This is a genomic window from Streptomyces sp. NPDC045956 (genome assembly GCF_056430705.1).
Genome location: NZ_JBWKKZ010000001.1, coordinates 1,163,832 through 1,219,326, shown reverse-complemented (window position 1 = coordinate 1,219,326; position 55,495 = coordinate 1,163,832). Strand labels below are relative to the sequence as shown.

Below are 55,495 nucleotides of genomic sequence, written 5' to 3'. Positions count from 1 at the left end.
CTGCACTACGCGCCCGCCGGGAAGGTCGTCCGCGTCGTGTTCGCGCTGAACGAGCGCTCCGACCGGGCCCGTCGTGAGGCGGCCTGGGACGCGGCCGGGCAGCGCGTGGCCGGGCTGCTGCGGGCGCACGGCACCGTCGCCTTCGCCACCATCGGCGACCCCAACGTGTACTCGACCTTCACCTACCTCGCGCAGACCGTGGGCGAGCTGGTGCCGGGCACCCTCGTGGAGACCGTGCCGGGCATCACCGCCATGCAGGACCTCGCGGCCCGGTCGGGTGCCGTGCTGACCGAGGGCACCGAGCCGCTGACGCTGGTCCCGGTGACCGCGGGAGCCGCCGTGCTCAAGGACGCGCTGAACGGGCCCGGCACGGTCGTCGCCTACAAGTTCGGCCGGCAGGCGGCCGAGGTCGCCGAGGCGCTGCGGGAGACCGGGCGGCTGGACGACGCGGTGTGGGGGTCGGCGCTGGGCCTGCCCGAGGAGTCGGTGCGGGCCGCGGCGGACCTGGACGGTGGCCCGCTGCCCTACCTGTCGACGCTCATCGCGCCCGCCCGGCGCGCGGGCGGCCGGGGCGGGAAGCTGTGAGCCACCCCCGCGGGAGCGCCTCATTCGGCGACGCCCACCACCAGCCAGATGAACGCGGCGCCCGCGACCGTGCACAGCAGGGTCGAGCGGGCGGGATGCTGATGATGGGCCTCGGGGAGGATCTCGGCCGCGGCGAGGTAGAGCAGGACGCCGCCGAAGAGGCCGAGGTAGGCGCCGAGGGCCTGCTCGGGGATGCTGAACAGCAGGGTCGAGGCCGCGCCGAGCACCGGGGCGCAGGCGTCGGCGAACAGCATCGCCACGGCCCGGCGGCGGGCGTTCCCGTACAGGCTGGTCAGCGTGTAGGTGTTGAAGCCGTCGGCGAAGTCGTGGGCGATCACGGCCATCGCCACCGCCGCGCCCATGCCGCCGCCCACCTGGAAGGCCGCGCCGATCGCCACGCCGTCCATCGCGCTGTGCCCGACCATCGCGGCGGCGGCCGTCAGGCCCACCTGGGGCGAGCGGTGCGTGTGCTCGTCGGCGCCGTGCGCCGCGCGGCGGGCCGCCAGCAGGCGCTCCACCAGGTGCGCCAGCAGGAAGCCGGCGACGAACAGCAGCAGCGCCTCCGGCACGCCGAACACCTCCTCGCCCGCCGCCTCCAGGGCCTCGGGCAGCAGGTCGAGGCCGACCACGCCCAGCATCAGGCCACCGGCCAGCCCCAGGACCAGGTGGCGCCGGTCGGTCACGTGCTGTGCCGTCCAGCCACCGGCCAGGGTCATCAGGAACGCGCCGAGCGCGACGAAGACCGCCATGGGCCCTTGCTATCGGATCGGGGCGCGTATCCGTGCGCACGACAGCAGCAACCGCAGTAAATATGCGTAGGAGAGGACCGATTCCCATGGCTTCCCAGGATTCCGTGGCACCCGAGGTCCCGGCGGCGCCCGCCGCCGCGGCCGGGGAACCCACCGGCAAGGTGACCTTCGTCGGTGCCGGGCCGGGCGCCGCAGACCTGCTCACGTTCCGCGCCGCGCGGGCCATCGCCGACGCCGACGTCGTGATCTGGGCGGCCAGCCTGGTCCAGGAGGAGGTGCTGGGGCACGCGCGGCAGGACGCGGAGGTGCTGGACTCGGCGACGATGTCGCTGGAGGACGTCGTCGCGGTCTACCGGCGGGCTCGTGCGGAAGGGCTGCGGGTCGCCCGCATCCACTCCGGCGACCCGGCCCTGTGGGGCGGGACCCAGGAGCAGCTCGACCGGTGCGCGGAGATCGGCATCGCGACCGAGGTGGTGCCCGGCGTCTCCGCGTTCTCGGCGGTGGCCGCGCTGGCGCAGCGGGAACTGACCATTCCGGAGGTCGCGCAGTCCGTCGTGCTGACCCGGCTCGGCGGCGGCAAGACGCCGATGCCGCCCGGGGAGGAGGTCCGCGAGTTCGCGAAGCACGGCACCACCATGGCGGTCTTCCTGTCGGCGGCCCGCAGCGGCCAGCTGGTGCGGGAGCTGCTGGAGGGCGGCTACCCGACCGAGACGCCGGTCGTCGTCGCCTACCAGGCCACCTGGCCGGAGGAGCTGGTCGTGCGGTGCACGATCGGCACGCTGGAGGAGACGGTCAAGGAGCACAAGCTCTGGAAGCACACGCTGTTCCTGGTCGGCCCGGCCCTCGACGCGCACGGCACCCGCTCGCACCTGTACCACCCGGGGCACTTCCACGGCTACCGCAAGGCCGACCCCGAGGCGCGCCGGGAGCTGCGCACGCGGGGCGCGAGCACGTGATCACGGTGGTGGGCATGGGGGCCGGCGAGCCTCCCGCCGGGGACGTCGCCGCCGGCGCCGCGCTGGTGGTCGGCGGACGGCGCCATCTGGACGCCGTACGGCTGCCGGCGGGGGCCGAGCGGGTCGTCCTCGGGGCGCTGGCGCCGGCCCTGGACACGGTCGCGGAGTACGTCGCGAAGGAGCGGCCGGTGGTCGTCCTGGCCTCCGGCGACCCGGGGTTCTTCGGCATCGTGCGGGCGCTGGCCGAGCGGTTCGGGCCCGAGCGGCTGGACGTGCGGCCCGGTGTCTCCTCGGTCGCCGCAGCGTTCGCGCGGGCCGGGCTGCCGTGGGACGACGCCGTGGTGGCCAGCGCGCACGGGCGGGACCTGCGCACGGCGGTGAACGTGTGCCGGGCGCACCCGAAGGTCGCCGTGCTGACCGGGCCCGGGGCGGGTCCGGCGGAGCTGGGTGCCGCGCTGCGGGGCGACGGGCGGGTGCTGGTCGTCGCCCGCGCGCTGGGCTCCGCCGGGGAGCGCGTGGAACGGGTGACGCCCGACGAGGCCGCCGGCCGGGACTGGGGAGCGGCGGTGAGCGTGGTGCTGTGCCTGGACGAGGCGCGGGCGCTGGGGCCGGCGCGGACCGTCGCCGGAGCCCGGCCGGGGCGCGCCGGACGGGACGGGTGGGCCGGCTGGGCCCTGGACGAGGCCGAGTTCGCCCACCGCGACTCGATGATCACCAAGTTCGAGGTGCGCGCGCTGGCGCTGGCCCGGCTCGGTCCCCGCCCCGGTGACCTGGTGTGGGACGTCGGGGCGGGGTCGGGGTCCGTGGCCGTGGAGTGCGCGCGGCTGGGGGCCGCCGTCGACGCGGTGGAGAAGTCATCGGACGGCGCCCTGCGCATCCGCGCCAACGCCGCCGCGCACGGCGTCGACGTCCGCGTGGTGCACGGCACGGCGCCCGGGGCGCTGTCGGACCTCGCGGACCCCGACGCCGTGTTCGTCGGCGGGGGCGGGCGCGAACTGCCCACGGTCGTCGCGGCCTGCGCGCGGCGCGCCCGGCGTGCCGTGGTCGTCGCCCTGGCCGCGCTGGACCGGGTGCCGGCGGCCCGCGGGGCGCTGCTCGACGCCGGGCTTGAGTGCGACGGGGTGCTGTTGCAGTCGTCCCGGCTCGCCCCGCTGCCGGGGGACGTGACCCGGCTCGCGGCGGCCAATCCCGTGTTCCTGCTGTGGGGCGTGAGGCCGCACAGCCGTACCGAAGGAGTTACCCCTTGATCGGCCTCATCTCCGCCACCGCGGCGGGAGCGGCCGCGCGGGACCGGCTGGCCACCGCCTGGCCGGACCGCACGCGCGTCTACGAGGGTCCCGTCGCGGACGCCGTACGGACCGCGTTCGCCGAGTGCGAGCGGCTGGTGTGCTTCCTGGCCACGGGGGCCGTCGTCCGGCTCGTGGCACCGCTGCTGGACGACAAGCGGACCGACCCCGGGGTCGTCTGCGTGGACGAGGGCGGCCGGTTCGCCGTGTCGCTGGTCGGCGGCCACGGGGGCGGCGCCAACGCACTCGCCGTCGCGGTCGCCGGGGTGCTGGGCGCCGAGCCGGTGGTGACGACGGCGACGGACGCCGTGGGTCTGCCGGGCCTCGACACCCTCGGGATGCCCGTCGAGGGCGATGTCGCCGGGGTGTCGCGGGCCCTGCTCGACGGCGTGCCGGTCGCGCTGCGCGCGGAGGTGCGGTGGCCCCTGCCGCCGCTGCCCGTCACCGACGAGGGCGCGTACACGGTCCGGCTGACCGACCGTCTGGTGGAGCCGGCCGGCCGCGAGGCCGTCCTGCGTCCGCCGTCCCTGGTCGTCGGCGTCGGCGCCTCCAGGGGGGCTCCGGTCGACGAGGTGCTCGGGCTGGTCGAGGAGGCGCTGCGGGACGCCGGACTGTCCGCCGCGTCGGTCGCCGAACTGGCCACCGTGGACGCCAAGGCGCACGAGCCCGGGATCGTCGGGGCCGCCGAGCGGCTGGGCGTGCCCCTGGTGACGTACCCCGCCGGGGAGCTGGCGGGCGTCGAGGTGCCCAACCCCTCCGACGCGCCGCTCGCGGCGGTCGGCACGCCGTCGGTCGCCGAGGCGGCGGCGCTCGCGCGGGGCGGCGAACTCCTGGTCCCCAAGCGCAAGTCGGCGGCGACTCCGGCGATGGCCACCTGTGCCGTCGTACGGCGGCCGGGGCGCGGGCGGCTCGCGGTGGTCGGGCTCGGGCCGGGCGCCCGGGACCTGGTCACGCCGCGCGCGCAGGCCGAGTTGCGGCGGGCTTCGGTGCTGGTCGGTCTCGACCAGTACGTCGACCAGATCCGCGACCTGCTGCGGCCCGGCACCCGGATCCTGGAGTCGGGGCTGGGCGCCGAGGAGGAGCGGGCCCGGACCGCGGTCGAGAAGGCCCGGCGCGGACACGCCGTCGCCCTCATCGGCAGCGGGGACGCCGGGGTGTACGCCATGGCGTCGCCCGCGCTGGCGGAGGCGTCCGACGACATCGACGTGGTCGGGGTGCCCGGGGTGACGGCGGCGCTGGCGGCCGGGGCGATCCTGGGCGCGCCGCTCGGCCACGACCACGTGTCGATCAGCCTGTCCGACCTGCACACTCCGTGGGAGGTCATCGAACGGCGGGTGCGGGCGGCGGCCGGGGCGGACCTCGTCGTGACCTTCTACAACCCGCGCAGCCGGGGCCGGGACTGGCAGCTGCCCAAGGCGCTGGCGATCCTCGCGGAGCACCGGGAGCCGGCCACGCCGGTCGGGGTCGTGCGCAACGCGTCGCGCGCCGACGAGTCCAGCCGCCTGACCACGCTCGCCGCCCTGGACCCGGCGACGGTCGACATGATGACGGTCGTGACGGTGGGCAACACCGCGACCCGGGAGATCGCCGGGCGCATGGTGACCCCGCGCGGCTACCGCTGGCAGGAGCGGGCCGAGTGAGCCCCGCAGCGGCCCCCGTCGGGCCGTCCGCCGTGAACGACGTGTCCGAGAGGGGCGGTCCGGCGGTCGCGCCGAGCGCCCTGCCGCACCACCCCCTTCCGTCCGAGAAACCCGAGGAGAACCTGTGACCACCCCGCCCGCCCTGCTCATCGCCGGACACGGCACCCGGGACGAGGCCGGAGCCGAGGCGTTCCGCGACTTCGTGCGCGAGCTGGGCCGCCGCCACCCCGAACTGCCCGTCGCCGGCGGATTCATCGAACTGTCGCCGCCGCCGCTCGGCGAGGCGGTCGCCGAGCTGGTCGAGCGCGGGGTGCGCCGGTTCGCCGCGGTGCCGCTGATGCTGGTGTCCGCCGGGCACGCCAAGGGCGACATCCCGGCGGCGCTCTCCCGCGAGAAGGAACGCCACCCCGGCATCTCGTACACCTACGGGCGTCCGCTGGGCCCGCACCCCGCCCTGCTGCGGGTGCTGGAGCGGCGCCTGGAGGAGGCCGTCGACCCCTCCTGGGACCGCTCCGAGGTGACCGTGCTGCTGGTGGGCCGCGGTTCGACGGACCCGGACGCCAACGCCGAGGTGTTCAAGGCGGCGCGGCTGCTGTGGGAGGGCCGTGGGTACGGGGCGGTCGAGACGGCGTTCGTGTCGCTGGCGAAGCCGGACGTGCCGGGCGGCCTGGAGCGATGCGTGCGGCTGGGGGCGCGGCGGGTCGTGGTCCTGCCGTACTTCCTGTTCACCGGCATCCTCCCGGACCGGGTCCGGCACCAGACCGAGGAGTGGGCCGCGGCGCACCCGGAGACCGAGGTCCGTTCGGCGGACGTCATCGGACCGGAGCCGGAGCTGCTGGACCTGGTGTGGGAGCGGTACGGGGAGGCCGTCGAGGGCGACCTGCGGATGAACTGCGACTCCTGCGTGTACCGGATCGCGCTGCCAGGGTTCGAGGACAAGGTGGGGCTGCCGCAGCAGCCGCACTTCCACCCCGACGACGACGGCGATCACCACCACGGGCACCATCACGGGCATGGACACGCACACTCCCACGCCCACTGAGGACCCGGCCGCCGGCCTCGACCTGCGGCACCACGGGGACGCCGAGGTCCGCGACGACGGCTCGGCGCTGGTGGACCTCGCGGTGAACGTCCGCGCGGACACGCCCCCGGTGTGGCTGCGCGAGCACGTCGCCGCCTCGCTCGGCTCCCTGGCGGCCTACCCGGACGGGCGGGCCGCGCGGGCGGCGGTGGCGGCGCGGCACGGGCTGCCGGTGGAGCGGGTGCTGCTGACGGCGGGCGCGGCGGAGGCGTTCGTGCTGCTGGCGCGGGCACTGAAGGTGAGCCGGCCGGTCGTGGTGCACCCGCAGTTCACGGAGCCGGAGGCGGCGCTGCGGGACGCGGGGCACACGGTCGGCCGGGTGCTGCTGAGGGAGGCGGACGGCTTCCGGCTGGACCCGGCCGCGGTGCCCGAGGAGGCCGACCTGGTGGTGGTCGGCAACCCGACCAACCCGACGTCGGTGCTGCATCCGGCGGACGCGGTCGCGGAACTGGCCCGCCCCGGGCGGACGCTGGTCGTGGACGAGGCGTTCATCGACGCGGTGCCGGGTGAGCGCGAGGCGCTGGCCGGGCGCACCGACGTGCCCGGGCTGGTCGTCCTGCGCAGCCTCACCAAGACGTGGGGGCTGGCCGGGCTGCGCATCGGGTACGTCCTGGCGGCCCCGGAGACCATCGCGGAGCTGGCCCGCGCCCAGCCGCTGTGGCCGGTGTCGACACCGGCGCTGGCGGCCGCCGAGGCGTGCGTGGCGCCGCGGGCGCTGGCGGAGGCCGCCCACGCCGCGCACCGCGTCGCCGCGGACCGGGCGCATCTCGTCGCCGGGCTCGCCCGGTTCGCCGGCGGCGGGGTGCGGGTCGTCGAACCGGCCGCGGGCCCCTTCGTCCTGGTCCGTCTCCCGCACGCCGCCGCCGTGCGCCACCGGCTGCGCGCTCTCGGGTACGCGGTGCGGCGCGGGGACACGTTCCCGGGTCTGGGCGAGGAGTGGCTGCGCCTGGCGGTACGGGACCGGGGGACGACGGACGGCTTCCTGCGGGCCCTGGAGCGGGCGGTGGCGGGACCGGCCTGAGCCGGGAGGCCGCCGGGGTGCACGGCCCCGGCCGCGCGGCGTCCCCCTCGCCGTCCCCTGAGGGCGGCACCGCCACCCGCATCCCCGGAGGGCGGCACCGCCACGCCCCACGCGCACGGCGGTGCCGCCCTGGCCCCGGCACGGGACCGGGGCCGCACCGGGACCGCGGCGGACGGTCCGGCGTGCTCCCCGGACCACCCGGCGGGCGGGCTCGCCCTCACCCCCGCCCGCGGTCACCCGCCCGGACGGTCACCCGCGCCGGCGCCGGGCCAGCAGCAGGGAGCCGCCGCCCGCCAGGACCAGGGCCGCGGCCCCGGCGGCGAGGTACGGGGTCGCCGAACTGCCGCCCGTCTCGGCGAGGTCGGCCTCGGCGCGGGCGCCCTGGGGCCGGACCTCAGCGGCCGGTTCGGCCTCCTGCTCGGCGGGGGGTTCGTCGGTCTTCGCCGGGGGCCGCTCGGCTTCCGGGGCCGCCGGGGACTCACAGGCCGCCTCCGCCAGGGTCAGGGTGCCGTCGACCTCCGCGACGTTCAGGTCGAGGGGGTCGACGGACACCTTGAGTTCGAGCGCGGTGGCGGCGGCCGTGCGGGAGGTGGTCTCCGTCCGGGACAGGTCGAGCCGCACCGCGCCGACACCGGGCACCTTCACCTCCGTCGTCCCGCCGGTGGTCAGGGTGACCTTCTTGCCGAGGACCGTCACCGGGCCCAGCAGGTTCGCGTCGGCGACCGGCTTCTTCCCGGCCTCGCACGTCGCGGTGGAGGTGACCTGCTCGACCTCGACCACCGACAGCAGCGGCAGGCCCGGGACGTGCAGCCGCGCGCGGGCGAGGTTCGCGCGGCCCTCGCTCTTCGCCGCGGTCGCCGTCGCCGCCGACTCGGCCACGTCGGCGCGCAGGACGCTGAAGGTCTTGCCGCCGTCGACGCCGTCCAGCCGCGCGGTCAGCGCGGTCTGCCGGGCCGTCTCGGGCGCGTGCACCTCGTTGAGGGTGACCGCGAGCGGGACGTTCACGGTCTTGTTGAGCAGGGACACGTCCAGCGCGGTACGCAGGACGGTGGCGCTCGCGCGGCCGTGGTCGCCGGTCGCCTGTGCGGTGCCCGCGCCGGCCAGGGCCGCGGGACCGGCGGCCAGGACCGTGGCCGCCGCGACGGTGGCGAGACGGCGTGCGGGCATGCGGAAGGTGTTGCCGTTCAAGGTGGTGGGACCCCCAGTGAGACATGCGTGCGGGACACGCATGAGCGACATGCTCGGGACCCGCACAGAATGTCCTCGCGCCCGCCCGGTCGTCAGCGATCCCAGGGCACTTCACCCCTTCGTGGGGTTTCCGCCCGCGCTTTCGAATCCTCCGGCACGGGTGTTCCCACGGCGTCACCCCGGACGGCTAACCGACCACCCGTCCGTTGAGCACCACCCGGCGCGGAGCGGCGAGCACGCGCACGTCCGCGCGCGGGTCCTCGTCGAACACCACCAGGTCGGCCGGCGCGCCCTCCTCCAGGCCCGGACGTCCGAGCCAGCGCCGGGCGGCCCAGGTCGTCGCGGCGAGGGCCTCCACGGGCGGGATGCCGGCCGTCACCAGCTCGGCGACCTCCGCCGCGGCCAGGCCGTGGGCCAGGGCCCCTCCCGCGTCGGTGCCGACGAAGACGGGGACACCGGCGTCGTAGGCGCTCCGCACGGTGTCGTAGCGGCGCTCGTGCAGCCGGCGCATGTGGGAGGACCAGCGGGGGAACCGGGACTCGCCGCCGTCCGCGAGCGCGGGGAAGGTGGCGATGTTGACCAGGGTCGGCACGATGGCGACGCCCCGCTCGGCGAAGAGGGGGATCGTGTCGTCGGTCAGCCCGGTGGCGTGCTCGACGCAGTCGATGCCGGCCTCGACGAGGTCGCGCAGCGAGTCCTCGGCGAAGCAGTGGGCGGTGACGCGGGCGCCGAGGCGGTGGGCCTCCGCGATCGCCGCCTCCACGGCGCCGCGCGGCCAGCAGGCGGACAGGTCGCCGAGGTCGCGGTCGATCCAGTCGCCGACCAGCTTCACCCAGCCGTCGCCGCGCCGGGCCTCCTGCGCGACGTACGCGACCAGGTCCTCGGGCTCGACCTCCCAGGCGTAGTTGCGGATGTAGCGCCGGGTGCGGGCGATGTGCCGGCCGGCCCGGATGATCTTCGGGAGGTCCTCGCGGTCGTCGATCCAGCGGGTGTCGGAGGGCGAACCCGCGTCGCGGATGAGGAGGGTGCCGGCCTCCCGGTCGGTCAGCGCCTGCTTCTCCGCGACGTCCTCGGGGACGGCGCCGTGCCGGTCGAGGCCGACGTGGCAGTGGGCGTCGACCAGGCCGGGCAGGGCCCAGCCCGTGACGGTGCGGACGTCGGCCGCGCCCGCGGGGCGGTCGTAGGTGATCCGGCCGTCGGCCACCCACACCTCGTCGCGGACCTCCTCCGGTCCGACGAGCACCCGACCCTTCACGTGCAGCACCGTGCGATCGCTCATGTCCCGCACCCTAGACCGGTGCGGCCGGGTGTCCGAAGGCCGGTCACCGGGCGGCCGCGCGGGCCTGGCGGCCGGCCGCGCGCCGGGCGGCGACCGAGCCCGCCACGGCGGTCAGGGCGAGCACGGCGACCCCCGGGTTGGCGTAGCCGGGGAGTTCGGCGGAGTCGTAGCCGCCGCCGTCCGCGGTCTCGCAGCGGAAGCCCAGGGGCAGCAGGGAGGCGTCGTAGTCGATCACCCGTGCGGACAGCTCCTGGGACACACCGGTGCGGCAGGGCCGCATCGGCGAGGAGTCCGTGCCCCCGTCCTCCGCCTCCATCACCGCGAAGCCCACGCACAGCGCGCCCCAGGCGTACAGCAGGACGGCACCCGCGCCGGCGATCCCGGCGAGGGCACGCCAGGGCGCGCCCGCCCTGGGCGTCCCGGGGGCCGCGGGACGGGGCGCGGGGTAGGGGCGGCGTCCGAGCGTGTCGGCGTTCCGGCCGAGGAGGACGGCCGTCACCACGGCGATGGCAAGGAGCAGCAACAGAACGGACACGAGGCCGAGTTCATCAGGACGGCGATCGGTTCGGCTGTGGCGGAAGCCACAATTCCGGGCGTGAGGGTGTCGCAACGGAAACCCTCCGCGCGAGTGGCGGCGGGGCCCATGGTTACTCTCGACTCCGTACGCGCCGTACACCTGCCCGTTACTGAAGAGAGCACCGCCGTGACCCACCCCTTCCTGGACCTCGCCCCGCTGAGCGCCGGCCGTTTCGCCGCGATCGAGGACCGGGTGGCGCGCCTGCTCGGCACCGGACAGGACGTCGTGATCATGCAGGGCGAGGCGCTGCTGCCGCTGGAGGGCGCGATCCGCGCCGCCGCCGGACCGGGCACCGTCGCGCTGAACATCGTCACGGGGCCGTACGGGCAGACCTTCGGGAACTGGCTGCGGGACTGCGGCGCGACCGTGCACGACCTCGCCGTGCCGTTCCACACGGCCGTCACCGCCGAGCAGGTCCGCCGGGCCTTCGCCGAGCACCCGCAGATCGACTTCGTGTCCCTGGTGCACGCGGAGGCGGCGACCGGGAACACCAACCCGGTCGCGGAGATCGGCGAGGCGGTGCGGGAGCAGGGCGCGCTGTTCTACCTGGACGCCGTGGCCTCGGTGGGCGCCGAGCCGGTGCTGCCGGACACGTGGGGCGTGGACCTGTGCGTGATCGGCGCGCAGAAGGCGATGGGCGGTCCGGCCGGCGTGTCGGCGGTGTCGGTGAGCGAGCGGGCCTGGGCGCGGATGGCGGCGAACCCGCACGCCCCGCGCCGGTCGTACCTCTCCCTGCTGGACTGGAAGGAGCGCTGGATCGACGGCGGGCGCAAGGCGCTGCTGCACGCTCCGGCGCAGCTGGAGATGCTCGCGCTGGAGGCGTGCGTGGAGCGCATCGAGACGGAGGGCCCGGAGACGGTGAGGGCGCGGCACGCCTCGGCCGCGGCGGCCACCCGGGCCGGTGCGCTCGCGCTGGGCGGCGGTCTGGAGCCGTACGTGCGCGAGGCGCGGGACGCGGCGCCGGTCGCGACGACGCTGCGGGTGCCGGCGGGCACCGACGCGTCGGAGCTGGTGGCCCGGGCCCTGGCCTCCGACCCCACGCTGCCGCTGGCCGCGGGCGGGGGCGCGCTGGCGCGGGAGATGGTCCGGGTCAACCACTACGGCCCGGACGCGACGCCCAGGGCCGTGCAGAGCTGCCTGGCGGCACTGGGTGCCGCGCTGGCCGAGGGCGGGGTCGGGACGGACCTGGGGGCGGCCCGGCACGCCGCCGAGTCCGCCTGGGAGGCGCAGAGCGGCACAGGCCTTTTCGGGGCGTGAATTCTTGGGATTTGCCGAAGCCATCAAAAGCGAATTCGGCAATTCTTGGGAGTACAGCCATCCGTGTTCTTCTGCCCGCTTTCCCTGAGCCTAAACTCTAAGATTTCGATAAGTTCGAGACCGGCATTTCGGACACGCGTCGCACAGGTTACATGATTGTGACCCGTTACACATGCTGACCGATTCGCGCCGTTCCTCCAGGTCAAATCATCCCAAAGTGTCGTCGTTTCGCGCCGGGGCACGCGCCCGCGTGATATCACACGACACGTTCACACGTAACCCCGTCCGGCGATGCAATTTCGATTTTCGCTGGGTAATTTCATTTGCATGACTGCCGCGCAAGCAGACCTGCAAATCGATCGTCCGAGAGTGGCCGACGGCGCCGCCCTGTGGCGGATAGCCAAGGACTCGAAGGTCCTCGACGTGAACTCGTCCTACAGCTATCTGCTCTGGTGCCGTGACTTCGCGGCGACCTCGGCCGTCGCCCGCGACGGGCACGGCGTGCCGGTCGGCTTCGTGACCGGGTACGTGCGGCCCGACCAGCCGGACACGCTGCTCGTGTGGCAGGTGGCGGTGGACGAGGCGTACCGTGGTCGAAAGCTGGCGGCTTCGATGCTCGACGGGCTTGCCGCCCGGACCCTCGCGGAGCGCGGGACGACGACCGTGGAGACCACCATCTCCCCCGACAACACCGCTTCCCAGCGGCTGTTCACCTCGTTCGCCGAGCGCCACGGCGCCCCTCTGGAGCGCGAAGTCCTCTTCGGCACGGACGAGTTCCCCGACGGGCCGCACGAGCCCGAGGTCCTGTACCGCATAGGCCCCCTCGGCGGCCCGGCCCGCGGCTGACCGCCCGGCGGGCGCCCTCGCCGCCCGTCCCCCAGACTTCCCGGCCCGGACCGCACCGGTCCCACCGGATCCGTACGACCTTCCTCTCCCACCCTCACCCCACGAGGAGCGATTCGTCGTGACCATCACCCAGCCCGACCTCAGTGTCTTCGAGACCGTCGAATCCGAGGTGCGCAGCTACTGCCGCGGCTGGCCCACCATCTTCGACCGTGCGGTCGGCAGCCGCATGTACGACGAGGACGGCCACGAGTACCTGGACTTCTTCGCCGGAGCGGGCTCGCTCAACTACGGGCACAACAACGCCGTACTGAAACGCGCGCTCATCGACTACCTGGAGCGGGACGGCGTCACGCACGGTCTCGACATGTCGACGACGGCCAAGCGCCGCTTCCTGGAGACGTTCCAGAACACGATCCTGCGCCCGCGCGACCTGCCGTACAAGGTCATGTTCCCGGGCCCGACGGGCACCAACGCCGTGGAGGCCGCGCTGAAGCTCGCGCGCAAGGTGAAGGGGCGCGAGTCGATCGTGTCGTTCACCAACGCCTTCCACGGCATGTCGCTCGGCTCGCTCGCCGTGACCGGCAACGCCTTCAAGCGGGCCGGCGCCGGCATCCCGCTGGTGCACGGCACGCCGATGCCGTTCGACAACTACTTCGACGGCACCGTCGAGGACTTCCTGTGGTTCGAGCGGCTCCTGGAGGACCAGGGCTCCGGGCTCAACAAGCCGGCCGCCGTGATCGTGGAGACCGTGCAGGGCGAGGGCGGCATCAACGTCGCCCGGGCCGAGTGGCTGCGCGCCCTGTCCGAGCTGTGCGAGCGCCAGGACATGCTGCTCATCGTGGACGACATCCAGATGGGCTGCGGCCGTACCGGTGCCTTCTTCTCCTTCGAGGAGGCGGGCATCACGCCGGACATCGTCACCGTCTCCAAGTCGATCAGCGGCTACGGCCTGCCCATGTCGCTCTGCCTGTTCAAGCCGGAACTGGACGTCTGGGAGCCGGGCGAGCACAACGGCACCTTCCGCGGCAACAACCCGGCCTTCGTGACGGCGACCGCCACCCTGGAGGCGTACTGGGCCGACGGGTCGGCGATGGAGAAGCAGACCCGCACCCGTGGTGAACAGGTCGAGCAGCACATGATCGCCATCACCGAGGAGAACCTCGCCGACGTCAAGGAGTACCGCGGCCGCGGCCTGGTCTGGGGCCTGGAGTTCCACGACAAGGACCGCGCGGGGAAGGTCGCCAAGCGCGCCTTCGAGCTGGGGCTGCTCATCGAGACGTCCGGCCCCGAGAGCGAGGTCGTCAAACTGCTGCCGGCGCTCACCATCACGCCCGACGAGCTGGACGAGGGCATGAAGACCCTCGCCCGCGCGGTGCGCGAGACCGCCTGACGCCACCACCTTCCGGCGCCTTCGACCGCGCGGCCGAAGGCGCCGGGGACCCTGCACACCCTTCACCTAGGAGGCATCGCAACACCGTGATCGTCCGTTCGTTCAAGGAGATCGAAGGCACCGACCGGCACGTGAAGTCGGCGTCCGGCACCTGGGAGAGCAAGCGCATCGTCCTCGCCAAGGAGAAGGTCGGCTTCTCCGTGCACGAGACGATTCTGTACGCGGGTACGGAGACGTCGATGTGGTACGCGAACCACATCGAGGCCGTCGTCTGCACCCAGGGCGACGCCGAGCTGACCGACCGCGAGACGGGGAAGACGTACCACATCACCCCGGGCACGATGTACCTCCTCGACGGCCACGAGCGGCACACGCTCAAGGTCAAGGAGGACTTCCACTGCATCTGTGTCTTCAACCCGCCCGTGACCGGACGGGAGGACCACGACGAGAACGGCGTCTACCCGCTGCTCACCGAGGAGGTGTGAGTCATCGTGACCATCACGACCACGAACATCACCGATCTCTACCCCACCCGCGGCGCCACCGAGGTGGCCACCCCGCGCAAGGACCCGGTCGTCTGGGGCTCCCCGGACACGCCCGGTCCCGTCTCGGCCGGTGAGCTACGGTCACTGGACCGCGACGGCTTCCTCGCCGTCGACCAGCTCATCGGGCCGGACGAGGTCGCCAGGTACGCGCGGGAGCTGGAGCGGCTCACCTCCGACCCGGCCATCCGCGCGGACGAGCGCTCCATCGTGGAGCCGCAGTCCAAGGAGATCCGGTCCGTCTTCGAGGTGCACAAGATCAGCGAGGTCTTCGCCGAGCTGGTGCGCGACGAGCGCGTGGTCGGGCGGGCCCGGCAGATCCTCGGTTCGGACGTCTACGTCCACCAGTCCCGGATCAACGTCAAGCCGGGCTTCGGGGCCAGCGGTTTCTACTGGCACTCGGACTTCGAGACCTGGCACGCCGAGGACGGCCTGCCCAACATGCGGACGATCTCGGTCTCGATCGCACTCACCGAGAACTACGACACCAACGGCGGTCTCATGATCATGCCGGGGTCGCACAAGACGTTCCTCGGGTGCGCGGGGGCCACGCCGAAGGACAACTACAAGAAGTCCCTGCAGATGCAGGACGCGGGGACGCCGTCCGACGAGGCGTTGACCGCGATGGCGTCGGAGTACGGCATCAAGCTGTTCACCGGCAAGGCCGGCTCGGCGACCTGGTTCGACTGCAACTGCATGCACGGTTCGGGCGACAACATCACGCCCTTCCCGCGCAGCAACGTGTTCATCGTGTTCAACAGCGTGGAGAACACGGCCGTCGAGCCGTTCGCGGCGCCCATCCGGCGCCCGGACTTCATCGGCGCGCGGGACTTCACCCCGGTGAGGTGACCCGCATCTGATCCCGGGCAGGGGCCTCTTCGTGTGGGACGGGAGGCCCCTGCCCGATGCGTGTCCCGGCCGGCCGTCCCGGTCCCGCCGTCCCGTCCCGCTGTCCCGGTCCCGCCGTCTCAGTCCGCCAGGACGTCGAGCAACCGGTCGACGTCCGCCGGCGTGTTGTACACGTGGAAGGCGGCCCGCAGGTTGCCCGCGCGGTCCGAGACCTGGACCCCCGCCCGGCTCAACTCGCCCTGCCGACCGCCGAGTCCGGGCACGGACACGATCGCGGAACCGGGCGCGGGCACCGGCGTGTGCCCCAGGGAGGCCAGCCCCGCGCGGAACCGGTCCGCGAGGGCCGTGTCGTGGGCGTGCACGGCGTCCACGCCGAGTTCCTCGAGGAGGGCCAGTGAGTGCCGGGCACCCGCGTAGGAGAACAGCGCGGGACTCTCGTCGAAGCGCCGTGCGGAGTGCGCGAGTTCCCCGACGGGGCCGTAGCAGCTGTCCCAGGGGTGCTCCCCGGACGCCCACCCGGCGAACAGCGGCGTCAGCCCGGCGGCCTCGCCCAGGTCCTCGGGTACGACGAGGAAGGCGACGCCGCGCGGGCAGAGCAGCCACTTGAAGGCGACCCCGGTCACGAAGTCGAACTCCCCCGCGGCCCGCGGCAGCCACCCGCAGGCCTGCGAGGCGTCGATCAGGGTCCGCGCCCCGTGCGCCCGGGCGGCGTCCCGCAGCGCCGTGAGGTCGGCGATCCGGCCGTCGGCCGACTGGACGGAGCTGACCGCCACGAGCGCGGTGTCCGGTCCCACCGACTCGGCGATCCGCTCCAGCGGCACACTGCGCACCTTCAGGTCCCCGCGCACGTGGAAGGGGTTGACCAGGGAGCTGAAGTCGCCCTCCGCCGTGAGGACTTCGGCGCCCGCGGGCAGCGAGGCCGCGACGAGCCCGCTGAACGTGGCGACCGACGACCCGACCGCGACCCGCCTCGCGGGCACCCCCACGAGCCGGGCGAAGGCGGACCGGGACGCCTCGACGTCGGCGAACATGTCGAGCGGCTGCCCCTGGGCCGCGGACACCGCCGCGTCCCCCATCGCGGCGAGGGCCCGGGCGGGGAGCAGACCGATGGCGGCGGTGTTCAGATACGTGGTCCTCGGCTCGAACTCGGCACGGACGACGTTCTCGAAGCGGTTCTCCAAGCTCTCCATGGCACTACTGTGCGGCCACGGGACCTCCCCGTCCATCGCGTCTTTCTACGCCGTTCCTCCAAGCAGCGCTTATGGATAGGGTGTCACCTGGGGTTCTTCAGTCCCGGGGGACCGCGCACCCGTCCGGACCGCACGCCTCGGCGTCGCCGTCGCCGATCGGTTCCAGGGGCGTGCGCTCGCCCCACGCCTGCGTCAGCGCCCGGGCGAAGACCTCCGCGGGCTGGGCGCCGGAGACGCCGTACGCCCGGTCGAGCACGAAGAACGGCACCCCGGTGGCCCCGAACCGCGCGGCCTCGCGCTCGTTGGCGCGCACCTCCTCGGCGTAGGCGGCGGGGTCGGCGAGCACCGCGCGGGCGGCGTCCGCGTCCAGTCCCACGGCGACGGCCAGCTCCACCAGCCGCTCGTCGTCGGCGAAGACGGACCGCTCCTCGGCGAAGTTGGCGCGGTAGAACGCGTCCAGCAGCGCCTCCTGGCGCCCGTGCTCCTTGGCCAGGTGCAGCAGCCGGTGCATGTCGAAGGTGCTGCCGTGGTCCCGGTCCCGGGTGCGGTAGTCCAGGCCCTCGGCGGCGGCCTGCGCGCCGAGGTTGTCCTCACCGGCCCGCGCCTGCGCCTCGCTCATGCCGTACTTGGCGGTGAGCATCGCCAGCACCGGCTGGACGTCGTCCTTGGCCCGTCCGGGGTCCAGCTCGAACGACCGGTGCACCACCTCGACCCCGTCGCGGTGCGGGAAGGCCGCGAGCGCCTTCTCGAAGCGGGCCTTGCCCACGTAGCACCACGGGCAGGCGATGTCGCTCCAGATCTCGACGCGCATGTCTCGGCTCTTCTCCAGGTCGTAGGGGTACGGAGGACCTCTCCGCCCGGTACGTGAACGTTCAAGCAGAGGTGGTCATTCCCCGACCGGGTCGAAGCGCGGGCGCGGCTTTCGTCCCCCGTGCACGTCGAAGCGCAGGAACAGGTGGTGGTCGCCGTCCGCCGGGGGCCGGTCCGGGTCCGGGACCCAGCCCAGGCGGCCGTAGAAGGCCCGGGCACGCCGGTTGCCGGCGTGCACGTCGAGGAGGGCCGTCCGCCTGCCGTCGGCGCGCCACTGCTCCACGCAGGCGGTGCGCAGGGCGGTGCCGATGCCGGACCGCCAGTGGGCGGGGTCGACGTGGAACTGGAACAGCTTCACCGTGTCCGCCGGTCCGTCCGCCGGCACCCGGAAGGAGGCGATGCCGACGAGGCCGCCCCCGGCCACGGCGCCCAGCACCTGCCCGTCGGCCCGCAGGGCGGCCCCCCGCCAGGCGGCGACCCAGTCGATGCCGTCGTCGGGGAGCCCTTGCGGGTGGTACGTCGCCCGGGCCCGGGCGTGCAGGGCGGCCGCGGTCCCGGCCTCGGCGGAGAGGACGGTGCGGATCACCGGGCGGGCGGACAGATGTTCGTCGATCATGCCCGGGAGGACGTGGAAGCCGCGCCCTCCGGTTGCCTCAGCTGCCGTCGCGCAGGTCGGCCGGCCACCCCGGGCGCAGTTCCAGACGGTCGTACGTCACCACGCACCCCTCCCCCGTCGGCGCCTGCGCGAGGAAGCCGACCAGGGCCGCGCCCGTCTCCTCCTCGTCCCCCAGCGTGAACAGCCGGACGAACGTCCAGCGCTCGCCGTCGAGGGAGGCGTGGAAGGCGAAGGCCCGCCCGGACCGGCTGACCCGCAGCCACACCGTGTTCCCGTCCACCGTGAAGGAGTTGCAGTCGTCGGAGTGCCCGCGGGTGACCACCGTGCAGACGGTCGGCGTGTCCGGGGAGTACTCCAGGCACAGCTTGGCCCAGGCCCGCTCACCGACGTGGACGTAGAGCACCCCCGCGTCGAAGGCGCCCCGGAAGCCGACGGTGACGCGGGCGATCAGCTGGAAGTCGCCGTCGGGGGCGCCGAGCAGCCGGGGTGCGTCGGAGGCGGGGTCCAGCCCCTCACCGGTCGGCGGCACGAAGCGGTCCTGCCTCGCCCCGGCCCTCCCGGTGAGGACACCGTCCTCGTAGGACCAGGCGCCGTCGGGGCCGTACGGGCGCAGCGGGAAAGGCAGTTCGGGAAGTTCGAGAAGCATGGTGCGATCCTCTCAGGCCCGGGGACGCGCCCCGGGCGCGGGCTGCGACGGCGAGCGGCCGCGCCCGCACGGGGCGCGGCCGCGTGGCGCCTACCGCTCCAGCACGCCGTTGAACCTGCGGGGGAGCCCCAGCGGGTTGTCGTCCCGCAGTTCGGGCGGCAGCAGCGCCTCGGGCGTCCCCTGGTAGGCGACCGGCCGCAGCCACCGCTCGATCGCGGTCCCGCCCACCGACGTGGACGTGGACGTCGTGGCCGGGTACGGGCCCCCGTGGTGCTGGGCCGCCGCCACGGCGACCCCCGTGGGCCAGCCGTTCACCAGCACCCGCCCCGCGAGCGGTGTCACCTCGGCGAGCAGCTCGGCCCCCCGGCCCTCGCCCGCCGCCTCCTCGGCGGAGAGCTGGACGGTCGCCGTGAGGTTGCCCGGCAGCCGGGACAGCACGCCCCGCACCTCGGTCTCGTCCTCGTAGCGCACCACCACGGTGACCGGTCCGAAGCACTCCTCCAGCAGCAGGTCGTGCGCGCCCTCCTCGGTCAGCCGCCCGGCCGGCACGGTCAGGAAGCCGGCGCTGACGGTGTGCTCGCCGCCCGCGCCCGGTGTCACCGGGGAGTCCACGTCGGGCAGCGCGGCGCGCTCGGCGACCCCGGCGACGAAGTTGTCCCGCATGCGGTGGTCGAGCAGCACACCGGCGTCGGTGTCGCTGACGGCGTCGGTGAGCGACTTGACCAGGCCGTCACCGGCGGTGCCGGCCGGTACCAGGACCAGGCCGGGCTTCACGCAGAACTGGCCGACGCCCAGCGTCATCGAGCCGGCCAGCCCCGCGCCGATCGCCTCCGCCCGCTCGGCCGCCGCCGCCTCCGTGACCACGACCGGGTTCAGCGAACCCAGCTCGCCGTGGAAGGGGATCGGGACCGGCCGCGCCGCCGCCGCGTCGAACAGCGCGCGGCCGCCCCGGACGGACCCGGTGAAGCCCGCACCGGCGATCAGCGGGTGCTTGATCAGCTCGATGCCGGCCTCGAAGCCGTGCACCAGGCCGACGACGCCCGCGGGGATGCCGTGCCGGGCCGCGGCCCCGCGCAGCACCCTGGCGACCAGCTCGGACAGGGCCGGGTGGTCCGGGTGGGCCTTGACGACGACCGGGCAGCCCGCAGCGAGCGCGCTCGCGGTGTCGCCGCCGGGGACGGAGAAGGCGAAGGGGAAGTTGGAGGCCGAGTAGACGGCGACGACGCCGAGCGGCACCTTGTAGCGGCGCAGGTCCGGGATGGGCGGGGTGGCGGTGTCGTCGGGGTGGTTGACGACGACACCGAGGAACTCGCCCTCGTCGACGATGTCGGCGAAGGCCCGCAGCTGGTAGCAGGTGCGGGCGAGTTCGCCGGTGAGCCGGACCGGGCCGAGGGCGGTCTCGGCGTCGGCCACCTCGACGAGGGTGCTCTCGGCCGCCTTCAGCTCGTCGGCGGCGGTGCGCAGGAAGGCCGCGCGGACGGTGCGGTCGGCGAGGGCCGCGCGCGCCTCGTGGGCGGCGCGGACGGTGGAGTCCACCTCCTGGGCCGTGGCCTCCACCGCGACCTGTTCACGCTGCTTCCCGGTACGGGGGTCGACACTCCAGACTGGTGCTGCTGCCACCGAGGGTCCCTCCACGTGCTCTGCAACGGACTCGTTCGATATGCTGAACGCTGTCTCTGATGATGAATATGCTGTTGGAGACTATTTCCCGCCGAACGAAGGGGTCAAGGGCGATGTCGGCTGGCGAGACGGGGGGCGGAGCGCAGGTCAAGTCCGCCGTACGGACGGTTGAACTGCTCGAGTACTTCGCCGGACGCCCCGGCATGCACTCCCTCGCGTCGGTCCAGGAGGCCGTCGGGTATCCCAAGTCCAGCCTCTACATGCTGCTGCGCACGCTCGTGGAGCTGGGCTGGGTCGAGACGGACGCGACGGGCACGCGGTACGGCATCGGGGTGCGGGCGCTGCTGGTCGGCACCTCGTACATCGACGGCGACGAGGTGGTGGCGGCGGCGCGGCCGACGCTGGACCGGCTCTCCGACGACACGACGGAGACCATCCACCTCGCGCGCCTCGACGGCACGAACGTCGTCTACCTGGCCACCCGCCAGTCGCAGCACTACCTGCGGCCGTTCACCCGGGTCGGCCGCCGGCTGCCCGCGCACTCGACCTCCCTCGGCAAGGCGCTGCTGAGCACCTACGCCGACGAGCAGGTCCGCAAGATGCTGCCCGAGACGCTGCCCGCGCTGACCGAGCACACCATCACCGACCGGGAGAAGCTCATCGAGGAGCTGCACCAGGTGCGCGAGCAGGGCTTCGCCGTGGACCGCGAGGAGAACACGCTGGGACTGCGCTGCTTCGGCGTCGCGGTCCCCTACCGGACCCCCGCGCGGGACGCGATCAGCTGCTCGGTGCCGGTGGCAAGGCTGACGCCCGCGCACGAACAGATGGTCAAGGACGCGCTGTTCGACGCACGGGACCGGCTGACACTGGCCACGCGTAGGCTCTGAGCCATGTACATCGCACTGCGCGCGGTCCACGACAGTGATCTGCCCGTCTTCTTCCGGCAGATGAACGACCCGGAGGCCCTGCGCATGGCGGCCTTCACCCCCGCCGACCCGGCCGACCGGGACGCCTTCGACGAGCACTGGCGCAAGATCAGGTCCTCGTCCGCCATCGTGCGGACCGTCCTGGGCGACGGTGACGTCGTCGGCAGCGCCGCGGTGTACGGCGAGCCGGGCGAGCGCGAGGTGACCTACTGGATCGACCGGGCGCACTGGGGGCGGGGAGTGGCCACGGCGGCGCTGCGGGCCCTCCTCGCGGAGGTGCGGGACCGCCCGCTGTACGCGCGGGCGGCGGCCGACAACACCGGGTCGCGGCGCGTGCTGGAGAAGTGCGGCTTCGAGACGAGCGCCCGGGCCCGCGGCTTCGCCCCGGCGCGCGGCGAGGTGATCGACGAGGTCGTGCTGCACCTCGCGGAGTGACCCGGCTCCGGTGCGGCCGGGTTCATGAACGGACGATGAGAAATCGGGCGCACGGGAACGTTTCCCCCCGGCCCGCTCGTCTTGCTGCGGGATGAACAAGACGATCAGGCGCGCCTCGGTCTTCACGCTGCTCCTGGTGTTCGCTCTGCTGGTCAGGGCGACCTGGGTGCAGTTCTACGACGGCCGGGCGCTCGCGGACAGCAAGGACAACCGGCGCAACGCGATCGAGACGTACGCGGAGCCGCTGGGGAACATCATCGTGGCCGGCCGGTCCGTCACCGGCTCGGCGCCGACGGAGGGGAGCGACCTCGCGTACAAGCGCACGTACGAGGACGGGAAGCGCTACGCGGCGGTGACGGGCTACGCCTCGCAGGCGTACGCGCCGACGCAGTTGGAGGGCATCTACCAGGACGTGCTCAACGGCACCGACCCGCGGCTGAGGACCGTGACGGACACGGTCACGGGCAAGCGCGCCGAGCCGGGCAACGTGGTCACGACCATCGATCCGGACGTGCAGAGGGCCGGGTTCGAGGCGCTGGGCGAGACGAAGGGCGCGGCGGTCGCGATCGCCCCGAGGACGGGCGAGATCCTGTCGGTCGTGTCGACCCCCTCGTACGACCCGACGTCGCTCACCGACGCCAACACGGCGGGCGAGGCGTGGCAGGAGCTCACCGAGGACCCGGACAAGCCGCTGACCAACCGCGCACTGCGCCAGCCGCTGCCGCCTGGCTCCACGTTCAAGCTGGTGGTGGCGGCCGCCGCGCTGGAGAACGGGCTGTACGGGTCGGTGGACGCCGGGACCGACAGTCCGGACCCCTACCGGCTGCCGGGGACCACGACCGACCTGACGAACGAGAACCCGGACGCTCCCTGCGAGGACGCCACGATCCGCACCGCGCTCCGGTACTCCTGCAACAACGTCTTCGCGAAGATGGCCGTCGACCTCGGCCAGGACGAGGTGCGGGCCATGGCGGAGAAGTTCGGGTTCAACGACACGTCGCAGGACGTGCCGGTCCGGGCGTACACCAGCGTGTACCCGAAGGACATGGACAGCTCGTCGACCGCCCTGACGGGCATCGGCCAGTTCGACGTGACGGCGACCCCGCTCCAGATGGCGATGGTCTCCGCGGCCCTCGCCAACGGCGGCGAGCTGGTCTCCCCGCACATGGTGGCGCAGGTCACCGACAGCGGCGGCGACGTCCTGGAGGACCACTCCGACGCGGACTCCCGGCGGATCGTCGGCGCCGGCACCGCCGAACAGCTCCAGTCGGCCATGCGGACCGTCGTCGAGGAGGGCACGGGATCGAACGCGCGGATCCCCGGGGCGACGGTCGGCGGCAAGACGGGTACCGCCCAGCACGGCGAGAAGAACAGCAAGACGCCGTACGCCTGGTTCACCTCGTACGCCAAGTCCGACTCCTCGGACGAGGAGGTCGCCGTGGCGGTCGTCGTCGAGCAGTCCGACGCGGCCCGCTCCGAGGTCAGCGGCAACGGCCTGGCGGCCCCGGTGGCCAAGGCGATGATGGAGGCGGCGCTCAAGGGCTAGGCGGGTTCGGTCCCTCACACGGCGTTCGACGCACCGACCGTACGGTGCGTCGAGCGCTGCTACAGTCCGGACTCCGGCCCGGCGCACGGTTGTTCGACGCCGGGGCAGCCGCTGCGAGGAGGGTCCGCCCGTGGGCACAGTCGTCGACGACGCCGCCTCCGCGGAGTTCCACGCCTTCTTCGAACGCCATTACGCCGAGCTGTCCCGGCTCGCCCACCTGCTGACGGGCGAGCCGGACGCCGCCGACGACCTCGCGGCGGACGCCCTGCTCGCGCTGTGGCACCGCTGGGACCGGGTCCGCGCGGCCGACCACCCGGTGGCGTACGCGCGCGGGGTCGTCGCCAACCTCGCCCGCACCCGCATCCGCACCGCCGTGCGCGAGCGCAGACGCGTCGCGCTCTTCTGGGCGCAGCGCGAGGAGCGGACCGAGAACCCGGACGTCGCGGGCGTGGTGGACGTGCAGGAGGCGCTGCGCCGGCTGCCGTTCCGCAAGCGGGCGTGCGTGGTGCTGCGGCACGCCTTCGACCTCTCCGAGAAGGAGACGGCGCTGGCCCTGGGGGTCTCGGTGGGTACGGTGAAGAGCCAGACGTCGAAGGGCGTGGCCGAGTTGCAGCGGTTGCTCGGCACGCGGGCGGCTCCGGGGCAGGTGCCCGCGGCGTTCGCACGCAGTGGCGGGGCCGCGGGGAGGAACCGATGACCGGGCGGCGGGACGTGGACGAGGAGCTGCGCTCCCGGCTGCGCGAGGCGGCCGGCGCGCACCGGCCCGACCGGACGCGCATCCTCGCCCGGGTCGAGCGCGGCATGGCGGGCGGCGGGGAGCGTCCCGGCCCCCACCGGGTCACGCGTGCGCCGCTGCCGGGCTGGGCGCGGGTGGCCGGTGCGGCGGCCGCGGTGGCCGGGGTCCTCGCGGTCGGCGGGTACGCGGTCGCGTCGGCGGTGAAGGACGACGCCCCCGCGCAGCGCTCGGTGGCCACCTCGCCGACGCCGGCGCCCACCCCGTCGCCGGACGCCGCCGCGAGCGACGCGTCCGTCCCGCCCACCGGTCCGACGCCGAGCGCCCCCGCGGATGCGCGGACCCCGGACTCCCCGAGGCCCCCGCGGCCGCCGGCCGCCACCGCGACGGCGGCGGCGACGGCCCGCCCGCCCGGGTCCGCCGCCGAGGACGGACCGCTGTGGTCGGACGGCTCGGTGGACCCGCACAGCAACGACTTCTGGGCGCAGAGCAACCTCACGCTGAGGACGGACGTGCCCCTGACCGCGCTCACCGTGGAGCTGCGGGTCGCGCAGACCGGCGGGGTGGCCTCCACCGGCGCCTGGCGGACGCTGCCGGAGGAGGACTTCGCCTTCACGGTCGGCGAGCGGGACGGTTTCCTCGTCCACCGGTGGACGCTCGAACCGGGCCGGACGGTCCCGGCGGGCGAGTGGATGTTCGCCGGGCAGTACCACCACGAGCGCGGCGGCCGGGACGCGCGCGGCGACCGCTACACCGTGACGGCCACCGCCGGCTCCGAAGACCTCTCGGTGGACGGCGACTTCGCGACCGGCGACGGCGGCTCCTGACGGACGCGGGCGACGGCAGCGGCGGGTGGCGACGGGCGGAGGACGGCGCGCGGCGGCTCTCGGAAAAAAACTCGCGCGGCACGGCAACCTTTTTCCTCCCCGGTGGCGACCAGGAAGCACGAGAGCCTCACCCGCGCGGACCGACCGTCCGCGCACCCCTGGTCCGCCGGCCCGCCCCCCGGGCCGGCCGCGTGCCGTCCGAGCCCTTACTCGGCCGGCCGCCGAACGCCTCCGCCGGTGACGACCGGCGGAGGCGTTCCTCTGGGTGGGCGCCCGCGGAGCACCGTGGGACGGGTCAGCGGTGCCGGGCGTACGGCCGCCAGTCGCCGAGGTACGCCTCCCGGGTGTGCGAGGCGGCCTCGGCGCGGCTGAGCTGGGGCCGGTTCTCCGGAACGGTCACCGCGGCGCCGGGGCCGGTGTTGCGGTACTCGCGGAACCGCTGCTGCTGCCACGGGTACGTCTCCCGCATGTCGGCGTAGGGCGCGACCGCGTCGATGCCCGCGCCGAGGCGGGTCTCGCTGACGGTGAGCATCGGCCGGGCGGTGACGTCGGAGCTGGGCACCCAGGGGCGGGCCAGCTTGTAGTAGTCGTCGGGTGCCTCGCTGCCGACGCTGCCGTGCGTCACCAGGTAACCGCGTGGATTGGCGCCCGCCGTGGACGGCGCGAACACGAAGCCGTGCGGGGCGCCGGGCAGGTCGGTGCGGAGCAGGGTGCGGAAGTGGCAGTCCTCGAACACGGCCGTGGCCCGCCCGAAGACGAAGTCGACGTCACCCTCGACATGGCAGTGGGCGTAGTACTGGCGGGCGAAGTGGCCGAGGTCGCGGCTGTCGGCGTAGAGGGTGTCCTGGTGGCCGAGGAAGCGGCAGTGGTGGAAGGCGGTGCGGTCGCCCATGGCCTTGAGGGCGACGGCCTGGGTGCCGGTCCAGCCGGGGTGGTCGGCGCGCAGCCAGTCGTTGGCGAAGGTGATCCAGCGGGCGGTGAAGCCGTCGGCCCGCACGGTGGTGGTGGCCGAGCCGCTGGTGCCGTAGGTGCCGGAGCCGTCCGGTCTGGGGGTGCCGGCGGCGTTGTCGAAGACGATGACGACGTCCCGCGCGTCCCGCGAGGCGCCGATCCAGGTCGCCCCGGTGCGGTCGGCGTCCACGGAGACCGTCTCGCGGTAGGTGCCGGGGGCGAGGACCAGCGTCCAGCCGTCGCCCCGGGCCGCGTTCACGGCGGCCTGTACGGAGGTGAAGTCACCGCGGCCGTGCGGGTCGACGTAGAGGGTCCGCGGGGTACGGCGGGCGGCCGGGGAGCCGTACCGGCCGAAGGGACGCGGCCCCGGCCGGGGGCCGGCGGTGGCGGGGGCGGCCGTGGCGCCCAGGGCGGCGACCACGCCGGCGGTGGTCAGGAGGAAGCCTCTGCGGGACGGGGCGGCTCGGTGCATGCGGTGCTCCTCGCGGTGAGGGGGAGGGCCGGGGCGGTGCGGGCGCCCCGGCCCGGTTCGGGGGCGTCGGCGCGGGCGGGCGCGTCAGCGCAGGCGGCCCGCGCCCGCTCCGTGGTCGACGACGAGGGGGACCGCCCAGGCCGGGAGGACCTTGGTGCGCAGCGTCGGCGTCCAGCCCGCGCCGGACCGGAGGGGCTCGGCGGGGATCTCCGCGTTGTGCACGGCGATCAGGTCGACGCCGCGGCCGTTGACGCGGTTGTGCGCCGCGGTGACCGGCGCCTCGCTCCACTTCTTCAGCACCTTCGCCGGGCTGACGCCCTTCGGCAGGGTGAAGGCGTTGTGCTCGGCGACGAGCTGGGACTCCTTGCCGATGCCGAAGCTGTAGGCGTAGTCCTCGCCGGCCACGAAGTGGTTGTTGTAGACGTCGACCTGGCCGAAGCGGACCCGCGGCGCGCGCTCCACCAGGCCCTTGAACAGGTTGTGGTGGAACGTCGTCTTCAGGTGCCCGCGGTCACCGACGGCGGTGGACTCGCTGTCGCTGTTGCCGATGAGGATCGTCTTGTCGTGCTCGGTGAAGACGTTCCAGGAGGCGGTGACGTGGTCGGCGCCGCGCACGATGTCCAGCTGGCCGTCGTGCTGCTGGTACAGCATGCCGAAGTGGGTGGGCGCCGCGCTGTCGGGGTGCTCGCCGTCGGTGAAGGTGTTGTGGTCCAGCCAGACGTGGGTGGAGCCGTACACGACGGCGCTGTCGTACTCGGAGTTCCAGTTGCCCTTGTCGCCGTCGGTGGGGTCCCACTGCGGGAAGCAGTCGACGGGGCTCTCGAAGGTCAGGTTGCGGACGATGACGTTGTCCACGCCCTTGATCTGGAGGCTGGCGCCCTTGAGGCCGGCGTCGCGGCCGACGCCGATGATCGTGGTGTTGGCGGGGACGTTCGCCTTGATCGCCTGGTCCTGCCGGGCGGCGGAGGCGCGGCGCAGGCCCTCGGGGCTGTCGTCGGGCTCGGCGCCGAGGTCGGTGTCCAGGCCCCACGTCTCGGGGGCGTACTTCTCCAGGTAGGCGTCGAAGTCGTAGCCGGGCGCGGCGAAGGCGTCGCAGCCCTCGGAGACCGCGTCGACCGTGCCCTTCACCTTGATGATCCTCGGCGCGGTGCCCTCGACGGCCAGGGCGGCCTTGAAGGCGGCCCAGGTGGTGACGGTGTACACGCGGTCCGGGGCGGCGTCGGACCCGCCGGTGGTACCGGTGCCGTGGGAGGCCCAGCCGTCGTTGGCCGGCAGGGTCTGGCGGGCGGTGTCGCGCGGGTGGTGGTGGCCGGGGCGTGCCTGTGCGGTGGCGGCGGTCAGGGTCAGCACCAGAGCGGTGCAGCCGGCCAGCGCGACGGCTCTTCGGGTGGCATGCCCATGCCATACGGACGTGTTCATGGTGCGGCTCCTGTTCGTGTGCGGTTCCGGGGACGGGGCGCGAGCGGGTCAGGCGGTGACGGGCGGGGGCCAGTCGATCCAGGACGGGGGGATCTCCTCGTCCAGCCGGCGCACGTCCCGGTGCGCCAGCACCCGCGTGCGCAGCAGCTCCCGTGCGACGAGCCGGGCGACCTCGATGGCGCCGGGCGGGTTGAAGTGGGTGTTGTCCTGCTCGGTGGCGGTCCAGTTGAAGTACGTCTTGGTCGTCTCGGCACCGAGCCGCTGCCACAGCGCGAGGGACAGCGCCTGCACGTCGAGGAGCGCCACGCCCTCCTGTCGCGCGAGGGCCCGCATCGCCGCGGGGTACTCCCCGTGGCTCGGCTGCGCGGTGCCGGCCGCGTCGAACCGCCGCCGCTCGACGGGCGTGGCCAGCACCGGCCGCGCCCCGCGGGCCCGCGCGCCCTCCACGTACAGCCGCAGGTGCTCCTGGTACGTCGTCCAGGGCTCGGTGTGGCGGCTCGGGTCCTCGGTCTTCTCGTCGTTGTGGGCGAACTGGACGAGCAGGAGGTCCCCGGGCCGGATCAGGGCGAGGACGGCGTCGAGCCGGCCCTCGTCCACGAAGCTCTTGGAACTGCGCCCGTTCACGGCGTGGTTGGCGACGGGCCGGTCCTTCCGGAGGAAGAACGGCAACGCCATGCCCCACCCGGTCTCGGGCGCGGCGTCGGCGTACTTCCGCGCGGCGGTGGAGTCGCCGGCGATGTGCAGGGTGCGGTGGCGGTGCCCGCCGGCCCGGGCGGTCCCGGCGGCGGCGAACGCGAGGGGAAGGGAGGCCGCGGCGGCCGCGGCGACTTGTCTTCGGGTGAGTGACACGCCGGAGTGCCTTTCAGGAGTCGGGTGAGGACGGGGACGGCTCCCCGCGGGGCGCGGAGCGGCGCGCGACCGGCCGGGGGCGGCCCGCGGTCCGCGCGTCACGGACCGCCCCGCGGCGGGACCCGGGAACGGCTAGCCCATCTGCTCGGTCCACTCGGCCTGCGCCTCGTTCAGCTCCTCCGCCATCGTGTCGAGGAACGACTTCGCGCTCATCTTGCCGAGCAGGACCTTCTGGAGGTTCGGCTCGTTGTCCGCCTTGGAGACCGTGTTCCAGTCCGGCAGGTAGTACGGCAGCTGGACGATGGTCGTGGACCCGTCGCTCAGCGCGTCCGCCGCGAGCTTCGTCGGCTCGGCCTTCTGGATCCAGTCGTCCTTCGCCGCGTCGGCGTTCGACGGCACCTGCCCGGCCGACTCGTTGAACTTCGAGTTCTGCTCCGGGGAGGTGGCGAACTCGATGAACTTCCAGGCGGCGTCCTTGTTCTTGGAGCTCTTGAAGATGCCGAGGCCGTCGACCGGGTTGGAGACCTGGACCCGCTTGCCGGAGGCGCCCACCGGCTGCGGGATGCCCCGGAACTTGTCGACGCCGAGCGCCTTCACGTGGTCCTGGTAGGAGCCCAGGTTGTGGTTGAGCATGCCGATGGTGCCGGAGTCCCACTGGGCGACCATCTTGGCGAAGTCGTTGTTGACGTCGGCGGCCGGCGTGGCCTTCTTGTAGAGGGCCGCGTACTTCTCCAGCGCCTCGACGTTCTTCGGGTCGTTGACGGTCGTCTTCTTCTTGTCGGCGTCCCAGAACGAGGTGATGCCGGACTGGCCGTACATCGCGTCGAGCGCCTGGGCGATGGAGCCGGAGCCGCCGCGGATGGTGTAGCCGAACTCGTTCTTGCCCGCGTTCGTGAGCTTCTCGGCGGCCGTGTAGAAGGCGTCCCAGGTCGTCGGCGCCTCCAGGCCCGCCTTGTCGAAGAGGTCGGTGCGGTAGTAGAGGACGCCGTTGTTCGCGGAGGTGGGCACCGAGTACAGCGTGCCGTCGCCCCCGCCGGCCGCCTTCAGGGACTCGACCATGTCCTTGTTGAGCTTGCCGTTCAGGGAGGACCCCGTCAGGCGGTCGTCCAGCGGCTCCAGCGCGCCCTGGGCCGAGAACCCGGCGAGCATCGCCGCGCCGACACCGCCGACGTCCGGCAGACCGCCGCCCTGGATGGCGGTGTCGACCTTGGACTGGTACTCGGTGGCGGCGATCCCGACGTACTCCACGTCGATGTCCGGGTTCGCCTTCTCGAAGTCGGCGATGATCTCCTTCCAGACCGCCGTGCGGATACCGCCGTTGTTGTCCCAGAAGACGACCTTCCCCTTGCCGCTGCCCTCGGCGCCCTTGTCGCCGCCGCCCCCGCTGCCGTCGTCACCGCAGGCGGTGGCGGTCAGCGCGAGCACGGCCCCGAGGGCGACGGCGGCGGAGGTCCGGCGCCCGGCGGTGCTTCTGCTGCTGCGCATGCTGATCTTCATTGGTCGGCTCTCTTCTTCTGGATCCAACGGAGGGATGAACGAAGCGGTGCACGAAAGCGGTGAACGGGCTGAGCACGTGGGGGGAGGTCGGAGGGCCGGTGCGCGGGACGGTTCAGAGGGGGGTGGTCCGGAACCGGGTGAAGGTGGCCGTGCCGGCGTGTCCCTCGCCGTCGGGCGCGAGGGCGAACAGGCCCAGCAGGGCGCCGACCCAGCGCCAGGGGGTGGCGGCGAAGACCTGGCCGGTGGGGTGCGGGCCGTCTCCCAGGTCGTACAGGAACCGGCAGCGCGCGTCCGGGCCGGCCTCGATCCTGAGCCGTACCCGCCCCTCGGGTGCCGGGCGGGGGTGGTCGGCGTCCCGCTCGGCCTGAGCGACCGACTCGGCGAACCGGTGCACCAGGTGCACGGTCCCGTCCTCGGCCCGCTGGAGCCCGATCCAGCGGTAGGCGTCGCCGAGCACCGCGAGGCCGGCCCGGGCGCCCGGCCCGCCGTCGTCCAGGCGCAGTTCCACCTCGACGACCGAGGGGTCGCCGGGCAGCCGCTGCGTGAGCACGTTCGCCAGCCTGCGCAGGTCGTGCGCGTCGGCCGAGCGGACGCAGGCGAGCCGCAGGCCGTCCCCGGAGTGCTGGGTGGCCCAGCCGTCGCGGGGGTTGGCCGTCCACGACCACTGGCGGCCGAAGCGTCCGCCGGGGAAGTCGTCGTCGGTCGCGGGCGCGGCGGGCGGCTGCGGCGGCAGGGCGGGACGCGGGTGCCCGGCGACCGGGGCACCGTCGTCGCCCAGCACGGGCCAGCCGTCCGGACCCCAGGTCATCGGCTGGAGGTGGACCACCCGCCCGTACGCCCCGCGGTGCTGGAAGTGCAGGAACCAGTCCTCGCCGGACCCGGTGCGCACCCAGCCGCCCTGGTGGGGGCCGTTGACGTCGGTGTCCTTCTGCTCCAGGACGATCCGCTCCTCGTAGGGCCCGAAGAAGTCCCGGGAGCGGAAGGCGCCCTGCCAGCCGGTCTCCACTCCCCCGGCGGGCGCCAGGATCCAGAACCAGCCGTCGTGCCGGTAGAGCTTGGGGCCCTCCAGGGTGAACCACCCGGGCAGGCGGTCGCCGTCGACGATCACCTCGCCCTCGTCGAGGAGGGTGGTGCCGTCGGGGCTCATGCGGTGGCCGGTGAGGCGGTTCTTGATGCCGGAGCGGGATCTGGCCCAGGCGTGCACGAGGTAGGCCTCGCCGGTCTCCTCGTCCCACAGGGGGCAGGCGTCGATCAGTCCCTTGCCCGCCTTGAGCAGGTGGGGCGTGGTCCACGGCCCGCGGATGTCGGGGGCGTTGACCTGGAACACTCCCGTGTCGGGGTCGCCCCAGAAGATCCAGAAGCGGCCGGCGTGGTGGCGCAGGGACGGGGCCCACACGCCGCAGTCGTGCCGCGGCACCGCGAAGGCCCTCGCCGGCTCCAGCCGGGCCAGCGCGTGCCCCACCAGCGTCCAGTTGACCAGGTCGCGGGAGTGCAGCAGCGGCAGACCGGGGGCGCGGCCGAAGCTGGAGGCGGTCAGGTAGAAGTCGTCGCCGACGCGGACGACGTCCGGGTCGGACCAGTCGGCGTTCAGGACGGGGTTGGTGTAGGACCGGGCGGTCTCGGGGGTCACGGGCCCACCGCCTTCCGTACGAGGGTCGCGGCGCCGTCGGGGTCGAGCGGACCGTCGGCGACGACGGTGACGATCCTGCGGACGAGGGTGTCTCCGGGGGCGATCGCCCGGCGCTCGTCGTGGGCGAGGGAGGAACCGACGCCCGGGTACTCCTCGGTGCGCACGAACCACGGGTCGCGCCGGGTCGGCTCGGTGGCCCCGGCGAACACCAGCGACCAGCTGTCGCCGGTCAGGGCGAGCCAGTCGGCGCGGCGGCCGTGCACCTCCCGTTCGCCCTCGTGCTCGGCGGTGAAGACCCGGGGGGCGGCGCTCTCCTTGCGGGCGCGCCAGAAGAAGCCCCCGTAGGCGGCGCCGGGGCGCCCGTTGGTGGCGGGGCTGCCGAGGGTGAGCGCGCCCTGGGTGACGTTGGTGAGGGAGAAGGTGAAGTCCAGCGCCCAGGCGGTGGGGGTGAGTCCGGTGGCCGCCACCGTGCGCCGCTCACGCAGCAGCTCGACGCCGGCGGCGACCCACCGCAGCTCCTCGACGAACCCGTCGGGGTCGCGGAGCTGGAAGGCGGTGTGCCGCTGCGCGCCGTGGTTGTCCAGCTCGGTCGGCCCCCGGTCCCGGACGTAGGTGCGCCCGCCCCAGAAGTTGTGCCCCTCGACGTCGGGAACGGCGACACCGACGCCGAGGTGATGGAGGTGGTCGGCGGGGCGGGACTCGGTCACGGCCGTGCCGGCCAGGGTGGTGACGGGGTGCAGGTGGGGGCGCGGGGCGAGCCGGGCGGGCAGCTCGGGCCGGACCACGTACCGGCCGACGGGGCGGCCCGCCACGCGCAGTACCGGGGAGTCGTTGCCGGTCATCGGGTGCTCACCTCGATCAGCGGGCGCTCGGTGCGCGGCGCCCAGGGCGCGCCCAGTTCGGAGTAGAGGGACAGGGTGTCGGCGGCGGCGGCCACGAGCCCGTCGATGCCGGGGACCACGCGGCGGGACTCGCCGGGCACGCGCCGCCAGGCGGAGTCGGGCAGCGCCTCGGGGTCGGGGGCCCGGCGGATCGCCTCCACGACCTTCATGAAGGCGCCGGTCCCCTCCGGCGGGACCAGCAGGCCCGCGCCGGTGGTGAGGTGGTCGACCAGGTTCTCCAGCAGGTCGGTGCGGCCGTACTCGAACTCCTCGGGGCCGTGGCCGCCCCGCTGGAGCAGGACGCGGTCCTGCTTGTACCAGAAGGTGACGCGGCCGCGGCTGCCGTGCACCAGGACGTAGGGCTCGCCGGCCCGCTCGGCGCACAGGGTGGCGGCGACGGTGACGGGGTGCCCCTGCGCGGTGGTGATCCGTACGCAGGAGGTGTCGTCGGCCTCGATGTCGTTGGCGTGGCTCAGCTCGGTCTCGATGCCGTCGACGTCCTCGGCGCGGGTGCTGCCGCCGAGCGCGAGGGCGGTGGCGACGGCGTGCGCGAGGGGGTTGGTCAGCGCCCCGTCGATCACGTCGGCGCCGTCCAGCCGCCGCCGTCCCGACCAGGGCGCCCGGCGGAAGTAGGCCTCGTCGCGCACCCACGCCCCGGCCCCGCCGATGCCCCGCACCTCGCCGATCGCACCCTCGGCGATCAGTGCGCGGACCGCCGGCACGGCGTGCGAGCCCAGCGACTGGAAGCCGACCTGGCAGACGACGCCGGCCTCGGCGACCCCGTCGGCCATGCGCCGGAACTCGGCGTAGGAGGGCGCCGGGGGCTTCTCCAGCAGCAGGTGCACGCCTTTGCGGGCCGCGGTCAGGGCGAGGTCGGTGTGGGTGGGGATCGGCGTGCAGACGACGGCGACCCGGGCACCCGTGGAGTCGAGGAGGGCGCCGAAGTCGGCGGACTGCTCGGGCACTTCCCCGCCGGCCTCCTGCTCGGTCAGCGGGGTCAGCTCGCAGACGCCGGCCAGCCGGACCAGCCCCGCCCGCTCCAGGCGGCGGATGTTGGCGAGGTGCCAGCGGCCGTGGCCGCGGGCGCCCGCGAGGACGACGGGTGTCCGGCTCATCCCTTCACCGCCCCCGCGCTGAAGCCGGTGATCAGCCACTTCTGGATGAAGGCGAAGACGAGCACCACCGGCACGGCCGCGATGATGCCGCCGGCCGCGAGCGCGCCGAGGTCGACGCTGTCCGCGCTCATGAGGGTGTTGAGGCCGACCGGGATGGTCTGCTTCTCCTGGTTGTTGAGGAACATCAGGGCGAACAGGAAGTGGTTCCAGGAGTGCACGAAGGCGAAGGAGCCGACGGCGATCAGTCCCGGCCGCAGCAGCGGCAGCACCACGACCCGGAAGGCCCGGAAGCGCCCGCAGCCGTCGACCCAGGCCGCCTCCTCCAGCGAGTACGGCACGTTCTTGATGAAGTTGCTGATCAGGATCATCGACAGCGGGAGCTGGAAGACCGTCTCGGCGATGATGACGCTGCCGAGCGAGTTGATCATCTGGAGGCCGGCGAAGATCTCGAAGAGCGGGACCAGCAGCAGCGCGCCGGGCACGAACTGCGAGCAGAGCAGGGCGAGCATGAAGGCCCGCTTGATCCTGAAGTCGAACCGGGCGAGGGCGTAGCCGCCGGCCAGCGCGACCAGCGTGGTCATCACTAGGGTGGCGAGACCGACGTACACGCTGTTCTGGAAGAAGGTGCCGAAGGACCGGTCGGTCCACACCTTCTCGAAGTGCTCGAAGGTGATCGGCCAGGGCACGAGCGAGGTGGACCCCGCCGGGCGCAGGGCGAAGAGCAGGATCCAGTAGAACGGGATCAGGGTGAAGACGAGGTAGACGCCGAGCGGCAGGTAGATCTGCCAGCGGGGTACCTCGTCCCAGGCGGGACGGCGCTTCTTCGCCGGACGCGGCGGTTCGTGGTCGGCCCGTGCGGGCGCGGGGGCGGGCGCGGTGGCCGCTTCGGTGATCATTTGTTGTCGCCTCCGAACTTGCTCAGCCGCAGGTAGACGATCGAGCAGAAGAGCAGGATCACGAACGCGACCGTGGTGAGGGCCGACGCGTAGCCGAAGTCGTGGGCGTCGACGCTGGTGTTGGCGATGTACAGCGGCAGTGTCGTGGTCACTCCCGCGGGTCCGCCGCCGGTCAGGGTGTAGAGCAGGTCCACGTTGTTGAACTCCCACACCGCGCGCAGCAGCGTGGACAGGATGATGGCGTCCTTCAGGTGCGGCAGGGTGATGTGCCAGAACTGCTTGAGCCGGCTCGCCCCGTCGACCTCGGCGGCCTCGTACAGGTCCTTCGAGACGGACTGGAGGTCGGCGAGGATGAGGATCGCGAAGAAGGGGACGCCTCGCCACAGGTCGGCGACGACCGCCGCGGAGAAGACGGTCGAGGTGTCCGACAGCCAGCTGGTGCCGTACTCGCCGATGCCCATGTCGGCGAGGTAACGGGTGATGCCGGTCTGGGAGTTGTAGAGCAGCACCCAGATCGCGGAGGTCAGCACGCCGGAGACGGCCCACGGGGAGAAGACCAGGGCGCGGCCGATGCCCCGGCCGACGAAGGTCTGGTTGACGATGAGCGCCAGGGCCAGGCCGAAGAGCAGTTGCAGTCCGACCTCGACGAAGACCCACTTGGCGCTGAAGACCAGGGTGTCCCAGAACACCGGGTCGTCGGTGAAGATCTTGGTGAAGTTGTCGAGGCCCGCGAAGCCGTTGCGCCACGGTTTGGTGGGGTTGTACTCCTGCAGGCTGTAGTAGAAGACGCTGATGACCGGGTAGGCGATGAAGCCCAGCATCAGCAGGGCGGCCGGTGCGATCAGCAGGTACGGGAGCCTGCGCGGGGTGGCGGAGGCACGGCGCCGCCGGGGTGGCGCGGGCTCTTTCGCCACGGCTGCGGCTTGGGCCATGACAGATCTCCGTTCTGGTACGTGTCGTGCGCGGGTCGTACAGGAAGCGCTTTCTGCGGGTGCAGGGGTGTGCGGAGGTCTTCCTCCGCACCGGGGGGGTCAGCCGGCGTACGGGTCGCGCACCTTGCCGGGGCGGGCCAGGAACTCGAAGTCGCAGCCGGTGTCGGCCTGGGTGATCTGTTCGTCGTAGAGCGCGCCGTAGCCCCGCTCGTAGCGGGCGGGCGGCGGTGTCCAGGCGGCGCGGCGGCGCTCCAGCTCGGCCTCGTCCACGTGGAGGTGCAGGAGGCGCGCCCCGACGTCGAGGGTGATCGGGTCGCCGGTGCGCACCAGGGCCAGCGGTCCGCCGACGTGCGACTCGGGTGCCACGTGCAGCACGCACGCGCCGTAACTCGTCCCGCTCATCCGGGCGTCGGAGATCCGCACCATGTCCCGTACGCCCTGCTTGAGCAGGTGGTCGGGGAGGGGCAGCATCCCGTACTCGGGCATGCCGGGGCCGCCCCTGGGGCCCGAGCCGCGCAGCACCAGCACGCTGTCGGCGGTGATGTTCAGGTCCGGGTCGTTGATGGTGCGCTGCATGGTCCGGTAGTCGTCGAAGACGACCGCGGGGCCGGTGTGCTTGAGCAGGTGCGGTTCGGCGGAGATGTGCTTGATGACGGCGCCGTCGGGGCAGAGGTTGCCGCGCAGGACGGCGACCCCGCCCTCGGTGGCGACGGGGTTGTCCCGGAGGCGGATGACGTCGTCGTCGTGGACGCGGGCGCCTGCCAGCTGCTCGCGCATCGTGTCGTGCGCGACCGTGGGCCGGTCCAGGTGGAGCAGGTCGGTGATGCGGGAGAGGAAGCCGGGCAGGCCGCCGGCGAAGTGGAAGTCCTCCATCAGGTACTTCTGCCCGCCGGGGCGGACGTTGGCGAGGACCGGGACCGTGCGGGCGACGCGGTCGAAGTCGTCCAGGGTGAGGGTGACGCCCGCCCGGCCGGCCATGGCGATCAGGTGGATCACGGCGTTGGTGGAGCCGCCGAGGCCGAGGACGGTGGTGACGGCGTCCTCGAAGGCGTCGGCGGTGAGGATGTCGCTCAGCTTCCGGTCCTTGTGGACCAGTTCGACGATACGGAGTCCGGCCGCGGCGGCCATCCGGTCGTGCCCGGAGTCGACGGCCGGGATGCTGGAGGCGCCCGGGACCGTGACGCCGAGCGCTTCGGCGGCGGCGGTCAGCGTGGACGCCGTGCCCATGGTCATGCAGTGGCCGGGCGAGCGCGCCAGGCCGCTCTCCAGTTCCTGCATCTCGCAGTCGCCGATCAGGCCGGCCCGCTTGTCGTCCCAGTACTTCCACATGTCGGTGCCGGAGCCGAGGGTCTCGCCGCGCCAGTGCCCGGGGAGCATGGGCCCGGCGGGCACGAAGACCGCGGGCAGGTCCACCGAGGCGGCGCCCATGAGCAGGGCGGGGGTGGACTTGTCGCAGCCGCCCATCAGGACGGCGCCGTCGACCGGGTAGGAGCGCAGCAGCTCCTCGGTCTCCATGGCGAGGAGGTTGCGGTAGAGCATGGGGGTCGGCTTCTGGAAGGTCTCGCTGAGCGTGGAGACCGGGAACTCCAGCGGGAAGCCGCCCGCCTGCCAGACCCCCCGCTTGACCGCCTGGGCGCGGTCGCGCAGGTGGACGTGGCAGGGGTTGATGTCGGACCAGGTGTTGAGGATGGCGATGACCGGCTTGCCGAGGTGCTCCTCGGGCAGGTAGCCGAGCTGGCGGGTGCGGGCGCGGTGGCTGAAGGAGCGCAGGCCGTCCGTGCCGTACCACTGGTGGCTGCGGAGCTGCTCCGGGGGCCTCACGCCGACCACCCCGCGACGATCAGGGCGACCTCGGCGCGCTCGTCCTCGGGCAGCGGCCGGCTCGGCGGGCGGACCTCCCGGCGGCACAGGCCCAGCGAGGCGAGGGCCTCCTTGACCACGGTGACGTTGTTGGCGGAGCCGTCGGCGGCGCGCAGCTCCTCGAAGCGGCGGATCTGCTCCCAGACCTTCATGGCTGCCGGGTAGTCCCCGGCCCGCAGCGCCTCGATCATGTTGAGCGAGACGGCCGGGGCGACGTTCACCAGTCCCGAGGTGAAGCCGGTGGCGCCGGCGGAGAAGTACGAGGGCGCGTACGGCTCGGCCAGCCCCGCGATCCACACGAAGCGGTCGAGGCCGGCGTCGCGGGCGAAGGCGGCGAACCGGGCGGCGTCCGGCACGGCGTACTTCACGCCGATGACGTTGGGGCAGGCGTCGGCGAGTTCGGCGAGCCGGGCGCCGGGGAGCCGGGCGTTGCGGATGTAGGGCACGACGCCCAGGGCGGGCACGGCCTCGGCGATGGCGCGGTGGTAGTCGACCCAGCCGCTCTGGGCGACGTAGGGGTGGACGGGCTGGTGGACCATCACCATGGTGGCGCCCAGGTCCCGGGCGTGCCGTGCGGAGGCGACCGCGGTGGGCACGTCGTGGCCGACGCCGACCAGGATCGCGGCGCGGTCGCCGGCCTCCTCCGCGGTCAGCTCGGCCACCAGGGTCCGCTCGGCCGGGGTCAGGGCGTAGAACTCGCCGGTGTTGCCGCCCGGGGTGAGGGTCGTGATGCCACCGTCGAGGAGACGACGCAGCAGGGCCCGGTAGGTGGCGGGGTCGACGGTGCCGTCCTCGGCGAACGGGGTCACCGGGATCGCCACCACGTCGGCCAGGGCCGCCCGCTGGGTCTCGAACGTCGCTGTCATGCCTGACCGTCCTCTTCCTGGGCCCGGGCTCCCGCTCCGGGGAAGGCCCGCTCGACGAAGGACGCGATGTGGGCGTGGAGGGCGCGGGCCGCGCCGTCCGCGTCACCGGCGAGGGCGAGGCGCAGGATCTCCTGGTGCTCGCAGGCCTCCCGCTCCCAGGAGGGGTCGGCGGCCCAGGCGACGGCGGAGACGAGGGCCGCCTGGTCGCGGACCTCGTCGAGCATCCGGCCGAGCAGCGGGTTGCCGCAGGGCACGTACAGGGCGCGGTGGAACTCCCGGTTGGCGAGGGAGCGTTCGGCCGTGTCGGTGGCCCGGTCGGCGCGGGTCAGCGCGTCCGTCGCGGCCTCCAGGGAGGCCCCGCGGCGCACGGCGCGGCGCAGCGCCTCGGGCTCCAGGAGCAGCCGCACGTCGTAGACCTCGCGCGCCATGTCCGCGTCCACCATGCGCACCGTGACGCCCTTGTACTGGCTCATCACGACCAGCCCGGTACCGGCCAGCGTCTTGAGCGCCTCGCGCACCGGTGTCTTGGACACCCCGAACTGCGCGGCAAGGTCGGTCTCGACCAGGGCCTGGCCGGGGGTGAGCCGGCCGGTGAGGATGCGGCGTTTGATCTCCTCCAGCACGTACTGCGTGCGGGAGGGGATCGGCGTGGGCACAGAGGTCATGCGCGCCTCTCGGAGTCTTCGCGTCGGATGCGCGGGCCGGATACCGCGTGCCGGGTCCCGTGGGAGCCCTCGCGTATCTGATCTCGCGTATCGCGTCTCATATATGACGTACGGAGTACGACGCGTTGAAGGTAAGAGGGGCGCGGAGCCACGTCAATGCTTCTGACAAAGGAAGTTGGGCGCGGTGGGTCGTCGGGGGCCGAGGGCGGTGCGTCGTCCTCAGGCGGGCCTCGTCCAGCCCGGGTCGCGCCCGCTGAGCCCCACCGCCCGGTCCAGGAGCGGGGCGTCGGCGGGGACGGGGACGACGGGGCCGAACATGCCGGCGTCCCGGTCGGACTCCTCGGACGCGGCCGCGAGCAGGCCGTACGACGCCTGGAGGGCGGCCGGGTCGGGCCGGTACTCCTGGCCGGTCGCGCGGGCCAGGTCCCAGCCGTGGATCACCAGTTCGTCGGCGGCCACCGCTCCGGCGACCTCGCCGGGCAGGTCGATGCCGCCGGCCCGGGTCATGCCGGTCCAGGCGTCCGGTGCGCGCCACGCCTCGGCGAGTTCGGCGAGCGCCGTGCCCAGTTCCTCGCGCCAGCCGGGGCCGATGTCCGCCACGGCCGCTCCGGGGTCGGTGTCGGTGGTGCCGCCCAGGTCCTTGCGCGCGGCGTCGCGGAAGGCGGTGGCCAGACCGGTCAGGTGGCCGAGCAGGTGGCGGACCGCCAGGTCCGGGCACGGGGTGGGGTCGTCGAGCCGCCCCTCGGACACGCCCTCGGCGAGGCGGGCGAGCACCTGGGTCTGCGGGGTGAGGTCGAGGGTGCGGGTGGGGGTGGGGGTGCCGTCGGTCATCTGCTGCTCCTCGGGGACGCGGGCCGTCCGCGGGTCGGCCCTCTGAGGAGACAGACCGATCCCGGCCGCGAAACTCATCGGCTTCCGGGGCTCGTCCTAGGTCATGTGCCCGATGTCCGGGCCCGCCCCTCAGGACCACGATGACCAGGCATGACGGCAAGGACGACACGCAAGAGGAAGACGACGCCCGGGGCCTGGCCCGTGGTCCGCGTCCTGCGCGACCGCAACGCGGGCCTGTACCTCACCGGGGTGGTGGTGTCCGGCTTCGGCACCTCCGCGCTGTGGCTGGTGTCCGGTGTCTGGGTCAAGGACCTCACCGGCTCGGACGGACTGGCGGCGCTGTGCATGCTCGCGATGTGGGCGCCGGCCCTGGCGGGACCGGCACTGGGCATGCCGGCCGACCGGGTCCGCCGCAAGCCCCTGCTGATCACCCTGAACCTGCTGACGGCCGCCCTCCTGCCCGCCCTGTTCGTCGTGGACTCGCCGGACACGGTGTGGCTGCTGTTCGCGGTGCTGTTCCTCTACGGCGCGGCCGGCGTCGTCCACGACGCGGCCGAGTCGGCGCTCGTCGCCGCGGCCGTCGACCGGCGTCTGCTCGGCGACTTCAACGGGCTGCGCATGACCGCGGGCGAGGGGATGAAGCTCGTGGCGCCGCCGGTGGGGGCGCTCGTGTACGCGGCGCTCGGCGGCGCGGGCGTGGTGGCGCTGGACGCGGTGACGTTCGTGCTGGCCGCGGGCGTGTGCGCGGCCCTGCGGGTCGAGGAGGAGAGGCCTCGGCGGCCCGCGACCGACTGGCGGCGGCGGACGGCGGAGGGCGCCCGGTACCTGTGGGGCCACCCGCGGCTGCGCCCGCTCGTCCTCGCGGGCGGCGCCATGATGCTCTGCGCGGGCGTCGGCGGACCGACGGTGTACGCCGTCGTCGACGCGCTGGGCCACTCCCCCGCCTACGCCGGTGTGCTGTACGCCGCCCAGGGCGCCGGCTCACTGCTGATCGGGGTGGTGGCGGGGCCCGCGCTGCGGCGTCTGGGGGAACGGCGGTTCGCGGCGGCCGGGATCGCGCTGCTGGCGGTGGCGCTGGCGGTGCGGGCGGTGCCGTACGAGGCGGTGGCCCTGGCGTCCGGCGTCGCGGCCGGGGCGGGGATGCCGGCCGTGCTCGTCGCCGCCCTGACCGCGGTGCAGCGCGCGACGCCGGGGCCGCTGATGGGCCGGGTCGCGGCCACGGCCAACTCCCTGGTCTTCGTGCCCACCGTGTTCGGGCTGGCGGTGGGGGCGGTACTGGTGGAGCTGGTCGACCTCCGGGTGCTGCTGCCCGCCCTGGGGGCGACGGCACTGGTGGCCGCGGTACCGCTCGCCCGACGGCCGGCGCCCGAGGACGCCCCCGCCGCCGGGACGCCCGCGGCCCCCGGCCCCGGCTGAGCCGCCCGGGACCGGCGCCGCACACCTCACCGCACCACGGAGCCACGCCCACCGCGCCGGAACCTCCCGCTCACCGCCCCGCCGGTCCCCCCAGCCCCGCCCGTACCGCCTCCAGGTCCGCGTCCGACGCCAGCCCCGCGTGGTACAGCCGCAGCTCCGTCGCGCCCCGTTCGCGCGCGTGTGCCGCGTCCGCGGCGAGGGTGTCCGGGCGGCCGCCCATGCCGGAGACGACGGTGAGGTTGGCGGCGAGGACGGCTTCGGCGCGGCCCTGTTCGGCGAACGGCGTCAGCAGACCCGCGCCGCCTGTGCAGGGCACGACGACCCCGTCCGCCACGGAGAGGATGTGCGCGGGGTCGACGCCGGCGTTGGCGCCGCAGTGGTACGACACCGGGTCGGCGTGCAGCAGGACCTGGAAGCCGTCGGGCGCGGCGGCGCGCACGGCCGTGACCGCGGCCTCCTGGAGGGTGCGGGCGGTCTCGTCCCGCCACGCGCGCGTGGCGTTCGCCGGGGCCTCGCCGAGGAGCTTCTCCACGCCCGTCCAGCCGCCGTCCGACGGCGCCGTCCCCCGCCACACCGGCTCCAGCGCGGCCCGCACCCCGGCGGCCAGCGCGTCGGCGTCGATGTCCTGGCCCCCGTACCCCTCCCGGCAGTGCGGGCAGAAGCACAGCGACATCAGGTACTGCCCGGCGTCCCCGAGGCCGACCCCGCCGGTCTTGTCGTGGGCGTGCAGGTGGGCGAGCCCGTACCAGCCGAGGGACTCCAGTTCGGTCCCCCGCGCTCCCGGCCGTACCGCGGCCTCGGCGGCCAGGTCGGTGAGGTACGCGCGGGTGGCGGGCTGCGCGATGCAGGGCGCCCACGGGTAGCGGTCGCCGTAGGCGTTGACGACCGAGGTGTGCGGCCGCTCGGCGCCGAGGCGGGAGTTGTGGGCGAGGACGACCCAGGTGTGCACCTCCAGACCCGCGTCCGCGAGCGCGGCGGCGGCCTCGCCGTACGCGTCGCCGGGCGCCCAGTCGCCGGCCTCGTACGGGCGCGGGTCGCGGCCCTCCCAGCGGGCGGGGTCCGGCGGGTAGAGGACGGCGGCGTACTCGGCGGTGACGACGCGGTGGCGCGGGTGGCGGGGGGTGAGGGCGCGGGTGGAGTGGTAGGCGGCGGCGAGCGTCACCTGTGCCACGCCGGTGCCCGCGACGCGCGCGGCGGCGTCCGGGTCGCCGTTGACGTCCCAGGGGTAGAGGAAGGCCGACGTCTTCACCGGGTCTCCTCGCCGTCGAGCAGCGCGTAGCCCCGCTCGATCACCTCGGCGAGCTGCTTCAGGTGCTCCTCGGCCGGTTCCTGGAGGGGCGGCCGTACCTCCCCCACGTCAAGTCCGCGCAGCCGGACGCCGGCCTTGACCAGCGCGACGGCGTACCCGCGGCCCTGGGCGCGGAGTTCGACGAACGGCCGGTAGAAGCCGTCCAGCAGGCGGTGCGCGAGGGCCTCGTCGCCCGAGCCGAGCGCCCGGTGGAAGGCGAGGGCGATCTCGGGGGCGAAGCAGAACACGGCGGACGAGTAGAGGGTGACGCCGAGCGCGCGGTAGGCGAGCTGGGTCTGCTCGGCGGTCGGCAGCCCGTTGAAGTAGAGGAAGTCGCCGGGCACCTCGGTGCGCACGGCGCTGACCACCCGCTGCATGAGGTCGAGGTCGCCGAGCCCGTCCTTGAGGCCGACGATCCCCTCCGTGCGGGCCAGTTCGACCACGCTCCCGGGGGTGAAGACGGCGTTGTCGCGCTGGTAGACGATCACCGGCAGGGAGGTCGCCGCGGCCACCTCGCGGTAGTGCCGCAGCAGCCCCTCCTGCCCGGCGAGCACCAGGTACGGCGGCATGGCGAGCAGCCCGTCGGCGCCGGCCTCCTCGGCGAGGCGGGCCCAGCGCACGGCGAGGGCGGTGCCGTAGCCCGCACCCGCGAGGACCGGCACCCGCCCCGCGGTCTCCTCGACGGCCGCCCGGACGCAGGCCTGGAACTCCTCGGGCGTCAGCGCGTGGAACTCCCCGGTGCCGCAGCAGGCGAAGACGGCCGACGCCCCGGCCTCGACCCCGCGGCGCACGTGCGTGCGGAAGACGTCGAGGTCGACCTCGCCGCCGGGTCCGTACGCCGTGACGGGGAAGAACAGCGGTCCGCCCGGGGCGGTGAGCCGGGCGGCGAGAGGGGCTGAGGTCACGGGCGCTCCCCATTCGAGAGAGAGATCGATCTGCGTCATATTCATGATCTGCGTCCATATTTCTGAACGCGCCCACGCTAAGCCGCCTCACGAACACCGTCAAGAAGGCCAGCCCTTGACGGCTGACCACGGGTTCCTTAGCGTGTCCACGCATATGAACGTCAGCCGCTCATGCGTACGGCCGACGGTCCAGGAGCACCACAGGAGACCTAGGAGCCTCGAGGATGCCCGCTCCCCGCACCGTTCTGCTCACCGGCGCCGCCGGCGGCCTCGGCACCCTGATGCGGAACCTGCTCCCCGCCTTCGGCTACGAGCTGCGCCTGCTCGACCTGCGCCCGATCGAGGGCGAGCCGGACGCGATCGTCGCCGACCTCGCCGACCGGGCGGCCCTGCGGGAGGCGGTCCGGGGCGTCGACGCGATCATCCACCTCGCGGGCATCTCCCTGGAAGCCCCCTTCGAGAAGATCCTGAAGGCCAACATCGAGGGCACCCACCACCTCTACGAGGCCGCCCGCGAGGAGGGCGTCGACCGCATCGTCTTCGCCTCCTCCAACCACGCCGTCGGCTACACCCCGCGCCCCCGCGGCGACGACCCGCTCATCCCCGTCGAGACCCCGCGCCGCCCGGACACCTTCTACGGCCTGTCCAAGTCCTTCGGCGAGGACCTCGCCCAGTTCTACTGGGACAAGCACGGGATCGAGACCGTCTCCGTCCGCATCGGCTCCTGCTTCCCCGAGCCGACCAGCGTGCGCATGCTCTCGGTGTGGATGAGCCCCGGCGACGGCGCCCGCCTCTTCCACGCCGCCCTCACCGCCGAGGGCGTCGGACACACCGTCGTGTACGGCTCGTCGGCCAACACCCGCCTGTGGTGGGACCTCACCTCCGCGCGGGCGCTCGGCTACGCACCGCAGGACGACTCCGAGCCGTTCGCCGCCGCGCTCATCGCCGCACAGGGGGATCTCGACCCGGACGAGCCGGCGCACGCCCGCCTGGGCGGCCACTTCGTGACCGACCCCCCGATCTGGCCGCACTGACCGGAACCGGTCGATCACGGGGCGGGCGGGCACCGAACGGGCCCGCCCGCCTCCGTATACGGGCACCCGCGCCGCCCGTTCCCACTCCCCGTGCCGTCGCGTACCAGGTCCGCGGCGGGCGCCCGGTGACCGAAGCGGGCACGATCGGGCAGCATCGGGCCCGCAACAGGCCTGGTCAGTGCCGCACCGCCGCTGTAGAAATTCCCCCATGGGTCCGACGGGCCCGAACGGGCAGGAGTACGGCGACGAGGCGGTGAGGCAGGTGTTCGGCATGGGCACGAGGACGGCGGAGGAACGCCAGCGCGAGATCGTGCGGATCGCCCGCGCCACCGGCTCGGTCGACGTCACCGCGCTCGCCGCCGACCTGGGCGTCGCGAAGGAGACCGTACGACGGGACCTGCGCGCCCTGGAGGACCACGGCCTGGTCCGCCGCACCCACGGCGGCGCCTACCCCGTGGAGAGCGCCGGCTTCGAGACCACGCTCGCCTTCCGCGCCACCAGCCACGTGCCCGAGAAGCGCCGGGTGGCCGCCGCCGCGGCCGAACTGCTCGGCGACGCGGAGACGGTCTTCGTCGACGAGGGCTTCACCCCGCAGCTCATCGCCGAGGCCCTGCCCCGGGACCGGCCGCTGACCGTGGTCACCGCGTCCCTGCCGGTCGCCGGCGCCCTCGCCGAGGCCGGCGACACCTCCGTCCTGCTGCTCGGCGGGCGGGTCCGCCCGGGCACGCTGGCCACCGTCGACCACTGGACGACGAAGATGCTGGCCGGCTTCGTCATCGACCTGGCGTACATCGGCGCCAACGGCATCTCCCGCGAACACGGCCTCACCACGCCCGACCCGGCGGTCAGCGAGGTCAAGGCCCAGGCGATCCGCGCCGCCCGCCGCACCGTGTTCGCGGGCACGCACACCAAGTTCGGGGCGGTCAGCTTCTGCCGCTTCGCGGACGTCGGTGCCCTGGACGCGATCGTCACCAGCACCCTGCTCCCCGCGGCCGAGGCCCACCGCTACTCACTGCTCGGCCCGCAGGTCGTCCGCGTCTGACGACCGGGTCCGTCCGCCCTCGTCCCCACCGGGCACCCACGCACTCCCCCACTGCCCCATACCTCCCCATATGTTCAGGAGCGATCCATGCGAACCCAGAGCCGACGGAGGCCGCGAGCCACGCTCGCCACGGCCGCCGCAGGGACGCTGCTCGCCCCGCTGCTCTCCGGCTGCTGGGTCGGAGCGGGCGGGGCGGGATCGGGCGGCGACGCCATCAACGTCCTGATGGTCAACAACCCGCAGATGGTCGAGTTGCAGAAACTCACCGCGGACCACTTCACCGCGGAGACCGGCATCAAGGTGAACTTCACCGTCCTGCCGGAGAACGACGTCCGCGACAAGATCAGCCAGGACTTCGCCAACCAGGCCGGCCAGTACGACGCCGCCACCCTCTCCAACTACGAGATACCGATCTACGCCCGCAACGACTGGCTGCACGAGATGGACTCCTACGTCGCCAAGGACCCGGCGTACGACGAGAAGGACGTCCTCGGGCCGATGCGCGAGTCCCTCACCGGTGACGACGGCAAGCTCTACGGCCAGCCCTTCTACGGCGAGTCGTCCTTCCTGATGTACCGCAAGGACCTGTTCGCCGAGGCGGGCCTGACCATGCCCGAGCACCCCACCTGGACCCAGGTGGCCTCCTTCGCCGAGCAGCTCGACGGCTCCGAGCCCGGCATGAAGGGCATCTGCCTGCGCGGCCTGCCCGGCTGGGGCGAGCTGATGGCGCCCCTGACGACGGTCGTGAACACCTTCGGCGGCACCTGGTTCGACCAGGACTGGCAGGCGCGGCTCGACTCCCCCGAATGGGAGAAGGCGACGAAGTTCTACGTCGACCTCGTCCGCGAGCACGGCCAGTCGGGCGCCGCCCAGTCCGGCTTCGCCGAGTGCCTCAACAACATGACCCAGGGCAAGGTCGCCATGTGGTACGACGCCACCTCCGCGGCCGGCTCCCTGGACGCCGCCGAGTCGCCGGTCAAGGGCAAGGTCGGCTACGCCCCCGCCCCCGTGGAGAAGACCGACACCTCCGGCTGGCTCTACACCTGGGCGTGGGGCATCCAGAAGGCCTCCCGCAACACCGACAAGGCCTGGAAGTTCGTCTCCTGGGCGTCGAGCAAGGAGTACGAGCAGCTCGTCGGCGACGAGGTCGGCTGGTCCAACGTGCCGGCCGGCAAACGCGCCTCGACGTACGAGAACCCGGCCTACCGCAAGGAGGCCGCCGCCTTCCAGGAGATGACCCGGGAGGCCATCGAGGGCGCGAAGCCCAAGGACCCCGGGGTCCAGCCGCGCCCAGCGCCCGGCATCCAGTTCGTCGGCATCCCCGAGTTCACCGACCTCGGCACCAAGGTCTCCCAGGAGATCAGCGCGGCCATCGCCGGACGGCAGTCCGTCGAGGAGGCCCTGGAGAAGTCCCAGCAGCTCGCCGAGAAGATCTCCGAGGAGTACGAGGGACGATGACCGCCACGACCACGGCCCCCTCGGCCGCACCCGACCAGGCCCGCACCCCCGTCCGCCGGCCGTCCCCGCGGCTGCGCGCCTGGGCCACCCGCGCGCCGCTCCTGCCCGCCCTGATCTTCATGATCGCGGTCACCCAGCTGCCCTTCGTGGCGACCCTGGTGATCTCCTTCTTCGACTGGAACTCCCTCTACCCGGACGCCCGCCGCTTCACCGGCTTCGCCAACTACGGCGACGTCCTCGGCGACGCCGACCTGCGCGGGTCGGTGTGGACGACGATCCTGCTGACCGTCGCCGTGGTCCTGGCCAGCCTGGTCCTGGGCCTCGCCCTCGCCCTGCTGCTGGACCGCAGGTTCAAGGGCCGCGGCGTGGTCCGCACCCTGCTCATCGCCCCGTTCCTGGTGGTCCCGGTGGCGGCGGCCCTGCTGTGGAAGCACGTCCTCTACAACCCCGAGTACGGCCTGCTGAACGGCCTGCTGCACTACGTCGGCGGCCCGCAGCCGGACTGGATCTCCAACACCCCGCTGCTCGCCGTCGAGGCCGCGCTGGTGTGGCAGTGGACGCCCTTCATGATGCTGATCCTGCTGGCCGGGTTGCAGAGCCGGGACCAGCAGCAGATCGAGGCCGCCCGGGTGGACGGCGCGAGCGACTGGCAGATCTTCGTCCACCTCACCCTCCCCCACCTGCGGCGCTACCTGGAGCTGGGCGCCCTGCTCGGCTCGATCTACATCGTCCAGAACTTCGACGCGGTCTTCACCCTCACCTCCGGCGGCCTGGGCACGGCCAACCTGCCCTACACCGTCTACCAGAGCTTCTACCAGGCCCACGAGAACGGCCTCGCGTCGGCCGCCGGCGTCCTGGTCGTCATCGGCTCGATCATCATCGCGACCTTCGCGCTGCGCGTGGTGTCGTCCCTGTTCCGCGAGGAGGCCGGCCGCTCATGAGCGCCACCGTCGCACGACCCGCCGCCGTACGCACCGGGACCGGACCGACCCGCCGCAAGGCCGGTGCCGGGCTGGGCCTGGTGGCCTGGCTGGCCGGGATCGTCTTCTTCCTGCCCATCGCGTGGATGGCGCTCACCTCCTTCCACTCGGAGCAGGACGCCGCCACCAACCCGCCGTCCTTCGCCGCCTCCCTGACCCTGGACGGCTACCGCGAGTTCTTCGGCGCGGGCGGCGGCGCGAGCCCCTGGCCGGCGCTGGCCAACTCGGCCGTGGCGTCGATCGCCTCGACCCTCCTGGTCCTGGTCCTCGCCCTGCCCGCCGCGTACGCCCTCTCCATCCGTCCGGTGAAGAAGTGGACGGACGTCCTGTTCTTCTTCCTCTCCACCAAGATGCTGCCGGTGGTGGCCGGCCTGCTGCCGATCTACCTGTTCGCCAAGAACACCGACCTGCTGGACAACATCTGGCTGCTCGTCATCCTCTACACCTCCATGAACCTGCCGATCGCGGTCTGGATGATGCAGTCCTTCCTGGCCGAGGTGCCGGTCGCCATCATCGAGGCGGCCCGGGTGGACGGCGCGAGACTGCCGACGATCCTGGCCAGGGTGGTCGCCCCGATCGCCCTGCCCGGCATCGCCGCCACCTCGCTGATCTGCTTCATCTTCAGCTGGAACGAGCTGCTCTTCGCCCGGGTGCTGACGGGCGTGGTCGCCGAGACCGCCCCCGTCTTCCTGACCGGCTTCATCACCAGCCAGGGCCTCTTCCTCGCCAAGGTGTGCGCCGCGTCGCTCGTCATCTCCCTGCCGGTGCTCGCCGCGGGGTTCGCCGCCCAGGACAAACTGGTCCAGGGCCTGTCGCTTGGAGCCGTGAAATGAAGGCCGCCGTCATCGAGTCCGTGGGCCGCGCCGTCGTCACCGAGGTCCCCGACCCGACGCCAGGGCCGCGCGAGGTCGTCGTGGAGGTCGCCGCCTGCGGCCTGTGCGGCACCGACCTGCACATCCTCCAGGGCGAGTTCGCGCCCAAGCTCCCGATCGTGCCGGGCCACGAGTTCGCCGGCGAGGTGGTCGGCGTCGGCACCCAGGTCACGGAGGTGGCGGTCGGCGACCGGGTGGCGGTCGACCCCTCCCTCTACTGCCACGAGTGCCGCTACTGCCGCACCGGCCACAACAACCTCTGCGAACGCTGGGCCGCCATCGGTGTCACCACGGCGGGCGGCGCGGCGCAGTACGCCGTGGCCCCCGTGGCGAACTGCGTGAAGCTCCCCGAGCACGTCCGCACCCAGGACGCCGCCCTGATCGAGCCCCTGTCCTGCGCCGTCCGCGGCTATGACGTCCTCCGGTCCCGCCTCGGCGCCCACGTCCTGATCTACGGCTCGGGCACGATGGGCCTGATGATGCTGGAGCTGGCCAAACGCACCGGCGCGGCGAGCGTGGACGTCGTGGACCTCAACCCGGCCCGCCTGGAGACCGCCCGCGGCCTCGGCGTCTCGGGCTGCGCCGCGACCCCCGACGAACTGGACCGGCCCCAGGGCTGGGACCTGGTCATCGACGCGACCGGCAACGCGGCCGCCATCCAGGACGGCCTGGACCGGGTCGCCAAGGCCGGCACCTTCCTCCAGTTCGGCGTCGCCGACTACGCGACGCGGGTGCAGATCGACCCGTACCGGATCTACAACCAGGAGATCACCATCACCGGCTCGATGGCGGTCCTGCACAGCTACGAACGCGCGGCCGAGCTCTTCGCGAACGGCGTCCTGGACCCCGACGTCTTCATCAGCGACCGCGTGCCGCTGGACCGCTACCCCGAGGCCCTGGAGCAGTTCGCGGCGGGGGTGGGCAGGAAGATCGTGGTGGTGCCGTGACGGAGGGACCCGTCGTCCGGCGTTGAGGACGAGGCCGCCGAAGCCCAGGCCGCGGGCGGGGGCGGGGACGGGGACGAAAACCCCTGGGCACCCCGCCCGCCCCCCTCTACGATCCCCGCATGCCCCGACCGAACGGCTTCGCCCACACCACCACGTCGAACGGCACCGTCCACATCACCCACCACGACCGCCCCGCCACCACCCTCAACGGCTCCCGCGCCGCCCGCTTCCTCGAAGAGGTCACCGCGGGCGACCCCCAGCTGGTCATGGCGCGCTGGACGGGCAACTACCGGCGCGGCAACGAACGCACCGCCCGCAACCACCCCCGAAACCGCCACTGACCAGGCCTTCGGCCCTCTGACCCGATTGGCCCCCGGGTAAGGGAACGGTAAAACGCCCTCGCTCGTTCACCCGGCATGACAGCTATGACCCCCGGCTCGAACATCCCCCTCTCCGCCGCCCGCGTGACGGTGGACGTCGCCGCGCCCGTGCGGCTCGACGTATCGGGCCTGCTGCTCACCGCCGACGGCAAGGTGCGCTCCGACGACGACTTCATCTTCTACAACCAGCCCACCGGCCAGGGCGTGACCTACCGCTCCGGCGGCGGCTCCGCCCCGGACGCGATCGTCGTCGACACGGCCGCCGTCCCGCCGGGCATCGAGAAGATCGTCGTCACCGCCAGCCCGGACGCCGCCGGCCAGTCCTTCCAGGGCATCGAGCCCACCGCCACCATCCGCAACGCGGACGACAACTCCGTCCTCGCCACCTTCACGCCCCCGCAGCTCGGCACCGAGACCGCCCTGGTGATCGTGGAGGTCTACCTGCGCAACGGCGCCTGGAAGGCCCGCGCGGTCGGCCAGGGCTACGCGAACGGCCTGGCCGGCATCGCCACCGACTTCGGTGTGACGGTGGAGGAGCCGGCCGCCCCGGCCCAGCCCGCCGCACCCGCCCCGCCGGCGCGGTCGCAGGCGGCCACTCCCCCGCCCCCGCCCGCCGCCGCGCCCACGATGCCCGCCGCGCCGCCCGCGGCACCGGCCGCACCGCCGGCCCCCGCCCCGGGCACCGGCAAGATCAACCTCGACAAGGGCCGGGTCAGCCTCCAGAAGAACCAGACCGTCTCCCTGGTCAAGGGCGGCCGCCCGGTGCTCAGCCAGGTCAAGATGGGCCTCGGCTGGGAGCCCGCGTTCCGCGGCAAGGACATCGACCTGGACGCGTCGGTCATCGCCTACGGCCCGCAGCGCAACCACATCGACAGCTGCTACTTCGGCAAGCTCTCGATCGTGAACGGCGCGATCAAGCACTCCGGTGACAACCTCACCGGAGAGGGCGGCGGCGACGACGAGGTCATCGTCGTCGACCTCGGCCGGCTGCCGCAGGAGGTCAGCGGTCTGGTCTTCACGGTCAACTCGTTCTCCGGCCAGAAGTTCACGGAGGTCGCCAAGGCGTACTGCCGCCTCATCGACGCCGCGAGCGGCGAGGAACTGGTCCGCTTCGACCTCACCGGCGCCGAGCCGCAGACCGGCGTGATGATGGCGAAGCTGATCCGCCAGTACTCCGGCGAGTGGGAGATGACGGCCATGGGCGAGTTCGTGAAGTCCCGCACCGTCCGCGGCATGGTCAAGCCGGCCGCCAAGGCCCTGTAGGTCACCGGGGGTAGGGGCTCCCCGTACCCGGGGGGAGCCCCTACGCCCGCAGACCGCCCCACACCAACGACAGGTAGCGGCGCACGGACCCGCCCTCCGCCTCCGCCGACTCGGCGGCCGTCGCCACCCCGTGCACCAGCCGCAGCACCTCGATCGGCTCCACGTCCGCCCGCAGCGTGCCCTCGTCCCGGGCCGCCCGGACCAGCCGCGCCACCGCGCCCCGCAGGCAGTCGCCGCACGCCCGGTCCGCCGCCGGACCGTCCTGCGTGACGGCCGTGCCCAGCAGCGCCCTGAGCCCCCGGACCTGGAGCATCCCGGCGGCCAGTTCCTCGAGCCACGCGAGCAGCGCCTCGCCCGGCGGGAGTTCTCCCGCGATCACGTCCGCACGTGCCGCGATCGCCTCGATCCGCTCCAGGCAGGCGGCCTCCAGCAGCGCCCGCCGGGTCGGGAAGTGCCGGTACAGCGTGCCGACGCCGACCCCGGCCCGCCGGGCGATGTCGTCCAGCGAGGCGCCCTCGCCGTGCTCGGCGAAGGCCTCGGCCGCCACCACGAGCAGCCGCTCACGATTGCGCCGGGCATCCGCACGCATGGGCCTGACCTGCGCCATACCGCCACTCCCCGCCCACCAGGCAACCTTTGGCGCACCCTACCGCGCACCGTCCGCGACCGGCTCAGGCCGCCCAGGGCCAGTCCGCGTCCCGGGCCGCCTCCAGCAGGGGAACCATCCGGAAGGCGGCGTCCGACAGACCGCCGAAGGTGTGCCGGCCGTCCCGGCCGGACGGGCCGTGGCCCGCCCGGTGTCCGGCCAGGTTCCAGGTGTAGACCGGAACGCGCTCCGGAACCTGCTCGGTCGGGTCGCCGTGCCGGTTGTACGCGTACTGCTCGTCGGTGACGATCAGCACCCGGTCGTGCTTCCGGTAGTGCCGCCGGACCGCCTCGGTCGTGTCGGTGCCGCCCAGGTCGCCGAAGCGCTCCAGGACCCTCAGCACCGACTCGCCCTTGCTGTAGGCCACGCGGTTGCTCGACGTACCGAACTCGACGAGATCCGCGTCGGCCGCCCGCAGTGCGAGCGCCGTGCCGAAGACCGCCGCCGCGTCGGCCCGGTTGAGCTCCGAGCGGTTCGACAGCCGCGAGTAGAACATCGAGCCCGAGCGGTCCACGAGGACCAGCGTCCGGCCGGGCAGCGCGGGCACGTTGGCCAGCGAGTGGCCGAGCGCCTGCTCCAGCGGGTAGGACCAGCGCAGCGAGGGCGCGTGCCGGTACGCGGCGAGGTAGCGGAAGGGGAACTGCCGCGAGCGCGCCACCTGCTCCGGGTCGCTGATCCGCGCCGCCACCCGGGCCGCGACCTCGTCCGAGACGCCGGCCTCGTCGAAGTTGCGCAGGTTGCGGGTCAGAGCCATCGCCCCCATGGACGGGATCGCGGCCTCCCAGGCCGCCTTGTCCATCGGCCCCTGGAGCCAGCCCGCCAGCATCTCCCAGGTGATGCCCGCCGCCGCGAGCCGCTCGGCCCCGCCCGGCGCCGTGAGGACCGCTCGCCGCCGGCCGACGGGCAGCGCCATCAGCTCGCGGTGCGCGGTGAGCAGACGGTCCGCGGCGGGCGGCACCGCGGTGTCCGGGTGGTGCCGGCGGTCCAGCGCGTACCGGAACAGCTCGCCCTGCCACGGCTTGTCCGGGTCCGGCGCCGCGTGCACCAGGTTGAGGACGTCGCCGAAGCGGTAGCCCTTGGACGCGGTGTCGTACTTGAGCAGCGACCTGCCGTGGTAGAGCCGCCGTACGGCGTCGGCGATCCCCCGCTTGACCGGCTTGGGCACGGCACGGCCGTACCTCGACGTCCAGTAGGCGAGCAGCTCACCGGGCTCGTCGGGCCGCTGGAGGACGGACGCGACGACCTGCCGGCCCGTGGGGCCGTCGGTGGCGCCGGCGTCGAGGCGGGCCTTGACGTACTCGGCGGCTCCGACGACCGAGGCGGTGCGCAGGTTGCCCTCGCCGCGCAGCCAGCCGAGCAGGCCGGCCGTCCAGGAGGGGTCGGTGACGGCGAGGTCGCGCACGAGCGCGGTGAAGCGGTCGTCGCGGGCGGCACCGGTCTCGTAGAACGCCTGCTGGGTCACGAAGTGGGTCACCGCCAGGAGGAAGAGTTCCGAGCGCGGGTCGCGCTCGCGTCCCCGGCCGCCCTCGTAGGTGCGCAATACGCGCCCCGTCGACGTCACCCGCGAGGTGGGCTGCGCCTTCGCCGCCCTGGTGTTGAAACGCGCCATCGTGAATTCCCCCGAATTCTTTTCGGTGGAAGGCGCGACAGAAGGAGGGTGCCCGAGGACGAGGTCGGCGGCGGAGAAAGTCGGACGTGTCTTCCGTTTCCACCACGTCGGACCCGAGCCGACGACGGGATTCGAACCCGCACCCCTTTCGGGATCCGATCCTGAAGTACCCGCCGCCTGCGCACCGGGCGCCACCGTCTGTCGCGCCTCCCGAGATCAGTTCGGCCGCGGCGTCTTTTCGATGAGAACGAAGTAGCCGCAGCCCTCGCACCGGGAGGTGCGGGGAGTTCTGGTGTCCAGAGTTCAGGTCGGCGGAACCGACAAGGTGCTCTCACCCCTGAGCTACACCGGCGCGTGGTGCCGGTGACGGGACTCGAACCCGTGGCCGCCCCATTATCAGTGGAAGTAGGTCCTGCCTTCGCACCTGGACGTGCATCACTCTAAAAGGGCGGCCACCGCTCGGGCGAGCGAATTAACTACCGGCGCTTCTGCCGCTTCCACGGCCCGGTGATGGCCAGCATGATGCCCGGGTCCTGGATGTTGGCGTAAAGAGTCCTGCCGTCGGGCGAGAAGGTGACGCCGGTGAATTCGCTGAACTCGGGCTCCTCCTCCGATCCGACGTTGAGGTCGTTGCGCGCGATGGGGTACGTGCGGCCGCTGTCGGTGGCGCCGAACAGGTGCTGGACGCCGTCGCCGTCCTCGGCGATGACGAGGCCGCCGTACGGGGAGACGGTGATGTTGTCCGGGCCGTCGAAGGCGCCGTCCGCCGACGGGTCGGCGTTGACGCCGAGGAGGACCTTGAGGGTGAGGGTGCGGCGCTTGGGGTCGTAGAACCAGACCTGGCCGTCGTGCGGGCGGCCCGGGCTCTCGTCACGGGCGTAGGAGGAGACGATGTAGGCGCCGCCGTCCGCCCACCACATGCCCTCCAGTTTGCGGGCGCGGGTGACCTGTCCGGCGGTGAACTGCTTGCGGACGGAGGTGGTCCGCGCGTCGCGGTCGGGGACGTCGACCCAGTCCACGCCGTAGACCGTTCCGGTCCTCGTCGCGCGGGAGAGGTCGTCGACGAACTTGCCACCGGAGTCGAAGCACTTGAAGGCCTGGAGGACCCCGGCGTCGTCGGCGAGGGTGCGCAGCCGGCCGCGGCCGTGCCGGAAGCCCTCCGGCGGCGCCCAGCGGTAGAGCAGTCCGTTGGGGCCGGAGGCGTCCTCGGTGAGGTAGAGGTGGCCGCGCCTGGGGTCGACGACGACGGCCTCGTGGGCGTAGCGGCCCAGCGCCTTGATCGGCTTCGGGTCCCGGTTGGCGCGGCGGTCCTCGGGGTCGACCTCGAAGACGTAGCCGTGGTCCTTGGTCATCCCCTCCTCGCCGGCCTTGTCCTCGGTCTCCTCGCAGGTCAGCCAGGTGCCCCACGGGGTGCTGCCGCCGGCGCAGTTGGTGGCGGTGCCGGCGATGCCGACCCATTCGGCGACGTGTCCGCCGCGGCGGACCTCGACGACCGTGCAGCCGCCGGCGGCGGCCGGGTCGTAGACGAGGCCCTCGGTGAGGGGGACCGGGTGCGGCCAGTCGTCGCGGTGGCCGCCGAGTTCGTGGTTGTTGACGAGGAGGGTGGTGCCGCGCGGACCCTCGAAGGTGGCGGTGCCGTCGTGGTTGGAGGGGGTGAACTCGCCCGACTCCAGCTTGGTCCGGCCGCAGTAGGTGACGATCTCGTAGCGGAAGCCCTCGGGCAGGGCGAGGATGCCGTCCGGGTCGGGGACCAGCGGTCCGTAGCCGACACCGTGGTCGTGCCCGTGTCCGTGTCCGTGGCCTTCGCCGTGCTCCTGCCCCGCGCGCTCGGTGTCGGTGGACGCGAGGGCGTTCGGGGCGGTGGCGAGGGCGCCGACGCTGCCCGCCAGCGCGATCCCGGCGCCGGTGAGCGCGGATCGGCCGGCGAAGTCCCTGCGGGTGAGCGACATGGTGTCTCCTGTGACGGTGGACGTGCCGTGGAGGGTGGCGGACCTCGGTTCGGCGTCACGGTCGCGCCCCCGCCTGAACGGGGAGCCCGCGCGTGCCTGAACGAGAGTTGAACTGGGGGCGACCTCTCCCGGCGCCGTCCGCCGGGGCGCGGGGGGGGGGCGGGCCATAGGCGCCCCACCGCGGTGCACCGGTGCAGCCGCCCGGAGAGGAGCCGCCGGGGCGGGAGGGCCCGCAGGGTGCCGAGGC

Annotated in this window: 53 protein-coding genes and 1 tRNA gene (1 of these 54 running past the window's edge); 26 read left to right on the top strand and 28 right to left on the bottom strand. The window is 73.5% G+C overall.

The genetic code is table 11. The annotated features are described in order from the left end of the window. A protein-coding gene (gene cobI / locus AC07FV_RS05415) for a precorrin-2 C(20)-methyltransferase (protein WP_479084783.1) crosses the window boundary here: on the top strand, positions 1-585 show its 3' portion. It extends 165 nt beyond the left edge of the window; the window shows 585 of its 750 coding nt (coding positions 166-750); its start codon lies beyond the left edge, outside the window; it ends in the stop codon at positions 583-585. 20 nt (positions 586-605) lie between these two features. On the opposite strand, the gene AC07FV_RS05410 is transcribed toward cobI, so the two are convergent. Then, positions 606-1,334, bottom strand: a complete 729-nt coding sequence (locus tag AC07FV_RS05410; protein ID WP_479084782.1) for a ZIP family metal transporter — start codon at positions 1,332-1,334, stop codon at positions 606-608. Positions 1,335-1,420: 86 nt separating this feature from the next. Here AC07FV_RS05410 and cobM point away from each other — a divergent pair, with 86 nt between their 5' ends. From cobM to cobC, 6 genes are read left to right on the top strand one after another with little or no spacing between them, the layout of a single operon-like run. Next, positions 1,421-2,290, top strand: a complete 870-nt coding sequence (cobM, locus tag AC07FV_RS05405; RefSeq protein ID WP_479084780.1) for a precorrin-4 C(11)-methyltransferase — start codon at positions 1,421-1,423, stop codon at positions 2,288-2,290. Continuing rightward, positions 2,287-3,537: a precorrin-6y C5,15-methyltransferase (decarboxylating) subunit CbiE gene (gene cbiE, locus AC07FV_RS05400; protein ID WP_479084779.1), complete on the top strand. Its 1,251-nt coding sequence runs from the start codon at positions 2,287-2,289 to the stop codon at positions 3,535-3,537. Before cobM ends, cbiE begins: the two co-directional genes overlap by 4 nt. Further along, positions 3,534-5,216, top strand: a complete 1,683-nt coding sequence (gene cobJ, locus AC07FV_RS05395; protein ID WP_479084778.1) for a precorrin-3B C(17)-methyltransferase — start codon at positions 3,534-3,536, stop codon at positions 5,214-5,216. Before cbiE ends, cobJ begins: the two co-directional genes overlap by 4 nt. After that, positions 5,213-5,344: a hypothetical protein gene (locus AC07FV_RS05390; protein ID WP_479084777.1), complete on the top strand. Its 132-nt coding sequence runs from the start codon at positions 5,213-5,215 to the stop codon at positions 5,342-5,344. Before cobJ ends, AC07FV_RS05390 begins: the two co-directional genes overlap by 4 nt. After that, positions 5,341-6,258, top strand: a complete 918-nt coding sequence (locus tag AC07FV_RS05385) for a sirohydrochlorin chelatase (RefSeq protein WP_479084775.1) — start codon at positions 5,341-5,343, stop codon at positions 6,256-6,258. Before AC07FV_RS05390 ends, AC07FV_RS05385 begins: the two co-directional genes overlap by 4 nt. After that, on the top strand, positions 6,230-7,318 hold the full coding sequence (gene cobC, locus AC07FV_RS05380) for an Rv2231c family pyridoxal phosphate-dependent protein CobC (RefSeq protein WP_479084773.1): 1,089 nt from the start codon (positions 6,230-6,232) through the stop codon (positions 7,316-7,318). Before AC07FV_RS05385 ends, cobC begins: the two co-directional genes overlap by 29 nt. A gap of 249 nt (positions 7,319-7,567) precedes the next feature. Here the strand turns inward: cobC and AC07FV_RS05375 are convergent, their stop codons facing one another. The 3 genes from AC07FV_RS05375 to AC07FV_RS05365 form a co-directional block, all read right to left on the bottom strand. After that, a complete protein-coding gene (locus AC07FV_RS05375; RefSeq protein ID WP_479084772.1) occupies positions 7,568-8,506 on the bottom strand; it encodes an SCO1860 family LAETG-anchored protein in 939 nt (312 codons plus the stop codon). 187 nt (positions 8,507-8,693) lie between these two features. Beyond that, the gene (locus AC07FV_RS05370) at positions 8,694-9,785 is read right to left on the bottom strand and encodes an amidohydrolase family protein (protein ID WP_479084771.1); all 1,092 of its coding nucleotides are present in this window, start codon (positions 9,783-9,785) and stop codon (positions 8,694-8,696) included. Between the two features lie 43 nt (positions 9,786-9,828). After that, the gene (locus AC07FV_RS05365; RefSeq protein ID WP_479084769.1) at positions 9,829-10,320 is read right to left on the bottom strand and encodes a hypothetical protein; all 492 of its coding nucleotides are present in this window, start codon (positions 10,318-10,320) and stop codon (positions 9,829-9,831) included. A 168-nt stretch (positions 10,321-10,488) separates the two neighbouring features. Between AC07FV_RS05365 and AC07FV_RS05360 the strand changes: the two genes are divergently transcribed. The 5 genes from AC07FV_RS05360 (at position 10,489) to thpD (ending at position 15,246) form a co-directional block, all read left to right on the top strand. After that, a complete protein-coding gene (locus tag AC07FV_RS05360) occupies positions 10,489-11,619 on the top strand; it encodes a pyridoxal-phosphate-dependent aminotransferase family protein (RefSeq protein ID WP_479084768.1) in 1,131 nt (376 codons plus the stop codon). 327 nt (positions 11,620-11,946) lie between these two features. Further along, complete coding sequence (gene ectA / locus AC07FV_RS05355) at positions 11,947-12,465, top strand: diaminobutyrate acetyltransferase (RefSeq protein ID WP_479084766.1); 519 nt, start codon at positions 11,947-11,949, stop codon at positions 12,463-12,465. Positions 12,466-12,583: 118 nt separating this feature from the next. Continuing rightward, entirely contained in the window at positions 12,584-13,855 is a 1,272-nt protein-coding gene (gene ectB, locus AC07FV_RS05350; protein WP_479084764.1) for a diaminobutyrate--2-oxoglutarate transaminase, read from the top strand. Between the two features lie 86 nt (positions 13,856-13,941). Further along, positions 13,942-14,340, top strand: coding sequence for an ectoine synthase (locus tag AC07FV_RS05345; RefSeq protein ID WP_356607732.1), 399 nt, complete (start codon positions 13,942-13,944; stop codon positions 14,338-14,340). A 6-nt stretch (positions 14,341-14,346) separates the two neighbouring features. Beyond that, a complete protein-coding gene (thpD, locus tag AC07FV_RS05340) occupies positions 14,347-15,246 on the top strand; it encodes an ectoine hydroxylase (protein WP_479084763.1) in 900 nt (299 codons plus the stop codon). Between the two features lie 119 nt (positions 15,247-15,365). Here thpD and AC07FV_RS05335 read toward each other — a convergent pair whose 3' ends face one another. The 5 genes from AC07FV_RS05335 to AC07FV_RS05315 form a co-directional block, all read right to left on the bottom strand. Further along, positions 15,366-16,472, bottom strand: a complete 1,107-nt coding sequence (locus AC07FV_RS05335; RefSeq protein WP_479084761.1) for an aminotransferase class V-fold PLP-dependent enzyme — start codon at positions 16,470-16,472, stop codon at positions 15,366-15,368. A gap of 61 nt (positions 16,473-16,533) precedes the next feature. After that, positions 16,534-17,247, bottom strand: coding sequence for a DsbA family oxidoreductase (locus AC07FV_RS05330; protein WP_479084759.1), 714 nt, complete (start codon positions 17,245-17,247; stop codon positions 16,534-16,536). A gap of 75 nt (positions 17,248-17,322) precedes the next feature. After that, positions 17,323-17,862 (bottom strand): GNAT family N-acetyltransferase, encoded by a 540-nt coding sequence (locus tag AC07FV_RS05325; RefSeq protein WP_479084758.1) that lies wholly within the window; start codon positions 17,860-17,862, stop codon positions 17,323-17,325. Positions 17,863-17,899: 37 nt separating this feature from the next. Further along, positions 17,900-18,508 (bottom strand): DUF1349 domain-containing protein, encoded by a 609-nt coding sequence (locus AC07FV_RS05320; RefSeq protein ID WP_479084757.1) that lies wholly within the window; start codon positions 18,506-18,508, stop codon positions 17,900-17,902. Positions 18,509-18,598: 90 nt separating this feature from the next. Beyond that, on the bottom strand, positions 18,599-20,128 hold the full coding sequence (locus tag AC07FV_RS05315; RefSeq protein ID WP_479084755.1) for an aldehyde dehydrogenase (NADP(+)): 1,530 nt from the start codon (positions 20,126-20,128) through the stop codon (positions 18,599-18,601). Between the two features lie 113 nt (positions 20,129-20,241). Here AC07FV_RS05315 and AC07FV_RS05310 point away from each other — a divergent pair, with 113 nt between their 5' ends. The 5 genes from AC07FV_RS05310 to AC07FV_RS05290 all read left to right on the top strand — a co-directional run bounded on the left by AC07FV_RS05310 (position 20,242) and on the right by AC07FV_RS05290 (position 24,595). Continuing rightward, positions 20,242-21,015: an IclR family transcriptional regulator gene (locus AC07FV_RS05310; protein ID WP_479084754.1), complete on the top strand. Its 774-nt coding sequence runs from the start codon at positions 20,242-20,244 to the stop codon at positions 21,013-21,015. Positions 21,016-21,018: 3 nt separating this feature from the next. Continuing rightward, the gene (locus AC07FV_RS05305; RefSeq protein ID WP_479084752.1) at positions 21,019-21,489 is read left to right on the top strand and encodes a GNAT family N-acetyltransferase; all 471 of its coding nucleotides are present in this window, start codon (positions 21,019-21,021) and stop codon (positions 21,487-21,489) included. A gap of 91 nt (positions 21,490-21,580) precedes the next feature. Then, entirely contained in the window at positions 21,581-23,035 is a 1,455-nt protein-coding gene (locus tag AC07FV_RS05300) for a penicillin-binding transpeptidase domain-containing protein (RefSeq protein WP_479084750.1), read from the top strand. A gap of 130 nt (positions 23,036-23,165) precedes the next feature. Continuing rightward, positions 23,166-23,732, top strand: a complete 567-nt coding sequence (locus AC07FV_RS05295) for a SigE family RNA polymerase sigma factor (protein WP_479084748.1) — start codon at positions 23,166-23,168, stop codon at positions 23,730-23,732. Then, on the top strand, positions 23,729-24,595 hold the full coding sequence (locus tag AC07FV_RS05290) for a hypothetical protein (protein WP_479084746.1): 867 nt from the start codon (positions 23,729-23,731) through the stop codon (positions 24,593-24,595). Before AC07FV_RS05295 ends, AC07FV_RS05290 begins: the two co-directional genes overlap by 4 nt. A gap of 295 nt (positions 24,596-24,890) precedes the next feature. Here AC07FV_RS05290 and AC07FV_RS05285 read toward each other — a convergent pair whose 3' ends face one another. The 13 genes from AC07FV_RS05285 to AC07FV_RS05225 form a co-directional block, all read right to left on the bottom strand. Beyond that, a complete protein-coding gene (locus tag AC07FV_RS05285) occupies positions 24,891-26,018 on the bottom strand; it encodes a pectinesterase family protein (RefSeq protein ID WP_479084745.1) in 1,128 nt (375 codons plus the stop codon). 84 nt (positions 26,019-26,102) lie between these two features. Next, complete coding sequence (locus AC07FV_RS05280; protein WP_479084744.1) at positions 26,103-27,437, bottom strand: pectate lyase family protein; 1,335 nt, start codon at positions 27,435-27,437, stop codon at positions 26,103-26,105. Positions 27,438-27,485: 48 nt separating this feature from the next. After that, positions 27,486-28,286 (bottom strand): rhamnogalacturonan acetylesterase, encoded by an 801-nt coding sequence (locus AC07FV_RS05275; protein ID WP_479084743.1) that lies wholly within the window; start codon positions 28,284-28,286, stop codon positions 27,486-27,488. A gap of 132 nt (positions 28,287-28,418) precedes the next feature. Then, positions 28,419-29,783, bottom strand: coding sequence for an ABC transporter substrate-binding protein (locus AC07FV_RS05270; protein ID WP_479084742.1), 1,365 nt, complete (start codon positions 29,781-29,783; stop codon positions 28,419-28,421). A gap of 112 nt (positions 29,784-29,895) precedes the next feature. Next, complete coding sequence (locus AC07FV_RS05265; protein ID WP_479084741.1) at positions 29,896-31,413, bottom strand: glycoside hydrolase family 43 protein; 1,518 nt, start codon at positions 31,411-31,413, stop codon at positions 29,896-29,898. Further along, on the bottom strand, positions 31,410-32,255 hold the full coding sequence (locus tag AC07FV_RS05260) for a DUF6807 domain-containing protein (protein WP_479084739.1): 846 nt from the start codon (positions 32,253-32,255) through the stop codon (positions 31,410-31,412). The genes AC07FV_RS05265 and AC07FV_RS05260 overlap by 4 nt, the downstream gene beginning before the upstream one ends. Beyond that, positions 32,252-33,409: a Gfo/Idh/MocA family protein gene (locus AC07FV_RS05255; RefSeq protein WP_479084738.1), complete on the bottom strand. Its 1,158-nt coding sequence runs from the start codon at positions 33,407-33,409 to the stop codon at positions 32,252-32,254. Before AC07FV_RS05255 ends, AC07FV_RS05260 begins: the two co-directional genes overlap by 4 nt. Then, complete coding sequence (locus tag AC07FV_RS05250) at positions 33,406-34,305, bottom strand: carbohydrate ABC transporter permease (RefSeq protein WP_479084737.1); 900 nt, start codon at positions 34,303-34,305, stop codon at positions 33,406-33,408. Before AC07FV_RS05250 ends, AC07FV_RS05255 begins: the two co-directional genes overlap by 4 nt. Beyond that, positions 34,302-35,237, bottom strand: coding sequence for a carbohydrate ABC transporter permease (locus AC07FV_RS05245; RefSeq protein ID WP_383647576.1), 936 nt, complete (start codon positions 35,235-35,237; stop codon positions 34,302-34,304). Before AC07FV_RS05245 ends, AC07FV_RS05250 begins: the two co-directional genes overlap by 4 nt. A gap of 99 nt (positions 35,238-35,336) precedes the next feature. Continuing rightward, a complete protein-coding gene (gene araD / locus AC07FV_RS05240; RefSeq protein ID WP_479084736.1) occupies positions 35,337-37,058 on the bottom strand; it encodes an L-arabinonate dehydratase in 1,722 nt (573 codons plus the stop codon). Then, on the bottom strand, positions 37,055-37,963 hold the full coding sequence (locus tag AC07FV_RS05235) for a dihydrodipicolinate synthase family protein (RefSeq protein WP_479084734.1): 909 nt from the start codon (positions 37,961-37,963) through the stop codon (positions 37,055-37,057). The genes araD and AC07FV_RS05235 overlap by 4 nt, the downstream gene beginning before the upstream one ends. After that, positions 37,960-38,628, bottom strand: a complete 669-nt coding sequence (locus tag AC07FV_RS05230; protein WP_479084732.1) for a GntR family transcriptional regulator — start codon at positions 38,626-38,628, stop codon at positions 37,960-37,962. Before AC07FV_RS05230 ends, AC07FV_RS05235 begins: the two co-directional genes overlap by 4 nt. Positions 38,629-38,847: 219 nt before the next feature. Further along, complete coding sequence (locus tag AC07FV_RS05225; protein ID WP_479084731.1) at positions 38,848-39,459, bottom strand: TIGR03086 family metal-binding protein; 612 nt, start codon at positions 39,457-39,459, stop codon at positions 38,848-38,850. A 150-nt stretch (positions 39,460-39,609) separates the two neighbouring features. On the opposite strand from AC07FV_RS05225, the gene AC07FV_RS05220 reads away from it, so the two are divergent. Then, entirely contained in the window at positions 39,610-40,875 is a 1,266-nt protein-coding gene (locus AC07FV_RS05220) for an MFS transporter (RefSeq protein ID WP_479084730.1), read from the top strand. A 70-nt stretch (positions 40,876-40,945) separates the two neighbouring features. Here AC07FV_RS05220 and AC07FV_RS05215 read toward each other — a convergent pair whose 3' ends face one another. Together AC07FV_RS05215 and AC07FV_RS05210 are read right to left on the bottom strand one after the other, a co-directional pair. Beyond that, the gene (locus AC07FV_RS05215) at positions 40,946-42,124 is read right to left on the bottom strand and encodes a hypothetical protein (protein WP_479084728.1); all 1,179 of its coding nucleotides are present in this window, start codon (positions 42,122-42,124) and stop codon (positions 40,946-40,948) included. Next, a complete protein-coding gene (locus AC07FV_RS05210; RefSeq protein WP_479084726.1) occupies positions 42,121-43,068 on the bottom strand; it encodes a 5-dehydro-4-deoxyglucarate dehydratase in 948 nt (315 codons plus the stop codon). Before AC07FV_RS05210 ends, AC07FV_RS05215 begins: the two co-directional genes overlap by 4 nt. Positions 43,069-43,292: 224 nt before the next feature. On the opposite strand from AC07FV_RS05210, the gene AC07FV_RS05205 reads away from it, so the two are divergent. The 8 genes from AC07FV_RS05205 to AC07FV_RS05170 all read left to right on the top strand — a co-directional run bounded on the left by AC07FV_RS05205 (position 43,293) and on the right by AC07FV_RS05170 (position 51,044). Continuing rightward, positions 43,293-44,102: an NAD-dependent epimerase/dehydratase family protein gene (locus tag AC07FV_RS05205; protein WP_479084724.1), complete on the top strand. Its 810-nt coding sequence runs from the start codon at positions 43,293-43,295 to the stop codon at positions 44,100-44,102. Positions 44,103-44,373: 271 nt separating this feature from the next. Then, positions 44,374-45,144: a DeoR/GlpR family DNA-binding transcription regulator gene (locus AC07FV_RS05200; protein WP_479084899.1), complete on the top strand. Its 771-nt coding sequence runs from the start codon at positions 44,374-44,376 to the stop codon at positions 45,142-45,144. A gap of 87 nt (positions 45,145-45,231) precedes the next feature. Continuing rightward, positions 45,232-46,602 (top strand): ABC transporter substrate-binding protein, encoded by a 1,371-nt coding sequence (locus AC07FV_RS05195; protein ID WP_384693199.1) that lies wholly within the window; start codon positions 45,232-45,234, stop codon positions 46,600-46,602. Continuing rightward, positions 46,599-47,543, top strand: coding sequence for a carbohydrate ABC transporter permease (locus tag AC07FV_RS05190; protein ID WP_479084723.1), 945 nt, complete (start codon positions 46,599-46,601; stop codon positions 47,541-47,543). The genes AC07FV_RS05195 and AC07FV_RS05190 overlap by 4 nt, the downstream gene beginning before the upstream one ends. Continuing rightward, positions 47,540-48,415 carry a carbohydrate ABC transporter permease gene (locus AC07FV_RS05185; protein ID WP_479084722.1) on the top strand — a complete coding sequence of 292 codons (876 nt, stop codon included), beginning with the start codon at positions 47,540-47,542 and terminating at the stop codon, positions 48,413-48,415. Before AC07FV_RS05190 ends, AC07FV_RS05185 begins: the two co-directional genes overlap by 4 nt. After that, positions 48,412-49,401, top strand: coding sequence for a zinc-dependent alcohol dehydrogenase family protein (locus AC07FV_RS05180; RefSeq protein WP_479084721.1), 990 nt, complete (start codon positions 48,412-48,414; stop codon positions 49,399-49,401). The genes AC07FV_RS05185 and AC07FV_RS05180 overlap by 4 nt, the downstream gene beginning before the upstream one ends. 119 nt (positions 49,402-49,520) lie before the next feature. Next, positions 49,521-49,742: a hypothetical protein gene (locus AC07FV_RS05175; protein WP_479084720.1), complete on the top strand. Its 222-nt coding sequence runs from the start codon at positions 49,521-49,523 to the stop codon at positions 49,740-49,742. A gap of 84 nt (positions 49,743-49,826) precedes the next feature. Next, positions 49,827-51,044: a TerD family protein gene (locus AC07FV_RS05170; protein WP_479084897.1), complete on the top strand. Its 1,218-nt coding sequence runs from the start codon at positions 49,827-49,829 to the stop codon at positions 51,042-51,044. Between the two features lie 40 nt (positions 51,045-51,084). Here AC07FV_RS05170 and AC07FV_RS05165 read toward each other — a convergent pair whose 3' ends face one another. From AC07FV_RS05165 to AC07FV_RS05150, 4 genes are all read right to left on the bottom strand, one after another. After that, positions 51,085-51,651, bottom strand: a complete 567-nt coding sequence (locus AC07FV_RS05165) for a TetR/AcrR family transcriptional regulator (protein WP_479084718.1) — start codon at positions 51,649-51,651, stop codon at positions 51,085-51,087. 64 nt (positions 51,652-51,715) lie between these two features. Beyond that, entirely contained in the window at positions 51,716-53,299 is a 1,584-nt protein-coding gene (locus AC07FV_RS05160; protein ID WP_479084717.1) for a TROVE domain-containing protein, read from the bottom strand. A gap of 355 nt (positions 53,300-53,654) precedes the next feature. Next, positions 53,655-53,783: transfer RNA gene (locus AC07FV_RS05155), tRNA-OTHER, on the bottom strand. After that, the gene (locus AC07FV_RS05150; RefSeq protein WP_479084715.1) at positions 53,776-55,248 is read right to left on the bottom strand and encodes an alkaline phosphatase PhoX; all 1,473 of its coding nucleotides are present in this window, start codon (positions 55,246-55,248) and stop codon (positions 53,776-53,778) included. Before AC07FV_RS05150 ends, AC07FV_RS05155 begins: the two co-directional genes overlap by 8 nt. Positions 55,249-55,495 lie beyond the last annotated feature (247 nt).

What these genes read in the sequence shown, in the direction of transcription:
- AC07FV_RS05410 (WP_479084782.1), bottom strand. Translation starts at nt 1,334, where the DNA reads ATGGCGGTCTTCGTCGCGCTCGGCGCGTTCCTGATGACCCTGGCCGGT.
- cobM (WP_479084780.1), top strand. Translation starts at nt 1,421, where the DNA reads ATGGCTTCCCAGGATTCCGTGGCACCCGAGGTCCCGGCGGCGCCCGCC.
- cobC (WP_479084773.1), top strand. Translation starts at nt 6,230, where the DNA reads ATGGACACGCACACTCCCACGCCCACTGAGGACCCGGCCGCCGGCCTC.
- AC07FV_RS05370 (WP_479084771.1), bottom strand. Translation starts at nt 9,785, where the DNA reads ATGAGCGATCGCACGGTGCTGCACGTGAAGGGTCGGGTGCTCGTCGGA.
- ectA (WP_479084766.1), top strand. Translation starts at nt 11,947, where the DNA reads ATGACTGCCGCGCAAGCAGACCTGCAAATCGATCGTCCGAGAGTGGCC.
- AC07FV_RS05335 (WP_479084761.1), bottom strand. Translation starts at nt 16,472, where the DNA reads ATGGACGGGGAGGTCCCGTGGCCGCACAGTAGTGCCATGGAGAGCTTG.
- AC07FV_RS05330 (WP_479084759.1), bottom strand. Translation starts at nt 17,247, where the DNA reads ATGCGCGTCGAGATCTGGAGCGACATCGCCTGCCCGTGGTGCTACGTG.
- AC07FV_RS05325 (WP_479084758.1), bottom strand. Translation starts at nt 17,862, where the DNA reads ATGATCGACGAACATCTGTCCGCCCGCCCGGTGATCCGCACCGTCCTC.
- AC07FV_RS05320 (WP_479084757.1), bottom strand. Translation starts at nt 18,508, where the DNA reads ATGCTTCTCGAACTTCCCGAACTGCCTTTCCCGCTGCGCCCGTACGGC.
- AC07FV_RS05310 (WP_479084754.1), top strand. Translation starts at nt 20,242, where the DNA reads ATGTCGGCTGGCGAGACGGGGGGCGGAGCGCAGGTCAAGTCCGCCGTA.
- AC07FV_RS05305 (WP_479084752.1), top strand. Translation starts at nt 21,019, where the DNA reads ATGTACATCGCACTGCGCGCGGTCCACGACAGTGATCTGCCCGTCTTC.
- AC07FV_RS05300 (WP_479084750.1), top strand. Translation starts at nt 21,581, where the DNA reads ATGAACAAGACGATCAGGCGCGCCTCGGTCTTCACGCTGCTCCTGGTG.
- AC07FV_RS05290 (WP_479084746.1), top strand. Translation starts at nt 23,729, where the DNA reads ATGACCGGGCGGCGGGACGTGGACGAGGAGCTGCGCTCCCGGCTGCGC.
- AC07FV_RS05285 (WP_479084745.1), bottom strand. Translation starts at nt 26,018, where the DNA reads ATGCACCGAGCCGCCCCGTCCCGCAGAGGCTTCCTCCTGACCACCGCC.
- AC07FV_RS05280 (WP_479084744.1), bottom strand. Translation starts at nt 27,437, where the DNA reads ATGAACACGTCCGTATGGCATGGGCATGCCACCCGAAGAGCCGTCGCG.
- AC07FV_RS05270 (WP_479084742.1), bottom strand. Translation starts at nt 29,783, where the DNA reads ATGAAGATCAGCATGCGCAGCAGCAGAAGCACCGCCGGGCGCCGGACC.
- AC07FV_RS05260 (WP_479084739.1), bottom strand. Translation starts at nt 32,255, where the DNA reads ATGACCGGCAACGACTCCCCGGTACTGCGCGTGGCGGGCCGCCCCGTC.
- AC07FV_RS05255 (WP_479084738.1), bottom strand. Translation starts at nt 33,409, where the DNA reads ATGAGCCGGACACCCGTCGTCCTCGCGGGCGCCCGCGGCCACGGCCGC.
- AC07FV_RS05250 (WP_479084737.1), bottom strand. Translation starts at nt 34,305, where the DNA reads ATGATCACCGAAGCGGCCACCGCGCCCGCCCCCGCGCCCGCACGGGCC.
- AC07FV_RS05245 (WP_383647576.1), bottom strand. Translation starts at nt 35,237, where the DNA reads ATGGCCCAAGCCGCAGCCGTGGCGAAAGAGCCCGCGCCACCCCGGCGG.
- AC07FV_RS05235 (WP_479084734.1), bottom strand. Translation starts at nt 37,963, where the DNA reads ATGACAGCGACGTTCGAGACCCAGCGGGCGGCCCTGGCCGACGTGGTG.
- AC07FV_RS05230 (WP_479084732.1), bottom strand. Translation starts at nt 38,628, where the DNA reads ATGACCTCTGTGCCCACGCCGATCCCCTCCCGCACGCAGTACGTGCTG.
- AC07FV_RS05225 (WP_479084731.1), bottom strand. Translation starts at nt 39,459, where the DNA reads ATGACCGACGGCACCCCCACCCCCACCCGCACCCTCGACCTCACCCCG.
- AC07FV_RS05220 (WP_479084730.1), top strand. Translation starts at nt 39,610, where the DNA reads ATGACGGCAAGGACGACACGCAAGAGGAAGACGACGCCCGGGGCCTGG.
- AC07FV_RS05205 (WP_479084724.1), top strand. Translation starts at nt 43,293, where the DNA reads ATGCCCGCTCCCCGCACCGTTCTGCTCACCGGCGCCGCCGGCGGCCTC.
- AC07FV_RS05200 (WP_479084899.1), top strand. Translation starts at nt 44,374, where the DNA reads ATGGGCACGAGGACGGCGGAGGAACGCCAGCGCGAGATCGTGCGGATC.
- AC07FV_RS05195 (WP_384693199.1), top strand. Translation starts at nt 45,232, where the DNA reads ATGCGAACCCAGAGCCGACGGAGGCCGCGAGCCACGCTCGCCACGGCC.
- AC07FV_RS05190 (WP_479084723.1), top strand. Translation starts at nt 46,599, where the DNA reads ATGACCGCCACGACCACGGCCCCCTCGGCCGCACCCGACCAGGCCCGC.
- AC07FV_RS05185 (WP_479084722.1), top strand. Translation starts at nt 47,540, where the DNA reads ATGAGCGCCACCGTCGCACGACCCGCCGCCGTACGCACCGGGACCGGA.
- AC07FV_RS05180 (WP_479084721.1), top strand. Translation starts at nt 48,412, where the DNA reads ATGAAGGCCGCCGTCATCGAGTCCGTGGGCCGCGCCGTCGTCACCGAG.
- AC07FV_RS05175 (WP_479084720.1), top strand. Translation starts at nt 49,521, where the DNA reads ATGCCCCGACCGAACGGCTTCGCCCACACCACCACGTCGAACGGCACC.
- AC07FV_RS05170 (WP_479084897.1), top strand. Translation starts at nt 49,827, where the DNA reads ATGACCCCCGGCTCGAACATCCCCCTCTCCGCCGCCCGCGTGACGGTG.
- AC07FV_RS05165 (WP_479084718.1), bottom strand. Translation starts at nt 51,651, where the DNA reads ATGGCGCAGGTCAGGCCCATGCGTGCGGATGCCCGGCGCAATCGTGAG.
- AC07FV_RS05160 (WP_479084717.1), bottom strand. Translation starts at nt 53,299, where the DNA reads ATGGCGCGTTTCAACACCAGGGCGGCGAAGGCGCAGCCCACCTCGCGG.
- AC07FV_RS05150 (WP_479084715.1), bottom strand. Translation starts at nt 55,248, where the DNA reads ATGTCGCTCACCCGCAGGGACTTCGCCGGCCGATCCGCGCTCACCGGC.